Genomic DNA, 57445 nt, shown 5'->3' with positions numbered 1-57445 from the left:
TTTGTAGCAGCCGGATGTCGAAATAAACGGCTTCAGGCGCGTCGCGGCGGGCCTGGGCGGCGGTATCTTCCACGTAGCGGCGCACGATTTCTTCGGCTCCGCCCACGCGCTCAGCGCTGGTGGCTAGCGTGTTGTCGAGGTTGGGATTAATCTCGCGCAGCACGGGCAGCACCTGTTGGCGCAGGCGGTTGCGCTGGTACACGGGGCTGTCGTTGCTGGCATCCTCGCGCCAGAGCAGGCGGTTTTCCACCAAATAATCGTGCAGGTCGTCCTTGGCCTGCGTCAGCAGCGGGCGCACCACGCGCTCGTTCTTGGCCCGGATGCCGTGCAGGCCCGCCAGCCCGGTGCCGTGGGTGAGGTTGAGCAGCATAGTTTCGGCCTGGTCGCGGCGGTGGTGGCCAGTTGCAATGGCCGCGTAGTCATTCGTGGCCCGCACCTCTTCAAACCAGCGGTAGCGCAGCAGCCGGGCCGCCATCTGGGTCGAAATCCTTTCGCGCTCGGCAAAGGCTTTGGTTTGAAAAAACTCGGCGAAATAGGGTGCTTCGTACTGCTTAGCCAGCTTGCGCACGAACTGCTCGTCGGCATCGGCCTCCGCACCGCGCAGCCCAAAGTGGCCGTGCGCCACCGCCAGCCGCGCCCCCAGCCGGTGCAGCACGTCGAGCAGTACCACCGAGTCGAGGCCGCCACTCACGGCTACCAGCACGGTATCAGTTTCGAGGTTGAAAAGATTTTCCTGAAGAATAAACTGGCGAACCTGGTCGAGCATGAGCAAATACGAAGGGGGTAGGGCCGGGCACTAGCCCGCAAAGATGCGCGTTAGCCCCCGCCCACCGCCGTAACTTTGGCCCAAATGCCGCTGCTCCGCTTTTTTTTACTCGTGCTTTTGCTGCCCCTGGGGGCGTTGCACGCGCAGACCCGGCCCGCCGCCGGCCCGCCGCCTACCCCCGGTGCCCGCGCCCAGCCCATGCCCAAGAGCACGCCCGTAGAGCTGCAACACGCCAATGAGCTGCGCGGCGGCGTCTTTGAGGGTGTACAAATCCGCAAGCTGATAGGCAGCGTAGCCTTCAAGCAGCAGGACGTGCTGTTGTACTGCGATTCGGCCTATCAGTACTTAGAGCGCAATGAGATTGAGGCCTTCAGCAACGTGCGCATTGTGCAGAGCGACACTATGACCATTACCGGCGACCACGGCTACTACAACGGCAACCAGCGCCTGGCCCGCATGACCGGTAACGTGGTGATGCGCGACCCGCGCATGACGCTCACTACCACCGCCCTCGACTACGACCTGACCCGCCGCACGGCCTTCTACACCGTGGGCGGCCACCTTGTGGACCCTAAAAACACCCTCGATAGCCAGCAGGGCTTTTACGATACGAATAGCAAAGTATTTGTTTTTAAACGCGATGTGCACCTGGTTTCGCTCGATGAGCAGGGCGAGGCTACCGACCTGCGCAACGATACGCTGACGTTTAATACCATCTCCAAAATTGCGTATTTCGACGGCCCTACCCGCATCAAAAGCGCGCAGGGCGACTTATACGCCGAAAAAGGCACGTATAATACGGTGACGCGGGTATCTAATTTTGCTAAAAAGGCTAAGATTGATACGCCCGGCTACCTGCTCGGCGGCGACGTGCTGGTGTACGACCAAGTGACGCTCTACGGGGTGGCGACGGGCCACGTCTCGCTCATCTCAAAGAAGGACAACGTGGTGCTGCGCGGCGACCAGGGCCGCTACTGGCGGGCGCTGGGCCGCACCAAAATCTTCGGGGCCCGGCCCGTGGTGCGTACTATTTCGGGCAAGGATACCCTTTACCTGGCCGCCGACACGCTGCTGAGTGTGGAAACCCGGCTCGGCCGCGCCGTGCAGCGGCCTATTCTCTACGCCTGGCCCAAGGTGCAGATTTTTCGGGGTAAAATGCAGGGCCGCTGCGACTCGCTCACCTACGACCGTCAGGACAGTATCATCTACCTCAACCGCGACCCGGTCGTGTGGCAGGCCCGCAACCAACTCACGTCCGACTCCATGAGCCTGCGCTTCAAGCGCGGCCAGCTGGAGCGCGCCAACTTATTTGCCAATGCGTTTGTCATTCAAGAGGATACCGTGAAGGACTACAATCAGGTGAAGGGCCGCAACATGGTGGCCTACTTCCGGCGTAGCCAAATGGCGCGGATAGATGTACTTGGCAACGCCGAAAGTCTCTACTACACTCTTGCCGGCGACACCGTAATGAGTGGCCTCAACAAGTCGGTATCGGCCACGATGACGCTGCGCTTCGCTAATAACAAAATCAAGCAGCTTGTGTGGCTCACCAACCCCGAGGCCAGCTACTTCCCGGTACACGAAATTAAGCTCGAAAATAAAGAGCTAAAAGGTTTTAAGTGGCGGGTTAATGAGCGCCCTACCCGCCGCGTAGTGCTCGGCAAGCACTTCGCCAGCGACCTGCGGCTCCGCCCCAAGGCGAAGGCGCGGCCTAAAGTCAAATCCAAAACTTCCCCCAAGGCCCGGCCCAAGCCTAAAAGCTCGCCCCGCCGCTCGCCTACCCCCCCGGTAGCCGGTAATCCGCCCGCTGCTGCAACCCCCCGCTAAACCGCGGGCTCTCTTCTTTGTGGGACTTCAACGCCCATCACTGCGGGCGCAGCGTGGCAATGATGAGCGTTGAAGTCCTAAACCCTGAACACTAATCCCTAAATCCCTTACCTTTGCCCTTTGTATGCGATTTCTCCGTTTGATTATTGCGGCTTTGCTCACCGGCACCCTGGCGCTAGGGTCCTGCACGGGCTACCAAAAGCTGCTTAAAAGCGCCAACGTCAACGAAAAGTACGAGGCGGCTATCAAGTATTACGATAAAGGCGACTACTTCCGGGCGGGTACCCTGCTCGAAGAGCTGATTCCGCTGCTGAAGGGCCGGCCCGAGGCCGAAAAGGCGCAGTTCTACTTCGCCAATACCAACTTCAAGCAGCGCAATTACGTGCTGAGTGCCTACTACTTCAAGCAGTTTGTGGACACGTACCCCAACTCGCCGCAAGTGGAGGAAGCTTCGTTTTTGCGGGCCAGGTCGCTCTTTCAAGACTCGCCGAGCTATGAGCTGGACCAGACCAATACGGTCACGGCCGTGGAAACCATCCAGGATTTTTTGAATACTTACCCCACCAGCCAGTTCCGGGCCGAGACGGATGCCATGTCACAGGAGTTGCAGAAGAAGCTGGAAAACAAAGCGTTCCAAAGCGCGAAGCTGTATTATTCGCTGCGCTACAACCAGGCGGCCGTTACGTCGTTTGGCAACTTTAATACCCAGTATCCGGGCTCGGTCTACGGTGAGCAGGCATCTTTCCTGAAGCTGGCCGCGCAGTTTGCCTGGTCCAAAGAGAGCATCGAGTCCAAGCAGCGCGAACGCTTTGTGGACGCAGTGGCGTTCTACCAGCAGTTTATCGACGCCTACCCCCAGAGCAAGAACATCCGCGTGGCCCAAACCATGTATGACGACAGCCGCGCCGAGCTAGAGCGTCTCAAGAGCATCCCGGAGGCGCAGACCGCGGCACAGGCCGCGATTGACCAAACCAATGCGACAGCCCCCGAACCACCCAAGCGTTCAGGCGGCGGTGGCGGCGGGCGTAGGGGTCGCTAATCAACTAATTTACTTCTAAAACGAATTGTCACTTCCCATGAAAGCTCCCGCTTCCGCCTCCATCATTACCCGCAACCTGGCCGATATCACCACTGAGAATAATAACGTGTACGAGGCCATCTCCATCATCTCGAAGCGCGCCAACCAGCTGTCGGTGAAGCTGAAAGAGGAGTTGACCGAGCGCCTGGCTGAATTCGCTACCACCGTTGACAACCTCGAAGAGGTATTCGAAAACCGCGAGCAGATTGAAATCAGCAAGCAGTACGAGCGCCAGCCCAAGCCAGCCAGCCAGGCCATCGAGGAATTCATCGCCGGCGAGCTGCACTACGAAACTCCCGAGGCAGCGCCTATCGTTATTCCGCGCGAGCTGTTCTAAGATTTCCGGCTCCTACGTTTGTTGTTCGCTTTTTGAAAAATGGCCCAACTTTCAACTAGAGACCAGAAACCAGGGCCCCTAAAAAACCGCCGTATTCTGCTGGGCGTGAGTGGCAGCATCGCTGCCTACAAAGCCGCACCACTGGTGCGGCTGCTGGTGCAGGCCGGGGCCGAGGTGCAGGTGATTCTGACCGAAGCCGCTACTGCGTTCGTCACGCCCCTCACGCTGGGGACCCTCTCCAAAAAGCCCGTCCTGACGGGCTTTTTGCGTGATGCAGCTAGCGGGCAGTGGCACAACCACGTGGAGCTAGGCTTGTGGGCCGATGCCTACCTTATTGCGCCGGCCAGCGCCAATACGCTGGGCAGCCTGGCCAATGGCCTGTGCCCTAACCTGCTGAGTGCAGTCTACTTATCCGCGCGTTGCCCGGTCTTTTTGGCCCCGGCAATGGACCTGGATATGTATGCCCACCCAGCCGTGCAACAAAATATCCAGCGTCTTCGCTCGTTCGGTAACCACGTATTTGACTCGCCCAGCGGCGAGTTGGCCAGCGGCCTCAACGGCCCCGGCCGGATGCTGGAGCCAGAGCAGATTACGGCCGAATTGGAAAAGTTTTTCGGCCTACCTAGCTGAGCAGGCTTTGGTTGTTCATGGCTCACTGTTAATTTATAAGTGCAAATGCGCGTTCTGCTCACCGCCGGCCCCACCTACGAGCCCCTTGACCCCGTGCGCTACCTGGGCAACCGCTCGACGGGCAAGATGGGTTACGCCCTAGCCGAAGCCTTCGCGGCGGCGGGCGCGGCCGTGACGCTCGTGAGCGGACCAGTGGCCCTACCCCCCCCCACCAGCCCACTCATCACAACGGTGCGAGTCGAAACGGCCCAGCAGATGTACGAGGCCGCCGCGCCAGTTGCGCCGCAGGCCGACGTGTGGGTATTTGCCGCCGCCGTGGCTGACTACCGCCCCGCTAGTATAGCCCCGGAAAAAATTAAGAAAGAAGGCGATACGCTGATGCTGGAGCTGGTTAAGAACGTGGACATCGCTGCTACGCTTGGCCAGACCAAGCGGGCTGAACAATTTGCAGTCGGTTTTGCGTTGGAAACTACCAACGAGTTGGCCCACGCCCAGGTCAAGCTGCGGCGCAAAAATTTTGACCTGGTAGTGCTCAACTCCTTGCGCGATGCCGGGGCAGGTTTTGGCTACGACACCAATAAAGTAACCGTGCTCGACCGCGCCGGGCAGGTGCTTAACTTTGAGCTACAAGCCAAAACCGAGCTGGCCCGCGTGCTGGTGACGTTGATTCTGACTCGTTTTCCCGCCGTTTATGCGTAAGATTTTTGCACTGCTCGCCTTGCTAGTCGTTGCCGTGGCCCACCCCGGCCGGGCGCAGGAGCTAAATGCGCAGGTTGCCGTCTCCTTGGAAAACGTGACGATTACCGACCCGACCCTCGTGGCACAGCTGCAAAAGGACATGACGGCCTTCCTCAATACCCGCACTTGGACCCGCCAGCCCTACCGGCCTGAGGAGCGCATCAAGCTGCGCTTGTTCGTGGGCATAACGGCCATTCCGCAAAACGGGACTTATCAGGCTACAATGCGCCTTATTGCAACGCGGCCTGTGTATGGCACCGGCTATGAAACCAACTTGTTAAGTATTAACGACCGAAATTTTAATTTTAACTATACGCCGCAGACGCCGCTCGATTTCGCGCCCAGTAACTTTGTTAATAATCTATCGTCGCTGCTGGCTTTTTACGCTTACCTGACCATAGGTACCGACCAAGATACCTTCGCACGGCTTGGCGGCTCGCCGTATTATGACCAGGCGCGGGTAATTCTGCAGTACTCAGCTAGCCAAACGATTACCAATGAGTCGGATGCGGGCTGGACCGATGCTAGCCCCCGTAATCGCTATTGGTTGCTGAACAATATGACGGACCCGCAGCTCGAAGCTTTTCGCACCGGTTTGTACGCTTATTATCGGCAGGGAATGGATATTTTTATTGAAAAACCAGATGAGGCCCGCACCTCCATTATGACAGCGCTGACGGGAATTCAAAAAGCGAATGCGGTGCGACCTAACACCTTATTTGTGCGCGCTTTTTTTGATGCGAAGGCTGACGAAATAACTAATATTTTTCGCACCAGCACCGACTCCCAGCAGAAGCGGCAATTGATTGCCCTAATGACCGATGTGGACCCAGGTAATCTGCCAAAATACCAAACGATTATTAAATAAAACGCTGGCAGTCGTTGTGAGCAAAGCAGAATAATGACGAATAGATAACAGATTATGTTAGTCGATTTACGCATTCAGAATTACGCCCTGATTGAGCAATTAGAATTGCGACCTTCGCCGCTGCTCAATATTATTACTGGCGAAACCGGGGCGGGTAAGTCCATTATGTTGGGGGCTATTGGGCTGCTGCTTGGCAACCGCGCCGACTCGCGAATGCTGTTCAATACCGAGCGTAAGTGCGTAATTGAGGGGCAGTTTAATATTGCGAATTACCAACTCCAAGATATTTTTGAAGCCGAGGACCTGGACTACGATACCCAGTGCATTTTGCGGCGCGAAATCAGTCCGTCGGGCAAATCGCGGGCTTTCGTGAACGATACGCCGGTGACGCTGGACGCGCTGCGTAAGATTGGCGCAAACCTCATGGATATTCACTCGCAGCACGATACGTTGCTGCTGGGAGATGCCGTATTTCAACTCAACCTGCTTGACCTCTATGCCAACCTAGTGCCTACCCGCACCCAGTACGGTAATGCTTACCGCCAGTACCGCAAGCTCGAAACCGACCTCAAGGCGCTCGAAGACCAGTCGGTTCAGGCCAGCAAAGAGCTGGATTATAATAGCTTCTTGCTGAGTGAGCTGGAAGAAGCCGACCTTGATAAAGAAGACCAGGACGCGCTGGAGCAGGAAGTAAAGCAGCTCGAAAACGCCGAGGAAATTAAGTACAAGCTGAGCCAGGCGCTGCATGGCCTGCGCGATAGCGAAAGCTGCGCTACCGGCACCATGAAGGATGCTTCGACGCTATTGGGCCAGGTAGCGAATTATTCGGAGAATTTCCGCGAGCTGCGCCAGCGCTTGGAAAGCTGCCTGATTGAGCTGCACGATATTGCCGACGAAGTAGAAACCGCTGAGCGCCGCACCGAGGGCGACCCCGCCCGCGCCGAAGAATTGCAGGCGCGCCTCACGGTGCTTTACAACTTGCAGCGCAAGCACCAGCGCCGCGATGTGGAGGGCCTGCTCGAAACCCGCGAAAACTTACGCCAGAAAGTGGGCTCGGTGTTGAATCTGGACAAGGAAATTACGCGCCTGCGTAAAGACTCGGAGGCGGCACTTAAGCAGGCTACGGCCCAGGCCGCCCGGCTCTCGGAAAGCCGCCGCAAGGCGTTTCCGAAGTTTGAGAAGGAGCTGAGCATGCTGCTCGCCGACCTAGGAATGCCGCACGCCCGCATCGTGGTAGAGCACAAGACCGGCCCACTCGCCGCCAGCGGCACCGACGTAGTGAGCATCCTGTTTACAGCCAACAAGGGCGCGCAGCCCCAAACGCTGAGCAAGGCTGCATCGGGCGGTGAGTTTTCGCGTTTGATGCTGTGCATCAAGTATATGCTGGCCGATAAGACGGCCCTGCCTACGATAGTGTTCGACGAGATTGACACTGGTATTAGCGGCGAAATTGCGGTGAAAGTGGGCCGCATGATGCAGCAGATGGCGCAAAAGCACCAGTTGGTGGCTATTTCGCACCTGCCCCAAATGGCGGCGGCCGGCGATACCCACTACTTCGTGTATAAAGAGGACCGTTCCGACCGCACCGTGAGCCGCATCCGGCAGCTAAGCCCGGAGGACCGCATCAAGGAAATCGCGCATATGATTGCCGGGGCCAAGCCCAGCGAAAATGCCTTCCAGAGCGCCCGCGAACTGCTGGCGCTGCGCGGGGAAGTAGCCGTGGGGTAGGCTTTAGCTCGTTGTATTTGTCATTGCGAGCGCAACGAAGTGGAGCGCGGCACCCGTAGGCCAGCGAGCTAATCTTTCCTTCTTGTATGAGCCAAGCTGCCTAACTTGCTGCTTCAAACTCAGCGGTTGGGTTTACAGCACTCGTAGTAATGAAGCGCCCGGTAAAGAAAGCGTAGCTTCGCTGTTCTACGGGTGCCACGCTCTGCTTCGTTGCGCTCGCAATAACAAACGTAATTATGTCTAATAACCTCCTTGCTGGCAAAGTCGGTATCATCTCCGGCGCGCTCAATTCTCAATCCATCGCCTGGAAAGTAGCCCAAAAGGCCCACGCCGAGGGCGCGCGCATTGTGCTCACCAATGCCCCGCTGGCCATGCGCATGGGCGAAATCAAGGCGCTGGCTGCCGAGATTGACGCGCCCATTATTCCGGCCGACGCCACTTCAATAGAGGAGCTGGGCACGCTGTTTACGGAAGCGCAAGTGCACTTCGGCGGCAAAATTGACTTTCTGCTGCACTCCATTGGCATGAGCGCTAACATTCGCAAGGGCAAGAGCTACGGCGATTTGGATTATAAATTCTTCCAGCAGACGCTCGACGTGTCGGCACTCTCGCTGCACAAAATGCTGGCCGTGGCCGAAAAGCAGGACGCCTTCAACGAATGGGGTAGCGTGGTGGCGCTCAGCTACATCGCGGCCCAGCGCGCCTTCTTGGATTATACCGATATGGCGCAGGCCAAGGCCGTGCTCGAAAGCATTGCCCGCAGCTATGGGCAGCGCCTGGGCCACCTCAAAAAGGTGCGCGTGAATACCATCTCCCAGTCGCCGACCAAAACCACGGCCGGCACTGGCATCAGCGGCTTCAACGCCTTTTATGAGTACGCCAACAAAATGGCCCCGCTCGGCAACGCGCCCGCCGAAGCCTGCGCCGACTATTGCGTATCGCTCTTCTCGGACCTGACCCGCTACGTAACCATGCAAAACCTGATGCATGACGGCGGCTTCAGCAGTACCGGCATCTCACAGGAGCTGGCCGATTTGATGGAGAAGGCGGGGGAATAGGTTTGGCTTGATTTAATAAACTAAAAGAGGCCCGGCGTTACAGCCGGACCTCTTTTTTAGTTTAATTAGGTAATTACCATTACAAAATGCCTTCAGATAATTTAATGCGTGACGTCAGTAGGTAACAGAAATATTTCTGGTAGTGCCCGCCGGAATGAATAAGGAATCAGCAGTACGCGTGATTACACCATCCTTATTTTTGTAGCTAGTCAGAAGAATAGATTGGTCACCAGCAACTGCTAATGGGTTTTCATAAGGAAGCCCATCCCACGAAATAGACGCGCCGCCGCCCTGAATAGCTTGGCTAAAAACGATATTATGCCCATAACAGGTATTAAAATCACTTGTGAAGTAGCCTTTTTCAACTAGTAGCTGATTTTGGTTGATGATAACTAAGTGAACAAAAGCTTTGCGTGGTATCACGTAAGGTTTTACTACATAAGTTGTATCCCGCTTTAGGTCATAGAAATCATCTTGGTCTTCTAGAAAGCTGTAGTAGCTGTTTTTGTCAACCGAATAGTATACAGAAAAGTAACCATTAGCTAACTCCGCGTCTTCAATGTAAAAACTAATGCGGTAGTTACCCTGCGCGTCGGTAGTAGTGTGAGCTTTAGGAATAGCTTTTATATTCCAGCCGTTAGAAGTAACCCATTTAACTGTTACTTCGACTCCGGTAATGCCTACCTGTGGTTGGCCCGTGATTAATCGGCCAGTGATAGTGGTGCAGGAGCCTTGGCAGGCGGGTAGAACATCTGCTTTTTGACAGCCAACAGAAAGCGCAGCTAATAAAAGAAGCAGGTAGGAGCAAGTGCTATTCACAAGGTAGAGGCTATTAGGTGATTCAGCTACTTAGTCTGATTAGAATGATGTAAAATACTGGTGAAGGTGAGAGATGGGCAAACTTATTTTCGCATGAATCCGACTTTAAAACGACTATTTTTTGGCTGTTTATAAATCTTAATAATGCTTCCACATGCCCCTGAAAGCTGTTTTTTGATAACCAAATACAGACTTTACAAATAGTTAATTAAGAGCCTGTAACCGACGAGAAAAGGATAAATAGCACATTAAAAAACCGGCTGCACTCATGCAGCCGGTTTTTTAATGTGCTATTTATCTACGCCAATGCCGGCTGGGTGCCCTCCGGCGGAATCCCACCTTCCAACTCGTCCTTCTTGGGGCCGCCATGCTCCTCATCGGGCTTGTAGTTTTTCTCCAGCTCGGCGAGCTTTTTCTTGCCGTAGGCGAAGCGGGTAATGATGACGTAGAGCACCGGCACGATGAAAATGCCCAGGCCGGTGGCCGCCAGCATCCCGCCGAGTACCGTCCAGCCCAAGGTTTGGCGACTTTGCGCGCCCGCACCCGAGGCAAATACCAGGGGTAGGATGCCCAGGATGAAGGCCAGCGAGGTCATAATAATGGGCCGCAGGCGCAGGCGCACGGCTTCGAGCGTGGCCTCCACCAGTGGCATCCCTCTGTCCACGCGCTCCTTGGCAAACTCGATAATCAGAATAGCGTTCTTGGCCGAGAGGCCGATGAGCGTAATCATCCCGATTTGGGCATACACGTTATTCGTAAGCTTGGGTAGGAAAAACAGCGCTAGAATAGCCCCGAAAATGCCCACCGGCACGGCCAACAGCACCGAAAACGGCACCGACCAGCTTTCGTAGAGCGCCGCCAGAAACAGGAACACGAAGAGAATGGACAGCGCGAAGATGTAAACCGTCTGGCCGCCGGCCAGTAGTTCTTCCCGGCTCAGGCCCGAGAACTCGAAGCCGTAGCCCTGGGGTAGGGTTTGGGCGGCGGTCTCCTGCAACGCCTTGATGGCGTCGCCGGAGCTGTAGCCGGGGGCCGCGCCGCCGTTGATTTCGGCCGCCCGGAAGAGGTTGTAGTGCGAAATGAGCGGGGCATCCTCAGTGCGCACGTAGGTAGTAACGGCGCTCAACGGCACCATGCCGCCAGCGCTGTTGCGCACGTAGTACTGGCCCAGGTCGGCCATGTCGCCGCGGTACGACGAGTCGGCCTGCGCTACCACCCGGAAGGTGCGGCCGTAGAGCGTGAAGTCGTTGATGTAGGCGCTGCCTAGGTAGGTGCGCAGCGTGTTGCCGACGTCGCCAATGGACACACCTAGCTTCTTGGCTTTCAGACGGTCGATATCGAGGCGGTAGCCCGGCGTGCTGGCCGTGAAGAACGAGAACGCGGAAGAGATTTCGGGCCGCTTGCGAATAGCTGCCAGGAACTTCTGCAAATTGGCGTCGAAAGTGTGAATATCACCCCCGGCTTCGCGCTCCTGAAAAATAAACGAGAAACCACCCGTATTACCCAGGCCCGGAATGGCAGGCGGCGAAATCACAACCGTGGTGGCCTCCTGGAAGCGCCCCATGTTTTTTTGAATCGTCGCCATCATGCCTTGCAGCTGCAAGGTTTTGTCGGTACGGTCGTCCCAGGGCTCCAGCTGACAAAAAATGGTGCCGGAGTTCGATTTTGAAGAGAAGTTAACCGCGTTGAGGCCGCCAAGGGCTGCGAAGTGGGCGATGCCTTTCGTATGCTGCAACTCCTTCATCATGCCTTGCAGCACGGCCACGGTACGCTCGGTGGAAGCGCCTTCGGGCAGGTTGAAGGTGACGTAGATGCGGCCCTCGTCCTCGGTGGGCAAAAAGCCGCTGGGCTTGCTGCGAAATAGTAGCCCGGCCCCTACCACGATGCATACCAGCATAATGACCACAAAGCGCGAAAACCGGATGCCGCGCTTCACCCCATTCGTATAGCTGCCTGTGACGCGCCCAAACCAGTCGTTGAATTTCTTAAAACCCCTGTCAAGAAAGCTCTTATTCTGCGCATTTTCGTCGTGCGGCTTGAGCAGCAGCGTGCACAGCGCCGGCGTGAGCGAAAGAGCCACGAAGGCTGAAATCAATACCGAGATGGCGATGGTGATGGCAAACTGCTGGTACAAGCGCCCCGTGATGCCCGGAATGAAGCCCACCGGCACGAACACCGCTGCCAGAATGAGTGCGATGGCGATAACCGGGGCCGAAATCTCGCGCATGGCTTCCAGCGTGGCATCTGTGGGGCTCATCTTGCGCTCGTTGATGTTCACCTCCACGGCCTCGACCACCACGATGGCATCATCCACCACAATGCCGATGGCCAGCACGAAACCAAAGAGCGTCAGCGTATTAATGGTAAAGCCCAGCGGAATGAAGGCGATAAACGAACCAATAATGGACACCGGAATGGCCAGCACCGGAATGAGCGTGGAGCGCCAGTTTTGCAGAAATAAAAACACCACCACTACTACCAGCCCCAGGGCCTCCACCAGCGTGTGCACCACTTCGTTGATAGATACCTTCACCACGCTCGCCGACTCGAAAGGCACGATATAGTCGAGGTCGGCCGGAAACTGCTTTTTGAGCTGGTCCATAGTGGCCAGCACGTTGTCGTAGGTTTCGAGGGCGTTGGCCCCCGGTGCCTGGTACACCAGCAGGTAGGCGGCGCGCTTGCCGTCCACGTAGGAATTGTTGGCGTAGTTGAACTTACCCAACTCAATGCGGGCCACATCTTTGAGGTAAACCAGCGAGCCGTCGGTAGGCCGGGTTTTGACAATGACGTTGCCAAACTGCTCCACGGTAGCCAGGCGGCCCTGCACCGTCACGATGTACTCGAACGACTGCCCCTTCTGGGCGGGTGGCGCGCCCACCGAGCCGGCCGCAATCTGGGCATTCTGCTCGTTTAGCGCGGCCTGAATGTCGGCGGCCGTGATGCCGAGCGCGGCCAGCTTATCGGGCTTGAGCCAGATGCGCATCGAAAAGTCATCGGCCCGCGATACAATGTCGCCTACCCCCTTCGTACGCAGCAGCGCGTCCTTGATGAACACGTTGGCGTAATTATCGAGAAAAGTTGTGTTGTGGCTGCCCTTGGGGGCAAACATGGCCACCAGCATCAGGATGCTAGGGTTGCGCTTGCGCACGGTCAGGCCCAGGCGTTGCACCTCCTGGGGCAGGGTAGGGGTGGCAATGCCCACCCGGTTCTGCACGTCAAGGGCCGCAATATTGATGTCGGTGCCCACGTCGAAGTTCACCGTCATAGCCATCTGGCCGTTGCTGGTGCTATTGCTCTGGAGGTAGGTCATGCCGGGCGTACCGTTCACCTGCACCTCTACGGGCGTAGCTACAGTTTGCTCCACGGTCTGAGCATCGGCCCCGATGTAGGTACCCGTAACCGACACTGTGGGCGGTGTAATTTCGGGATACTGCCCGATGGGTAGGCTACGCATGGCCAGCAAGCCCACCAGCACGATAACCAGCGAGGCTACGATGGCCGTGACGGGCCGGCGAATAAAGGTTTCGGCAATCATAGAAAAATGACTTAGCTATAACTTATTTATAAAAGAACGTCATGCTGAGCTTGCCGAAGCATGACGTTCTTCATTAATTACTTAGCGGCCGGACTAGCCGGACCGGCCACGGGCGCGCCCGGCGCGGTTATTTGAATTTTGGCCCCGTCGCGCAGCTTCTGCACGCCGTCGGTCACTACTTTGTCGCCCGCCTTGATGCCGTTCAGTACCACTATTTCGTCGCGCAGGCGGGGGCCAAGTTGCACCTTGCGCTGTTTGGTGCTGTCGCCGAGAGCCACGTACACGAAGCTCTCGCCCATCTGCTCCACGATGGCCCGGTTGGGGATAACCAGGTGGTGGCCCGAATCGGTATTCAGCACTTTCAGCACGCCGCTCAGGCCAGCTTTGATACGGCGCGCAGGGTTGGCAAAAACCACGCGCACCGTGATGGTCCCGGTTTGCGGGTCCACGGCCCGGTCAATAGTCTGGATGCGGCCCGGCTGCCCATACGGCTGGCCGCCGGGCAGCACGAAGCGCAGCGTTGAGTCGCCTACCCCCCCTTTCTTACGCTGCAAAGCCAGGAAGCGCGGAATGTCCGTTTCCGTCACCGCAAAGTCCACCCCCATCGGGTTTTCGGTCGAAATCGTGTTCAGCACTGTGGTGCCTGCTGCTACCTGCGAGCCCAGCCGCACCTGCGAGATGCCGATGCGCCCCGCGAACGGCGCTTTGATGGTGGCGAAAGCCAGGTTGGTACGCGCCAGGCTCACGCCGGCCTGGGCCGCAGCCACCTGGCTGCTGCTGGTACTGGCGGTGGTCACGGCGTTTTCGGCTAGCTGCCGGGCCACGGCTTCCTGTTGCAGCAGCTGCTGGTAGCGGGCCTGGTTCACTTGCGCGTTCTGAGCCGTAGCCTGGGCGCTACGCAGGTTGGCCACCGCCTGCCGGTAGGCATCCGCATACTGACGCTTGTCAATCTCATACAGCACCTTGCCCGCCGGCACCAGGTCGCCCTCCTTAAAGGAGAGCCCCGTGATGAAGCCAGTTATCTGCGCACGCAATTCCACGCTCTTGAGGGCCACCGCCGTGGCCGGATACTGGTCGTAGTACACGGCATCAGTGGTGTGCGCCTCCACCACGCTCACGGGGGTAGGGGGCGGGGCCGCGTTCTGCTTGGCGTCGTCTTTTTTGCCGCACGCGGCCCCGGCCAGCAGGCCCAGGATAGCGCACGGGGCTAGGTAGTTGGAAGGCATTCGTTAAGTTAAGTGAGTAGGGTTCTGTGATTAGTAATTAATCGTATAATAATCAGTGAGTAACGAGTTGATAACAACCACTCATCAACCACTAATTACTAGCTAGTAATCACTAATAGTTAGTAGGTAGCGTACCCTGCGTGCGCAGCAGCTCAACCTTGCTGGTGAGGACCTGGAAGAGTGCGCTGTAATAGTTGAGCTGCGAGGTGCGCAGCGTGGTTTGGGCCACCAGCAGGTCGAGGTACGCCTTAATGCCTGCCCGATACTGAATATCAATCACCTTGTACACTTCTTTGGATAATTCCAGGTTGCGGTGGCCACGCACGTAGGCTTCGTAGTAGCCCTTATAGTTGGCCAGGGCTGTGGCATACTCGGTGGTTATCTGGTTGCGGGTGCCGAGCAAATCCTGGTCGATGCGCTGGTCGAGCAAGTGCGCGCGGCGCAGGTTCTGGGTGCGCCGAAAGCCCGTGAAGAGGGGTAGGGCCAGCTGCACGCCGGTGTAGGAGTTGGGAAAACGCGACTGGTACTGTTCGCTCACCAAGTTGTTCTGGTACACCGCATTGTAATTGCCGAAGGCCGAAAACGCGGGTAAAAACCCGTAGCGATAGTAATTAATATTGTAGCCCTGCAAGGTTTTCTGGGTCATTACCTGTTGCAGCTCAATGCGGTTAGCGGGGTCGAGGTGCTCCAGGGTATCCACCACGGCCTCCTGCTCCAGCTGCAAGGTGTCGTACTTCAGCTCGATAAGCCGGTCGGCGGGTAGGCCGATAAGCTGCTGGAGGTAAGACGTTTTGGACCGCACAGCCTCCAGGGCCTGCTTGCGGCCGGCCAGCGAGTTATTCAGCGAAATCTCGGCCTGCAGGTAGTCCGTCTTGTCCACAATGCCGGCCTCAAAGCGGTTGCGGGCATCGGTGAAGTTGCGTTGCAGCCGCCGGATATCCTCGTCAAACACCGCTAGCTGGCGCTGCGACAGCAGCACGTCGTAAAACGCCTTGCTAGCATCCGAGACGGTTCCGATTTTAGTAAAAATCGTATTCTGACCCGCTGCCAGCCGGTTGTAGCGCGCCTGGCGGGCAGCCAGGTTCACGTCGTTGTTGTAGATAACCTGCGTGCCAGCCAGGCCCACGGTCGTCACGTTTTTCACCCCCAGCTGCCGCGGTGTACTGATGCCCGTGGTGGGGTCGGGGAACACCGTGAAGGGCAGCCCGAAGTAGTGCTGCGCCGTGCCGCTGGCCGTTACCTGCGGTAGCCAGGCTGCCAGTGCCACGCGGTTGTTGGCATCGGCGATACCCTCATCGAGGCGGGCTTGGCGTACCAGGGGCTGGTAGACCAGCGCGTAGCCCAGGCACTGCGCCAGGGTCAGGGGTCCCGGCGGGGGAGGGGGGGTAGGGCGGTCCTGGGCCCATAGCCGGCCCGGCTCGCATACTAGCAACGCCATCAGAACTAGCAGCCAGCTCCTTTTAGCGTAAGTAATCATCATCATAAGCGCCAACAACCGGGGTGGCCCGGCAAAAGTTACAGCGGCTGGCCAGCCCTCGGGTTACCAGCCTCTATAAGCAAACGATGAACTTAAGCTTTTGGTTGAAAAAAAAGCTCCGCCGTAACGCGGAGCCTTTTTAAGAACTGTAAGCTTGGAAGCTTAGGGTTTGGAAGGCTAGGATGCAGAGCGTACCTGCTAAGTCCTAACCCCCAAGTCTCTATCTATCAACTGGCTTACTCTCCTGCTGGACTTTCTCGGCCACCAGTGCGTCAGGAATAATATTGCTCATCGTCACCTGCACCTTGTTCAGGAAGCCGGAGATGACGCGCTTCTCGCTAGCCATCAGGGCCTGGTAGCCATCTTTGGTCACGCCGGCCAAGTCGGCGGGGCTACCCTCGGCCACGTTCTTAGCCCGCGTCATGTCGGCTTTGTTGAAAAAGTCGGTGTCGGTCAGGCCCGGCTCCAAGGCCGTGATGGTGACGTGGCGGTCCTTGTTCCCGTTCTGAATAGCATTCACAAAACGAGGCTACGAAAGCTTTGGTGCCGTAGTACACGGCTTGTAGCGGCCCCAGCAGCTTGCCAGCAATGCTCGACACGAACAGAATTTTGCCGTCGTTGCGGGCCACCATCTCCTTCAAATAGAGCTTGGTAAACGTGAGGTAGGCCCCGATATTGAGTTGAATAATATCCAGCTCGCGGTTGATGTCGGTGTCCGTAAACTCGCCGTATTGGCCCTTGCCGGCGTCGTTCACCAGCACGTCAATTTGCAGGTCCTGGGCCTTGATTTCGTCAAAGACCTCAAATGGAGCCTGGCGCTGAAATAGGTCTTTGGCAATGGTTATGACCTCGATGTCGTGCTGTTTTAGTTTGTTGGCGGTCTGGGTTAGCTCCTCCTAGTTGCGGGCCACGAGGACGAGGTTGCGCTTACCCTAAGCAAAAAGTCGGGCCAGCTCGCGGCCAATGCCGCTGGTCGCGCCTGTAATAAGAGCGGTTTTAGGTTGGTCTACCATTGTTGGGTAGGAGTGGAAAAGTAACTCGGTTGGAAAGGGTAAAATAGACTTTACCCAACGCAGACCAGCGGGCAGTGATTATGGTGGAGCTTATACCTGCGTGAGATACAGCATTTTATTTCAACAACTTACAGCTGATATTTTTTCAGCAGCACCGTGTGGGCCGCCCGCTGGTACCAGTCATTAAATACCAGCTCCAAGTCATGCACCTCCAGCGTGCCGAAGGGGTAGGCGCGGTAGGCAGCCAGCACCCGCAGCAGCGGGTCGGCATCGGGCAGCGGCCCCCGAAACCGCAGCACGGTGCAGTGCGCCGTTTGGATGCTATACCGCTGGTCAATAGACTGTTGCAATCCCGAGGCGCGAAACACCCGGCGCAGCTCATCGCGCAGTGGCGCCAGCCCGTTGCCCTCCGGGAAGCCCCGCACCAGCACGCCGGCCGGTGAGGCCGCCAGGCCCGCCAGCCGGATGCGAAACGGAGCCGCGCCCCGGAGCGCCGCGGCTACCAGCTCTGCGTAGGGGGTAGGGTCGATATCGGGCAGCGTGAACCCCGCGTAGCAGGAAATAATGGATAAGATGGTGAGGTGCAGGTCGGAAGCCGGGTAATAATATTGCTCGGGCGCAACCTGCTGAAATTCAGCTAGTACCTCGCCGATATGCGCCGCGATAGCTGCCGATGGGCGGGCCAGCAGCGTGACGCCCCGGCGGGTATCGTGGGGCGAGTCGAGCAGGAGGTCAGGCGCGGCCCTGCCTTGCCGCAGGGGGGGTAGGGCGGCCGCGTGCAGGGCATCGTAGTGGGCGTGCAGGTTCATGGAGAAAAACCAGATAGCGAGCGCGAAGGACGCACGGCGCGCGACTCTATGTCGGGCCGCACGAAGGAAATAGGGAATTGGGCAAAGCGTCTCGTTGAGCCCGGCTTAGCGGGGTGCTTGTCATTAGCTGCATGTGGTGTAAGGGTTGGCGCACTGCATAGCAGGCGGCAGCCAGCCTTCGTATGCTCTGCCCTTAAAGATAAGCCGAACATATACCCAGGCACACGCGCAATGCCTGATGGAATATAAACAGAATGCGAAGCCAGGAACATGGGTTTTGACTGGTGCTGACAGGGCCGGTGCTTGGTAAAGAAGCAACTCTGCCCCGCCATAATTACGCGCGTAGGTACCAAGCCACGTTGATTTTCTCACCCAACCGTGGTAAGATTTGCCCGAAATAGCGTAAGCAACTTTCCCGTAAAAAAAACTGCTTTGTTCGCGGTCGATGGTCATTAATAAATAATCCTCAGCTTTTAAATTAGGCTTTACCCGGTAAATAACCTTGCCGTTTGGCTTGTCGAAAATGGGTATCGCGCTCCGGTGTTCATACTCAAATAATGCCTCACAAGTACAGTTAGGCTTTTGACTGAAAGCGTTAAAAAAACCGAACGAACCAAGTAGTAAGAGCACAATAAATTTCATAAGCAGCGGGGAGCCGGAAGCAAACGCGAAATCTCAAGCAGCGTAGAGAAGCAAGTTATCGCTTTCCTAGCCTAGTCATGCAAACCCCCGCCATAGGCCAGCCCCGCCCCCGCGTAGACGGCCGCCTAAAAGTAACCGGCCAGGCCCGCTACGCCGCCGAGCACCCGGTGTCGGGCTGCGTGCACGGCGTGCTGGTTACCAGCCCAATAGCCACCGGCCGCATCACGCACCTCGATAGTGCCGAGGCCGCCCAAGCGCCCGGCGTGCTGGCCATCGTCTCGCACCTCAACTCGCCTAAGGTGCCCGGCTACGAAAACCCGCAGCCCGACGCGCGGGTGGTGGGCCAGCAATTCCGAGTATTTTTCGACGCTGAAATTTACTACAGCAACCAGCCCGTGGCGCTGGCCATTGCCAGCACGCTGGAGCAGGCACAGTATGCCGCCACGCTGGTGCGCGTGCAATATGCGCCTGCCGCATCGCAAACCGATATTACCCAGAATCTGGCCCACGCCTACTCTCCTAAAAAGAGCGAGGACTACACCCGCGGCCAGCCCCTGGCCTACCAAACGGCCCCCGTGCAAATAGCCCACGAGTATCAGACGCCGCTGCAAGTGCACAACCCGATGGAAATGCATGCTGCCATTGCCGAGTGGCAGGGTAATCACTTGACGGTCTGGAATAAAACCCAGGCCCCGACGCTGGCCCAGCAGGATTTGATGAAGCTCTGGAACCTGCCCCAGGCGAGCGTGCGGGTGCATTCGCCATTCGTGGGCGGGGCGTTTGGGGGCGCGTCGCGCATCTGGCCGCCCGAGATGGCGGCCATGCTGGGCGCAAAGGTGGTGGGCCGGCCGGTGAAGGTGCTCAACCAGCGCAGGCACGAGTTTAATATGGTGGGCCACCGGCCGCGCTCGGTGCAGCGCGTGGCGCTGGGCGCGCAGGCCGATGGCACGCTGGTAGGCATTTCGCACGAGGCGTTCGGGCTGACGTCGCGCTATGAGCAGTTCACCGAGCGCATCCTGCACCCCACTAAGTCGGGCTACGCCTGCCCCAACGCCCAGCTAACCTACCGCCTCGTGCCCCTCGACCTGAGCACGCCCTGCTGGACGCGCGGCCCCGGCGAAACCACCGGCTCCTTCGCCCTCGAATCGGCGATGGACGAGCTTTCTTACGCTCTCAAAATGGACCCGCTGGCGTTGCGGCTCCAGAATTTCGCTGCCGTGGACCCCGAGGGCGATAAGCCCTGGAGCAGCAACTATCTGCGCGAGTGCTACGCCCAGGGAGCCGCGAAATTTGGCTGGGAGAAGCGCGCCCCTACCCCCGCCGCCACCCGCGACGGCGGCTGGCTGGTGGGCCAGGGCCTGGCGATGGGCATCTACCACGCCTCGCGAGCCAAGGCCAGCGCCCGCGTCCGCCTGCTGCCCGATGGCACCCTGCTGGTGCAGAGCGCCACCGCCGACGTAGGCCCCGGCACCGCCACCGTGATGACCCAGATTGCGGCCGATGCGAGTGGTGTAGCTGCCGAAAATATCCGCTTCGAGCTGGGCGACTCGGCCCTACCCCCCGCGCCCGGCCAGTTTGGCTCGCACACGGTGGCCTCGGTGGGCGCGGCCGTGCACGCCGCGTGCGGGGCGCTCCGGCAGCAGCTTATCAACCTGGCCTTTAGCGCGCCCGGCTCGCCCTTCGCCAAGGCTAAAATTGCGGATATGGTGGCCGAAAACGGGGCCGTGCGTCTGGTCACGCAGCCCGCCATTAGCCTCCGCTACGGCGAGGTGCTGCGCCGGGCGGGCCAGCCGGCGCTGGAGGTCACGCACGAGTCGGCGGCGGTGCCGGAGCAAGGTTCGCAGTCAAGCAAGTCGTTCTGCGCCAGCTTTGTGGAGGTGCGCGTGCATGCCAGCACTGGCGAGGTGCGCGTGAGCCGCGTGGTGTCAGCCGTGGATGCGGGCCGCATCATCAACTCCCAAACGGCCCGCAGCCAGGTGTACGGGGCCATTACCTGGGGCCTGGGCCTGGCGCTGCTGGAAGAGGCCGTGCTCGACCATCGCTTCGGCCGCATCACCAACGCCGACCTGGCCAGCTACCACGTGCCCACCCACGCCGATATGCCGCCGGCCATCGACGTGATTTTCATCGATAAGCCCGACACCTACCTCGACCCGATGGGCGCGAAGGGCCTGGGCGAAATCGGCATCGTGGGCTTCAGCGCCGCCGTGGCGAATGCCGTGTTTCACGCCACCGGCAAGCGGGTGCGCGAGCTGCCCATCACGCCCGATAAGCTGCTGGGAGCGGGGTAGGAGTATCGGCGCACGAATAGCAAAAGACGAAAAGATTTCGTCATACTGAGCTTGTCGAAGCAGCTCTACCGCAGCAGCAATCTGCTCGTTGGAACGAGGCGGTAGAGCTGCTTCGACAAGCTCAGCATGACGGACGGTTCTTAGCCATCGCCTTAATTCAGGAACAAGTCTGTTGGCCATTGGCCAGTGGCTTGTTACTTCGCGCCATGCACTACCCCGTTGAATTAGCCTGGGGCTCTTTCCGCCTACCCGTGCATTTGCTGTGCGAGGTGCTGGCCTACTCGCTGGGCTACCGCCTCTACCTGGCCCTGCGCGCCCGCACCGCCGACCCCATCAGCGACCAGGGCCGGCAGTTCATTTTTGTGGGCGCGGCGGCCGGCGCGCTGCTCGGCTCGCGCCTGCTGGGGCTGCTAGAGCACCCCGCCCTGCTGCTGCACCCGCCCGGCGGCTGGCTCTACTACGCCACCAACAAAACCATCGTGGGCGGCTTCCTAGGCGGTTTAATCGGCGTAGAGTTGGTGAAAAAGCGCCTGGGCATCCGGGCCAGCAGCGGCGACCTCATGGTGTTTCCGCTGCTGCTGGGCCTGGGGCTGGGCCGGCTGGGCTGCCACCTCAGCGGCTTGCAGGATGGCACCTTTGGCACGCCCACCCGCCTGCCCTGGGGCGTGGACTTTGGCGACGGCATCGCGCGTCACCCCACCAACCTCTACGAAATCCTGTTTCTGGCCGCGCTGGCGCTGCTGCTCTTGGGCCTGGGTCGCCTGCCCAACGGCCGCCGCTTCGGGCTGTTTCTGGCTGCCTACCTGCTGTTTCGGCTGCTGGTCGAGTTCCTCAAGCCTACCCCCGCCGCGGTGGTTGGGCTCACTGCCATTCAGTGGGCCTGCGTGGCGGGGTTGGGGTATTATGTTTGGCTCTGGACGCGGCGGCGAACCGATGCCGCGCTGGAAGTATCTTAGGCTGTTTAATTTACTGTTGCTCACGCCATGCAACCGATTCCCGAAGCCTCGTCCCGTTTCAGTTTGCTCCGCGACCCCGCCGACAACAAATTCGTGGATTGCGCCATCGCCGCCAATACCGCGTGCATCGTCAGCTACGACGGCGACTCTCGGGCGCTGCGGGAGGTGAAGTTTCCAAAGGTGCTGGTGGTGGACACGGCGGGGTTTTGGGAGTTGCTTGGTGAATAAATAAATCCTTTAGTTATGAGAGTAAAATTACGAATAGGTGATAATGAGTTTGCTACAAAGAAGCAAGCGTTAAGTTTTTATAAAGAGATTCTTAATCAATATAATTTTGGTGCTCCGCTTAGCGATGAGGATTTTTGGAATATCTTGGATTTAATTAATTACGCATGGTTTTCTGATATCAAAGTAGAGAATTATGATTCAGAAATTGTTCTAGGTTCGTCAGATGAACACACTGACTTTATAGTAGATGATATTAAGGTAGCTAAGGTGCAGTTTGCCGCAAAATGCTTTGAAGTGTTTTATAGCAACGGGGAAAGTCAGTATATTTCTTATATAATGTTGGTGAACAGAAAGACTTATACGCAGGAGCAGTTGTTCAATGTTGCTTGCAGAAATTCGATTCATGATGATATCAATCGGGTGAAACAATCATACTTTAAAGAAACTGCCGTTGGGAGTCTGGCTAAATGTCAGGAAACAAATATGGCCTCAAAATGGGAGGATTTGGTCGTGGACCATAGGCAACCCAACACATTTTCGGTAATCTTAGACAGGTTTAAAGAGCTTCATAAAATTGACCTAGATGGAATAGAATATACTTCTGCAAATAATAACATGATTGTTTTTAAAGATTTAGATTTAATGCAAAAATTCCGCAGCTATCATAGAGAGAAGGCTAATTTACGCATAGTCAGGAAGGAATGTAATGCGTCGCGGGCAAGTATGGCTCACGCAAAACGTAAAAGCAAAGACTTGATAATCAAGCAGTCAGACCAGCTGTCCTTATTTTAACCCATGCCCGAACGCCCCTACACCTACTACGACTTCACCCTGAGCCTGTGCCCGCACTGCCTGCGGCGCATTGAGGCCAAAATCGTCTTTGAGGACGGCAACGTGTACATGCTCAAGCGCTGCCCCGAGCACGGGCGGCAGAAGGTGCGCATCGCCACCGACATTGAGTACTACAAAAGCATCCGTAACTACGTGAAGCCCAGCGAGGTGCCGCGGCGCTTCAACACCGCCACCCACTACGGCTGCCCCTACGACTGCGGCCTCTGCACCGACCACGAGCAGCACGGCTGCCTCACCGTGATTGAGGTCACGGACCGCTGCAACCTCACTTGCCCCACCTGCTACGCCGAAAGCAGCCCCACCCACGGCCGCCACCGCACCCTGGCCGAAATTGAGGCCATGCTCGACGTGCTCATCGCCAACGAGGGCGAGCCCGACGTGGTGCAGATTTCGGGCGGCGAGCCCACGCTGCATCCGCAGTTCTGGGAAATCCTGGACTTGTGCAAGAGCAAGCCCATCAAGCACCTGATGGTGAACACCAACGGCGTGCGCCTGGCCAAGGACGAGGCGTTTGTGGCGCGGCTGGCCACCTACGCGGGCGCGTTCGAGGTGTATTTGCAGTTCGACTCGTTTCGGGAAAACGTGCTGCTGGCCATGCGCGGGCGCGACCTGCGCGAAGTGCGCCAGCAGGCCCTGGCCTACCTCAATAAGTACAACCTGAGCACCACGCTCGTCGTGACCCTGCAAAAGGGCCTCAACGACGACGAAATGGGCGAAATAATTGATTACGCCTTGCAGCAGCGCTGCGTGCGCGGCGTCACGTTTCAGCCCACCCAGGCGGCCGGCCGGCTCGATAATTTCAATCCCGAAACCGACTCGTTTCCGCTCACCGAAGTGCGCCAGGGCATCATCCGGCAAAGCTCGGTCTTTACTGCCCAGGACCTGCTGCCCGTGCCCTGCAATCCCGACGCGCTGGCCATGGCCTACGCCCTGAAACTCGACGGCGAAGTATTTCCGCTCACCCGCTACCTCGACCCCGCCGACCTGCTGCAAAGCGGCGGCAACACCATCGTGTACGAGCGCGACCCGCGCCTGCGCCAGCACCTGCTGAAATTGTTCAGCACCGCCAATACCGTGGATACGGTGGTGCCCGAACTCAACCAGTTATTGTGCTGCCTACCCCAGGTAACGGCCCCGAACCTGAGCTACGATAATTTATTCCGGGTCATTATTCTGCAATTCATGGACGCCTGGAATTTCGACGTGCGGGCCGTCAAAAAATCCTGCGTTCACATCGTGAGCAAGGACTTGCAGATTATTCCGTTCGAGACGATGAATATCTTTTACCGCGACCCCGAAAAGCTGGCGCGCCTGGCCGAATTACGGGCGGAAAGAACCGGCATATGAGCGAGCCAACGCCTACCCCGCCGCCGGGTAAAAAGCCCCTTACCTGGCCCCTAGTGCTCAACCTAGCGTTGCTGCTCCTCGTCGTAGCCATGAGCGGCGGTGATTTAGATGTGTTACCTTTTGCCGTGATAGGCTTGGTAGTTATTAATGGTGTGGCCGCGGTAATCATGGCCATCTTCAAGCGGCTAAACTACGTCATAGCCTTTGCGCTGTCGGCGCTGCTTCTGCTGCTTATTGGGTTTGGGGTGTGCGCGCTAATGCTTTCGGGCGGTTTGGGTTCCATGCACTAAGCATTCCCACCCGTCCCGATGCTGCCCGCTGCCGGGGGTAGGGGCTCAAATAAATGCGGCGGTAAATACTGATGCACCGGCACCCGAAAGCGCTCAGCCGTGTCGTGCGCAAAATCAATGGCCGTATTTACGTCATCGAGGTCAAAATAGGCCAGAATGAGGCCGGTAGCGCTATGCTGAAGCGACAGCATGACAATTAATCTTTCGTAGCGAGGCGGAGTATTATTCCAAATTCCCCAACTAGTTGCGGTCGTATCAGCTGCCTTCTCCTGGACTGAGTAATACTTCAGCGTTACGCCTACTACCGAGGGTAGGGATTGCCATCGACCAAGGTGCAGTCCCAGAATGCTATAGCAAGTGCGATAGCGCCGGTTATCCGTGCTGATTTCCAAAGACGTGTGGCTGAACCAGACAATTATTATTCCAACCAATATCCCACCGATTGTAAGTGCCTGTTTGACTCCAAACGGCTCCCACGACGACGGGTCACTGTGATAGATGTACAGCAAGCTGGGCATAGGATGGCTACCTTAATTACGCCCACAAGATAGGCGATGTGGGAGAGCCACGCCAGCCAATGGCTTCACACCTTCAGCAGCGCGGCCTCCTTATGCCCCTTAAGCTGCTGCCATAGCAAAATAAGCGCCAGCTGCACCGTGTAGTCAATATTAATCTGGCGGCCGCGGTCAATGTTAATCTGGCGAGTCACGGTGCCAGTGGGAGTAGCGCAGGCCAGGAAAATGGTGCCCACCGGCTTGAGCGGCGTGCCGCCGCCGGGGCCGGCAATGCCGCTGGTGGCCAGGGCCACGTCGCAGTCCAGGCGGGCGCGGGCGCCCTCGGCCATCTCGCGCACGGTGGCTTCGCTTACCGCGCCGTGGGTGCCCAGGGTTTCGGTATTCACGCCCAGCAGGCTTTCTTTCAGGTCATTGGAATACGCCACCACGCTGCCCCGGAAGTAAGCCGAGCTGCCGGGTATGCTCGTCACGCGCTGGGCCAGCGCGCCGCCGGTGCAGCTTTCGGCCGTGCCGAGCTGCCAGCTTTTGGTTTGCAAAAGCTGCCCGACAACTACTTCCAGCGGCGAGTCTTCTTCGGCAAAAATGTAGTCGCCGATAAGCGCGCGCAGGGGGGGTAGGAGGGCCAGCATGCGGCCGCGCAGGTCGGGCTGGCCGTCGGGGGTGCCGGTGAGGCGCAGGCGCACGCTGCCCAGGCTGGGCAGGTAGGCCAGCTTGATGTGGGGGGGTAGGGCGGCCTCCCAGTCCTGGATTTTCTCGGCCAGAAACGACTCGCCCAAGCCGGCTGTCATCACCACGATATGCTCGATGGGCGCGAGCTGAAACCGCTCCTGGAGCCGGGGCAGCACCTGGTCGGTCATCAGCTTTTTCATCTCGAAAGGCACGCCGGGCATGCTGATAAACACGGTGCCCTGGTCCTCCAGCCACATGCCGGGCGCGGTGCCCACGGCGTTGAAGAGCACCTGGCAGCCGGCCGGCACCAGCGCCTGCTGGCGGTTCACGTCGAGCATGGGCCGCTGGTAGCGCGCAAAAATGCCCTCTACGTGGCGTAGCGTATCGGCATCCTGCACCAGCTCGCGGCCCAGGTAGCGGGCCAGCACGTGCTTGGTGAGGTCGTCTTTGGTGGGGCCGAGGCCGCCGGTCATTAAGATAACCGACACGCGCTGGCGGGCCTGGTTGAGGGCGGCCACCAACTCGTCGGCGCGGTCGCTGACGCTCGTAATCTGGCGCACGCGCAGGCCCAGGCGGCCCAGCTGCTGGCCCATAAAGGCCGAATTGGTATCCACGACCTGCCCGTAGAGCAGCTCGTCGCCGATGGTCATGATTTCAACATCCATAAGAGGAAAGGCGGGGTAGGGAAGTTTAGCCGGGTTTTGGGAGAAATGGGGAGAACTTTGCGGCGCGGTGCTTGCAGGACAGCCACGCTGGCCATCTGGTTTTTTGGCACCGCTTTTTTCCCTTTTTACGCCTGATATGAAAAATTTACTGCTGGCCCTGGCTTTGCTTAGTGCCGTGCCTGCCCTGGCCCAAACCAAAAAGACGACCGTTAAGAAAAAAACCACCCTCGTCAAGAAAGCCCCGGTAAAAACGGCCGCCAAGCCTACCCCCGCCAAAACGACCACTGCCGCCGCTACCCCCGCGCCCGCGCCGGCCGCGCCGCTCACCGAGGCTGAGGCTGCCAGCGGCCTGCGCGAGGCGCTTACCCAGGGCATTACCAAAGCCGTGGGCTTCGCGTCCGAAAAAGATGGCTTCAACCTGAACGACGACATCCACATTCCCTTTCCGGCCGATGCGCAGCTTGTGGCTACTACCCTGAGCGCGCTGCCGGGGCCGCTGGGCAAGGGTGCCGTGGAGCAGGTCACCAACCTGCTGAACCGCGCCGCCGAAACCGCCGCGCCCGCCGCCAAAGACATCTTCCTGAACGCGTTGCAGCAGCTCACGCTCACCGATGCGCTCGGGCTCGTGACCAGCCCGCAGAAGGGTGCCGCGACTCAGCTGCTGCGCCAGAAGTCGGAAACCGCCCTCAATACCGCCCTGCGCCCCAGCATCGTGCAGAGCCTCGACCAGGTGGGGGCCAACGCGGCCTATAATAAGCTCATTCAGCGCTACAACAAGCTGCCGCTCGTGACGCCCGCCAGCGCTGACCTCACCGACTACGTGACCAAGGAAACCGTGAACGGCCTCTTCATTCTGCTGGCCCAGCAGGAAGCTAAAATCCGCCAGAACCCAGCCGCGCAAGGTACGGCGCTGCTCAAGCGCGTGTTTGGCGCAAAATAATTTCTTGCGCGTCATTCGCTCCTGTTTGGTCGGGATGAATGCGTTATCCGTCGATTGTAACCCAGCCCTGGTCGCCATGCGGCCAGGGCTTTTCGTTGGGGATTAAACCACTGGGCTAGTCGCGCATCTACTAATTACTATTGATTTAAAAATGTTGATTTAATGAAATCTACATACTTCCTAGCGTTGAGCTTACTAGCGCTGGCTGCCTGTCACAAAGAAGCGGAGGTAGTCCCCGGTCCCACCACGTCACTGCACCTGGCTTTCGGTAGCGGGGCCCTCACGCTCAACCCGTCGGGCTACGCGCCACTGGCCGCACGGCTCACGCTTACCTCGCCGCTCAGCGGCCGGCTGCGGCTGGTGGTGCACGGCCGGCACGGGACAGCGTCCGACTTCACCCAGCAGTTCAGCGACGAGGGTACGGCGCACACCGTCCCCATTCTGGGCCTCTACCCCAGCTACGCCAACTCTGTGGACGTGCAGCTGGTGAACCCCACGGGCCAGGTGCTGGCCGACACGACCCTGACCATCCAAACCGGCCCGCTGCCCGCCAACATGCCCGCCAGCCTCGTCACGATGGCCCCGGCGGGCACGGCCCTGGGGGGCGATTTTATGCTGGTCAGCAACTTCAGCGCTACCGACCCGCAAATTCCGCTTATCGTGGATAATTACGGGGAAATTCGCTGGCTGCTCGACTACCACGGCCTGGCCGAGCTGGGGCAGCTCAACTACGACTGCGGCATCAGCCGGCTGAAAAACGGGAATTTCTGCTTCGGCGATAAAACCACCAGCCAGCTCTTTGAGGTGGACGTGTACGGCACCATCGTCAACCGCTGGAGCCTGCCAAACTACACCTTTCACCACGAGATGTATGAGAAGCCCGACGGTAACTTTCTGGTGACGGTGAACAAAACCGGCAGCACTCACCCCGATGGCTCGCCTACGAACGAGGACTATGTGGTGGAAATCGACCGCCAGGCCAACCGCGTAGTGCACGAGTGGGACCTCAAGCAGTGCTTCAACGAAAACCGCCACGCCCTGGAGCCCGACCCCGTGGACTGGCTGCACGCCAACGCGCTGCTCTACGACCCCAGCGACAATACCATCATCGTATCGGGCCGCTACCAGGGGGTAGCGAAGCTAGACTATAACAACCACGTGCTGTGGCTGATGGCTCCGCACCGCGGCTGGGGTGTCAACCCGCAGGGCCAGGACCTGCGCCAAACGCTCTTCACGCCACTCGATGCCAACGGCCAGACCATTACGGATACGGCCGTGGTCAACGGCTCCGCGAACCATCCCAACTTTGAGTGGAACTGGTACCAGCATTCCATCCAGCTCATGCCCAACGGTGACCTGCTGCTGTTTGACAACGGCACCAACCGCAATTTTATTCATAACGCCCCCAGCCACTACAGCCGCGCCGTAGAGTATCGCCTCGACCCCGTGCACCATACCGTGCAGCAAATCTGGACCTACGGCAAGGAGCGGGGCGAAGAAACGTACTCGGCCATCGTGTCGCGGGTGCAGTACCTGCCGGCCGTCAACCACCTGATGTTTTGCCCCGGCTACCAGGTGCCCAATACCACCGGCCTGGGCGGCAAGATTATCGAGTTGGATTATAGCACCAAGAAAGTCCTCTTTGAAATGGAGCTGAGCCCCGCCAATGGCTTCGCTTTTCACCGTGCCCAGCGCAGCGGCCTCTACCCGTGAGGAGAAGCAGGAAGGAGGGATAAAGAATTACCCAAGCGATAATTCTTTATCCCTCCTTCCTGTTAAATTCCGTTAAAAATCGCTGTCGTAGTCGTCGCCGCGGCCGCGTGAGCTGCCGTAGGCTCCATCGTCCTCGTCGGCATCGGGGTCGTCGTCGTCATCATCGAGAGAGCCGTGGCTGCTGCTACCATCGGGGTCTTCGGCCGCCTGGGCGGTCGTGAATTCTTCTTCGGTCATGGTGGCCAGGTCGAGCGCCTCGTCGTGCGAGGAGCCCGTGTCGCGCCACATCAGGTAGTCGGCATACTTGGCCGAAAGCTGGTCTTCCTCCAGGCCTTTGGTTTTAGCTCCGCCCGTGCTGGCGTAAGCGTCCAGGTTATCGTCGTCATCGAGGGCGTCTTCGTCCGGGTCATCGTACTGGCGCATAGCAAAAAGGGCAGCAGCAGGTAAAAAAATGAGGTTTTAATCCGTAGAACGAAGATACGGCGGGCGGCTAAATGGGTTTGGCGAAAAGCTCCAAAAGCGGCGCACTACCCGGCCAGGGGTACTTTGCGGTAGAGGTCGGCCAGCGTCAGCTCGACCCCAATGGCCGGCAAGGGCACCACCGCCGTCAGCCCCTCAAACGTGTCGAAGGCCCACACCTTGGGCTCGCGCCAGGTGGCCAGGCGCACGATGGGCTGCGTGCTTTCAAGGAGCAGATAATGCCGCAGCGTCGGAATGTCTTTGTACAGGATGAATTTGCCTACCCGGTCGTATTCTCCCGTGCTCAGCGAAACCACTTCCGCCAGCACGACCGGGTTGAGCAGAGTATCGAGGTATTTATCGGGCGCGAATTGAGGCGGCCCGCACACAACCGACAAATCAGGGTAGGTGTACAGGCCATTGTCTTTCACTTGCAGTCGCTGGTCACTTACCTGCACCGTGCAGTCACGTTCGCGCAAGGCCAGGTTAAGCGCCGTGGCAGTGTTCAGGTTCACTAGGTTGTGCGCGTAGCTGGCTCCCGCCATCGCATATACCTGGCCCTGATAGTACTCGCTCTTGAAAGAAGCCGCGCGCTCGGCCGCCAGGTATTCTTCCGGTGAAACCGATGGCAAGGCAAATTGTGGGACGGCAGACATGGGACGCGGGCTATGGTTTACCCAAAAGTAAGCCGTAGCCCGACTACTGAAAGTCGGTAATTTGCACCTGTGCTTCGCAAAAACTGTACTCGGCCGGCACGTTGGACGACACGATGACCAGCCGGTCGGCCCCGCGCACGCGGGCCACGTGCTCCTGGTACCAGGCCGCGCCCTGGGCATCGAGGTTGGTGGTTGGCTCGTCGAGCAGCAGCAGCGGGGCCGCCGCGTACAGGGCCATTCCCAGCTTGAGGCGCTGTTTCATGCCCGATGAAAACGTGCGCACTGCCTGGTGCCGCGCCTTATGCAGGTACATTATATCCACCAGCCCCGCCACCGTAAGGCCCGGCCGCAGCGGCTTGAGGCGGGTGTGAAAAGCCAGCAGCTCTAGCAGGGTAAAGTCTTCGGGCAGCTCCAGGTAGGGCGCGCAGTAGGCCAGCAGCTTGGGCACGGCGGCGGCGGGTAGGGCCCTGCCCCCCAGCGAGTAGGCCACCTCGCCCTCGGAGGGTAGCAGCTGCCCGGCCAGGATGCTGAGCAGCGTGCTCTTGCCCGCCCCGTTAGGGCCGAGCACGGCCGTGGCCGTGCCGGCCCGAAAATCGTGGCCCAAGTGGCGAAAAATCCACTGCCGGCCGTAACGGCGGCCCAGGCCCTGGGCGTGAAGGCGCATGTAGGATATAACTAAGTAACGGGTGATGGAGCCGGGGTAGGCAACGGCCGGGCGGGCGTGCCAACGGCGCGGTTGGCCGCCCGCCGCGCCAGGCTTGCCGCGTTAAGCGCGGGCTCGCTGGGCTCTGGCAGCCTGGCCAGCCACGTTTCGCTGCGGATAAGCATGGCCAGGGTTACGAAGAAGACGGAGCCGATTTTATCCACCTCCACCAACTCGTTGAGAAAGAGGTGAAAGAGAATGATGACCAGCGACAAGCTCACGGCCAGCACCACCCGGCGCACTTCGGGCTGCCCAGCGCTGGCGTGGTAGAGGCGCTCGGCCGTGAGCATGGCCGTGGCCACCAGCGCGCAAAATAGCAAAAAGCCCGGCACGCCCTGCTCGGCCAGCGTGAGCAAGAAGTAATTGTGGGCCGTAGACTGCTCGAAGTTTTGGCTGACGTAGGTGCGGAAGCTCGACACCGTGTAGCGCTTGTACTCGGGGTAGAAGGTGGCCGGGCCGCTGCCCACCAGGGGCTTGTCGGCAATCATGCGGGCGGCCGCCACCCAGCGGTACACCCGCTCCATGCCCGACACGTCTTCCAAGGTGTAGGTCGATTCGAGGTGGGCCGCGAGGTTGCCGCCATGCCAGATGGTTTTCTCGTAGTTGGGGGCGAAGCGCATGAAATTGTCGCCGCTCACGAAGTAGGCCGCCGCCCCGGCCACGCTCAGCCCTACCCCCACCAGCAGCACCCGCGTGAGGCGCAGCCGCATTGCCCCGTAAAAAATGCCCGCCACGGGCAGCGACAGCCACGAGGCGCGGGTGTAGGAAGTAATTAATCCGAAAAATAATACGCCGCTTGCCGCCCACCACAAGCGCCGCCGCAGGGGGGTAGGGGCCTGCCGCGCCAGTCCCCAGGCCAGCGGCAGCAGCAGCGCCAGCACGGTGGCATAAATCACGTGGTTGCGATAAAAAGGCTGAATGGCCCAGTTGGTTTGCGCAAAGCTGAAGCCCGTGCTGGCGTGGCGCGGCAGCGTCCAGGCCAGCGAAACCACCGTGGCCACCACGTAGCAGGCCGCCAGCCGCCAAAAGTCGGCGGGCCGGCGCACCAGCAGCAGGCTACCCAGCAGGAAAGGTACCAGGTACCAGCACTTGGCCAGCACATATTTAAAGGAGCGCGTCTGGTTGACGGAGAAGCAGATATCCAGCGCCGCCCAGGCCAGCAGCAGCACCGGTAGCACCAGCAGCGGGTGCCGCCACTCGCGGCGCGTGAGCTGCCGCCAGCTACCCGGCCCCAGCAGCAAGGCCAGCGGCACGCAGCCCAGCAGCAGCACCATCAGCGGCTCGGAGGGCACGTCCAGGCTCAGCCCGCCCGGCAGCCCGATTTCGTGCGAAAAGGGCAGCGTCAGAAACAGGATATAGTACAGCCACTGCCAACGCAGTAGTAGCAGCCCTACCCCCAGCACGCCCAGTGCGGGCAGCGCCAGCGCCGGCTGCTGCCGCAGCCCCGCCAGCGCCCCGCCCGCCAGCAGCAGGCCCACAAACCCCACAAACAGCCACTGGCTGGTATCCACGGGGCGCAGGCGAAGCAGAAATTTTGTCATTTAACAATTAACATTCATCATTTATCAATTCAGGCTTATGCAAAACTGTTCATTTTAACTTGGCGGGCACCGCACTCGCTGTAGCCAATGGGCCTGAATAAAATTGAACTGTTAAGTGATAAATACTAATTGTTAAATGAAGCGGGTCGGCGGTATAATTCCAGTAGCAGAATAAAAAAGCTGCACAGCGCGAGCGTCAGCAGCACGGAGCCCAGCACGATAACCGTGCGGAAGGGCTTGCTCTTGCGGGTGGCGGGGTAGGCTTTTTGGATTTGATAGAGCGACGAAACGCGGCTGGCGAGCGAGGTTTCGGCCTGCTCATAGGCGGCCTGCGAGCCCACGAAGCGGCCCTGCAAATCGGCCAGGCGCGCGGTGAGCAGCTTCACCGAGTCGAGGCCTTGGTTCCAGCCTTCGAGGTTGATGACGTTGCCGCCTGCGGCCTGGGCGTGAGTGAGGCCGCTTAGGGCCCGGCGCAGGCCGGCCGCGCTGCCGGGGCCGCCGCCCTCGGCCACGCGCAGCTCCTTTTCGGTTTCAATAACGGTTTTGGTGAGGTAGCGCTCCTGCTGTTCCAGGCCATACACGCCGTAGCGGTGGCGCGCGGCCCCGAGCTGCTGCCGGGTGCGGGCGTAGCCGCGGCCCAGCTGCGCCGAGCGCTGCCGATACAGCTCCAGCACGTTGCGCCGGTTCTCAAGCGTTAGCTGCTGGTTCACCGAGTCAATGGCCGCCACCAGCGCGTTGGCCACGGCCGCCGCCAGCTTCTTGTCGCGGTCCTGAAACGTCAATTCAATGGCGTCGCGCTCGTTGTGCACAATGCTCAGGTTGCTGCCAAACTCGCTCAGCACGGTATTCTCGGCCGCGTCGGTGCCCGGCTGGCCGGCGTGATAGTGCGTATAGAGGTCAAACCGCTTGATTATCAGCTCGGCCAGCGGCAGCGACTGCCCAATGGTGAGCACCCGGTCCAGGTCCTCCGAGCGGGCCCCCACTTCCAGCTTCGAGCCCTCCACGAGGCGGTCGGGGTCGGTGCTCTGGGGCGAGGTGGGTAGGAAAATAGCCGTTGAGCTGTAGATATTTGGGAGCGTCCAGGCCACGATGGCGCTTACCACGGCGGCCAGCCCCACGGCCAGGGCCAGCAAATACTTCCAACGGTTGAAGATGGCCCGCAGGCCGGCAGCAGAAAAGGGGGGTAGGAAATCGGGCGACATAGAGGCGAAAAACAAAGCCGCCGCGGGCCGGAGCGCGGCGCGGCAACGGGCAAAGATATACCGTCGCCCGCCCGGTCGGGCTTTACCTTTGGGTTTCCATTGACGCCGCCCCGGCCTTTTTTCGCATCAAACGCTTTCTCGGTAATATCAGCCTGGCCGTGGTGCTCAATCTGCTGGTGAAGCCCGGCTGGGTGCTGCTCGAAAACGCGGTGCAGAACCGACTGGGCCACGCGACTTTTGGACTGGTGGCGGCCTGCTCGGCACTGGCCGTGGTAGTAGCCACCCTGGCCGACCTTGGCCTCACGCAGTTCACGGTGCAGCGCCTGGCCACCGAGCCCAATTTTGCCGATAGCCAGTTTCCGACCCTGCTGCCCATGCGCGGGCTGCTGACGGGGGGCGCCTGGCTGCTGCTGCTGGGGGTAGGGTGGGGCCTGGGCTACCGCGCCGGGCAGCTGGGGCTGCTGGCCGTGGTGGGCGGCGGACTGCTCCTCACACAATATGGGCAGTTTTTGCGCGCCCCGGTGCAGGCCCGCCAGCAGTTCAACACCGATGCCGTGCTCTCGGTGGTGGAGAAATTGCTGGCTTTTGGGCTGGTGCTGGCGCTGCTGCTAGCGGGGCAGCTGGGCCTGGGCAGCTACGTGGGGGCGCGGCTGGCGGCCTCGGCCTTCACGGCGGTGCTGTTTTTTGGGCTATTGCGGCGGTTATTCGGGCGCTTGCCGCACCGCTGGCCCCGGCGCAAGGCGGCCGGCCAACTGCTGCGCGCTAGTATGCCGTTTGCCTTCATCGCCTTGTTATATGGCATTAATGAGCGGGTAGATATGGTGCTGCTGGAGCGCCTATCGTCGGCGCGCGAGGCGGGCTACTACGCCGGGGCCTACCGCTGGCTCGACGCGGCCATGATGTACAGCTGGACGGTGCTACCCCTCTTCTTCGCTCGTTTTGCGCACGCCGCCGCCCGCCCCCGCGAGTTGCGGCAGCTGCTCTGGTTTGGGCAGCGGGTGGCGGCTCTGCCGCTGCTGCTGGCGGTGGCCTTCGTGCTGTTTCGGGGTGAGGTGCTGTTCTGGCAGTTCGGCCGCAGTACCACGGCTGAACTAGCCCAGATGACCCTGTGTCTGAAGATATTGTTCCTCAACGTGCTGGTTAATGCCTTTTTTGCGATATACAGCACGCTGCTCACCGGCACGCACCACCAGCGGCCCGTTAGCTGGCTGGTGGCTGCCAGCATCGGCCTCAACCTAACGCTCAACCTGCTGCTGCTGCCGCGCTATGGGGCTGTGGCCGCCGCCATCAACACGCTGCTGTGCGCCACGCTGGTGTCGGGCGGTTACGTGTGGCTGGTGCGTCGGCGCATGGGCGTGGCCGTGCCCTGGCACCTGCTGGCCCGCCTGGCACTGGCCTTCGGGCTGCTGTGCGCCGGCTGGTACGCGGCCCGCGCCTACCTCGCCCTGCCTTGGTGGTTCGAAACCGGCCTGATGAGCGGCTATTTTGTTGGATTGTTATTTTTAACGGGATTGGTGCAAGTGCGGGAGCTGCGTAAGTTGATGCCTGGTTCGTAATTATTGGTTGTCAATCGCTTGTTATTTCGAGCGTAGCGCGGCAATCCTTCCCTGCTGGTCGCATAAAATGGATTACTACCCCATACTTACTGACAAGGAAAGATTGCTGCGCTGCGCTCGCAATGACAAACGATTGACAATCAGCAACCAGCAATTACGAACCAAAAAATGCACCTCGCCGTCACTACTCGTTTTCTACTGCCCGGCGGCCACCTGGAAGGGCTGGGGCGCTATACCTTCGAAACCCTGCGTTGCCTGGTAGCGCAACACCCCGAGTGCACGTTTCACTTCCTGTTTGACCGGCCCCACGACCCACGCTATCTACTGGGTCCCAACGTAGTAGCGCACGTGCTGCCGCCGCCCGCCCGCCACGTAGTGCTGCTGGTGGCTTGGTATGAGGTGGCCGTGGCCCGCTGGCTGCGGCGGCACCGGCCCGCCGCGCTGCTCTCACCCGAGGGCTTCACGGTGCTGAATACCTCCGTGCCGCGGGTGCTGGTGCTGCACGACCTGGCCTACCTGCACCGGCCCCAGGACGTGAGCGCCCTCGTGCGGCGCTACTACGCCTGGTTTTTGCCGCGCTGGGCCCGCGCCGCCGCGCAGCTCGTGGCCGTGTCTGACACTACCCGCCAGGACGTGGCCCGGCAATACGGGCTGCCCGCCGCCCGCATCCGGGTGGCCCCCAACGCGCCGGCTGCTCATTTCGCGCCGCAGCCGGCGGCGGCGCAGGTAGCTACCCGGCAGCGCTTCAGCCAGGGGCAGCTGTATTTTTTGTTCGTCGGGGCCCTGCAGCCGCGCAAAAACCTGGCGAATCTGCTGCGGGCCTTCGGGCAGTTCCGGGCCGAAGGGGGGGTAGGGGCCGCCGCCGTGCGCCTGCTACTGGTGGGCCGCGAAGCCTGGCAAACCGGCCCCATCTTCGCGGCTTACCAAGCCTTGGAGCCTGCCGCGCGCGCCGCCGTGCAGTTCACCGGCCGCGTAAGCGAGGCCGACCTGGCGGCCCTCTACGCGGCGGCGCTGGCCACGGTCTACGTGCCTTTTTTCGAGGGCTTTGGCCTGCCCGTGGTGGAGGCCCAGGCCAGCGGCTGCCCGGTGCTCACCTCTTCTGTTTCCTCCTTGCCCGAGGCGGCGGGCGGCCCCACCTGCGCCTTGCTCTGCAACCCGCACCAGCCCGCCGCCATCGCCGAGGGCCTGCGCCAACTAGCGGGCGACGATGCCTTGCGCGCCCGCTTCCGCGCCGCTGGCCTTGCGAACGCCGCCCGCTTTTCGTGGGCCCGCAGCGCCGAAGTGCTCTGGCAGGCGGTGTTGGCAGTGATTAATGAGTAGGGTTTAGCGATTAGTGGTCGTGCTGATGGGGGTAGGAGGAAGGCGTTTTCCAGAAGTAGCAGTAGTAGTAAAGAGGAGTAGAAGAACCACCGGAGAGTGCCGTACCGCGCCCAGGTAATTACTTTGTAGCCTGTTAAGAACGGCCATTAATCACTAACCACTGACCATTAATCACTAACCAGCATGGCCCGCCCGCATCCTTACCATTTTGTTTACACCGTGCTGCCGCAGCTGGTGTGGCGGCGGCCAGCGGCAGTGCGGCGCGAGCTGGCCGACCCGCTGCTGGCCCGCGAGCTGCTGCTCTACGTCTGGGACAAGGCGGCCGAAAGCCTACCCCCCCGCGAGCGCATGCCGCCCCGCGGCCTGCACCTGAGCTGGCATCGGGTAGCGGGCCGCGCCACGGCCCTGCTTCAGCTGCCGCTTCCCCAGGCTACGGGCGAGGCCCACCTCGCTGCCATCGTGTACGAGCAACCCGAGGCCGACCCGCACGAACAGTCGCGCGTTGCGGATGAGGAGGATGACGACGATGACCTATCTCTCATCGGACCCGGCGATGACCTGCCGCGATTTTTTCTGCTCGAAGCTACCCTGGGTCGTAGTCCCGATGAGGCCGGCACCCCCACTATGCTGGGCGAGCTGCGCGGCGAGCATCACCATCACCACGCCGCTGGCCCCCCCGCCGGCCGGCCCGATACCACCGGCCGCTTTTTGCAAGCGCTCGCCGACCTGCTCGGTCCCCTGCCCGACGACGTGCCCTTTATGCGCATCGTGCGGGGGTAGGGAGCCATGCGGTAAGCTCAAGCTGCGCGGCTCCGCTACTTGTTAGCGGCCGTGCTCAGCACGGTGATGTCGTTACCAGCCTCGGGGAAGGTGAAGTGACCGCTGACGGCTTTTTTGCCGTTCACGCGGCACTCCCAGGTGTAGCGGCCGGGGGTAGGCTGGGCGGCCAGGCCCTGCACGTTTTTAAAGTAATCGGGGTCGCTGGGCTCGGTCGGGAACAGGATATCGACCCCGCTCTCGCCCTTGGCTACCTGCTTGGTAAGCAGAAACTCCTGGCCGGTTTTTTCGCTGGTCACAATAAACATAGCCGAGTAGCCGCCCAGCGCGTTGTACTTGTCCAGCACTCCCAGCTTGATGTAGGGCGTCGTCGATACCATCCAGGTTTGCGCGTGGGCCGCCGGGGCCGTCAGCGATAGAGCCAGTAGCAGCGCGCTACCAGCCAGTGGCCGCAGCCACTTCGACTCAGAAAGGGGAGTAGAGAATACGGTCATTAGAAAAAAATGATAAAAAGTAAAAGAAAAGAAACATTCAGGCTGTGGGAAGTTTGAAAATCAGTAAACCGGGTTCAATGTAAGATACTTGCGCGCAGATGAGCAACTTTTAGCACTAAAAAATGATTGTCAACATAAGTTGTGCCAAGAGCCAAAGATTGGTGCAGCCTTCGTTTTATCCTACCTCATGCGCCGCCGCCTGCAACGCCACCAAGCTGCTGCCGAAGCCACTGCCCGCGCCCATGCCGAAGCCGATTTTCATTGCGGCCTCTGCGAGCGCGAGGTGCAGCACACCAGCCGCCACCACCTGGTGCCCCGCGAAGAAGGCGGCCGCTACAGCATGACCGTGGACCTGTGCCAGCCCTGCCACAGCAGTGTGCACCGCTTCCTCACCAACCGCGAGCTGGCCCACCACTACCCCACCGTAGATGCCCTGCGCGCCGCCGAGCCCCTGCAAGGCTACCTGAGTTGGATTCGAAAAAACAACGTGGAAAAAATCCGTAACTGCAGGGGGAAGGATTACTAACTAATAATTTTATGTCCTACCGGTTGTCATGGCGAGCGCGATGGAGTAATCACACCCGCACGACCTCCGCGCCGGTCATTCGCTCCCGCTCCGGGGCGGTTGCTTCGGAGGCTCGCCATGACAAGTATCCTAGCGTGTTAAATGATACGTGTTACATGTTAAATGACCAGCAGGGGCGCTATTTCGTGCCATTTGGGGAGGTGCGGCGGCAGCCGACGATACTTGTGGACAGCACTGGGTTGGGGGCGGCCCTCACGCTGGCGCACTGGCGCGGCGCGCCTACCCCCCCGGATTTGCGCGACGATACCAGCGCTGGCTCGTGCCTGCGCGCGCTGCGCGCGCCTGCCACGCCGGGCCTGGCGGCGCGGGCCGTCACGGCCAATCACTTTGATATTGACGGTTTTATCGGCGTGTGGGCGCTGCTGAACCCGGCTCTGGCGCTGGCCCACGAAGAATTACTGCGGCTGGTGGCCACGCTAGGCGACTTCCGCGAGCTAAACTGGCAACACCCGCTGGCCGACCACGCCCTGCAACTGGTGTGCTGGCTGAACGCGGAGGAAAAAAGCCGCTTCTACGAGCCCTTCGGCGCGCCCGCCCACCGCCGGCGCGAAGACGAGGCTTCGGCCGAAAAATTCATCTGGTTTCTGCCGCGCTTCGCCGATATGTTGCGGCACCCCGAGGCCGGCCGCGCCGCCTGGGAGCCCGAATATAGGCGCGTGCGGCAGGCAGTAGCCGCCCTGGACGGGCAGCTGACGCAACGCACCTGCTATCCCGAAATTGGCCTGGCGGTGGTGCGCACGCCCGCGCCGGTACCGTACTACGCGCTGTTCGGCCCCACGGCGGGCTTCGACTGGGTGCTGAGCCTCTACGACGGGCAGCGCTACGAGCTGGAAGCCAAGTACACGACCTGGATTGACCTTGCCAGCCGGCCCACGCTGCCGCGCCTACCCCTGGCCGCGCTTGCCAACCGCCTCAACGAGCTGGAAACCAGCGCCTACCGCTGGGCCGCCGACCCGCTCACCGATACCGGCCCGCTGCTGCGCCTGGTCGCCCGCCGCCTCACCAAAGTCGAGCGCTACGCCGACCCCGACGGGCGGCCCATTTATGCCTCTTCGCTGGCCGCCGGGGCAGTGGAGGCCGAGGTAGTAGCGTTTTTGCGGGAGGGCTACGCTGGGGTAGAGGCCAAGAACTACTGGACCTGGGCCGAGGTGAGGGGGGTAGGGAATGGATACTAACAGCACGTCATGCTGACAAAGGAAGCATCTCCACCGAACGAAACCCGAACGGCGCGGTAGAGATGCTTTCTGTCGTCAGCATGACGTGCGGTATGTTACCCCCTACTTAATCCTCACAGCTGATTTCGGTGCCGGCCGCCACGTGCACAATAGATACGGTGCTATTGCCCCCGGCCCCCGGCTGCACCCGAATCTGGGTGCCGATGCGCTCCTTGAGGTCGGCAACGTGCGAGATGATGCCAATCATCTTGCCCGAATGCTGCAGGCGCTCCAGCGCATCGAGGGCCGTGTTGAGGGCGTCGGGGTCGAGCGTGCCAAAGCCCTCGTCAATAAATAGCGACTCGATGCGGGCCTTATAGCCAGCTAACTCGCTCAGGCCCAAAGCTAAGGCTAGGCTTACCAGGAAGCTTTCTCCGCCCGAAAGCGAGGCCATCGGGCGGATGGTATCGGCTTGGTCGTGGTCGATTATTTGCAGCTCCAGGTTGCGGTTCGGCGTTTTGAAGATAGTGTAGCGGCCCGTGAGTTGGCGCAGGCGCAGGTTGGCCAGCCGGGCCAGGTGGCTGAGCGTCAGGCCCTGAGCAAATTGCGCGAATTTATCGCCCCGCGCCGAGCCGATTTGCTCGGCCAGGTCCTGCCAGCGCTGCTCTTCCTGCTGGCGCGCTTGCAGTTCGCGCAGGCCCTCGGCCAATTGTTGCCGGGCCGCATCGTCCTGCACCAGCTGGTTGCTGACGGCCCCGAGCTGCTGCTGCAAAATATCGTCGGCGGCTGAGAGCGCGGCGAGTTGAGCCGTCAGCTCGGGCGCGCTGCGGGGGGTAAGGCCCGCTTCGGCGTGGTGCTGCTGCTCGGCGGTGAGGTCGGCCAGGCGGCGGTCGGTGGCGGCGGTGACGGTGAGGTGGTCCTGGCGGCGCTGATGCAGGCGCTCGGCCTCGGGGGGGGGTAGGAGCAGCGCCTGGGCCTCGTCGGCGGTGGCAAAGCCCGCGGCGGTCAGGGCCGCCGTTAGCTCGGCCTGGCGCGCGCCGTGGGCCGTGCGGTGGGCCGCCACCTGGGTTTGCAGCGCCGCCTGGGCACTCAGCCCGATGGCCAGCTGCTGCTGCTGCCGGGCGTGGTGGGCCTGCGCGCTTTGCATGGCTTCGGCCAGCTGCTGGGTGTGGCGACGCAGCTGCGCCGCTTCGGCGGCGGGGTCGGGGCCGGGGTAGTGGGCCAGGCGGGCCGCTTGCTGCTCCTCCAGGGCCAGCTGCTCAGCGTCGAGCAGTTCTTTATCAGCCATTAGCTGTTGTTGCCGGGCTGCTAGTTCTCCGCCCTTGACCTTATGCTGCGTGCGGCGTTCCAGGAGCTTATCCCGCCCTTCGGCCAGCGCTGCCCGCTGCGATTCGTAGGTGTTTGCGCGTTCTTCCAGCGTGGCCAGCACGCCATCGTAGGGCGGCTGGGCGGGCAGCGCCAGCTGGTGAGGACGAAGAATCTCCCGGATAGTGCCCTGGTAGATTTCGGCTTGCTCGCGCCAATGCGCCAGCTCGGCGGCCAGCTGGCGCAACTCTTCCGCGGTTGCGTCCTGGCGCTGCGCCAACAGGCGAATTTCGCCCTGCGCGGCGGTAGCTTCCTGGCCGGCAGCCAGGTATTTTTCGCGCAAAATGGCCAGCTTCTCATCCAGCACGGTGAGCCGGCGGCGGTTGGCCACGGCCGTAGCCTGGGCGGCGGCCGTGTCGGTGAGCAGCGCGCGCACGGCGGTCGGGTCGGCCGGCGCGGGGGGGGTAGGGAGGAGGGCAGCGGCCAGTTCCTGCGCCTGGTGGCGGGCCGCTTCGGCAGCATCGAGGGCTTCCTGCTGCTGCTGCTGGCGCTGCTGCTGCTCGGTTTGGCGGCGCGTGAGGTCCTGGGCGGCGGCGCGCAGCTCCTCTTCGAGGATAGCCAGGGCTTGCTGCTGCTGCGTCACGCGTAGCTCCTGCGCGTCGGCATCGGCGGCAAAATCGGCGGCCAAGGCGTGTTCCAGCGCGCCGCAAAGCGGACACGGCTGGCCTGCCCGCAAGTGCTGGCGGTGGTCATTGAGGTCGGCCAGAGCCTGCTGGGCGCGCAGCTCGCGCCGGTAGCTGTCGAGTAGCTGCTGCCCATCGGCGCGCCGGGTTTCGAGGTGGCCTACGGCGGTGGCGGCCGTAGCCAGGGCCGGCGCTTCTTCTTGTAAGTAAATAGCTAAGCTCGTCGCCCGTGTCTGCTGCTCGTGGGTTGCCTCGGCCTTGGGCAGCAGCAGTTGAAGCCCTTGCAGCTGGATAGTGAGGTCGTCGGCGTGCTGGGCCAGGGCGGCGGGGGTAGTGTTGAGTAGTAGCGCGTCGCGCTCGGTGCGGCAGGGCTGGCCCTCGTCCTTAAGAGCTTGCTGGCGGGTGTTGGCCTCGGCTTCCAGCTGCTGCTGGCGGTGGCGGTCGGCGGCGGCAGTTTGCTGATTTTTGAGCAATTCCCCTCGCCTTGCCTCGCGGGTCGCCACCTCGCGCTGAGCCCCTTGCAGGTCAATAATTTCGCGGCTCAACTCGTTCAGCTGGCTTTTTAATTCGGCCTCGTGGCTGTGAGCGATGAGCCAGTTGTCCAGCGTGGTTTGCTGGTCAGCCAGTCCTTGCAGCGCCCGCGTCTGGTCGTTCCAGGTCGTCTGCGCCTGCTGGTGGGTGCCGAGGTTATGGGCGTGGGCCGCCCGTTTTTTTGCCACCTGCTGCCGCGTGGTGGCCAGGGCCGCATCCTGGTCGCGGGCAGTTTCCAGAACCGGGCGCAGGTCGTCCTCTTTGGTTTGAGCGGTGAGGTGGGCATCGGTAGCGGCTTCCAACACCGAGGCGGCGGTGTCGGTAGTAGCCGCCAGGTGGGGCAGGTCGTGCGCTAATTTTTCCAGCTGCTCGGTGCCGCGCTCCAGGGCTTCCTGGGCCACTTCGGCCAGGGCGAGGGGGGTAGCCAGCTCTTTGGTATTGGCGCGCTGATGGCCGGCCAGCCGCGCAAACTCGGGCTGCAAGGTGCTAGCAGCTTGGCGCAGGTTTTCTGCCTCGCGGGCGGTATCGCGCAGCTGCTTGTCGAGCTGGTCCAGGATGGTGCGCCAAGTGAGACCCACGTTCAGCTCCTGTGTTTCTTCATGGTGCTGCTCGGCGGCCTCGCTCAGCGCGTCGAGCTGGGCGTCGAGGGCGCGGCGCTCGTCGTCGGTCAGCAGGCGGGTAGCATTGAGGCGGGCGGCCAGCAGCTCGGTTTGCTGCTTTTCCGCCTTGGCTTTCTCAAACGCCGCCACCGACAGCTGCGAGTAAATGCCCACGTTGGTCATCTTTTCGAGTAGCGCGCTTCGCTCCTTTTCGGGCGCGTGCAGGAAGCGCGCAAATTTGCCCTGGCTCAGCAGCACGGCCTGCTCAAACTGTCCGAAATCGAGCCCCGACAGTTCGCTGACCTTCGCCGGCACCGCTTCCTTACCGCTGATAACGGCCTCGCCCGACGGGCTGAAAACCAGCGTCATGGCATCTTGGCCCAGGCTGCCCTTGTCGTCGCCGCGGGTTTTGCGCCGCACCTCCCAGCGCGAGCGGTAGCGCACCCGCGCCGTTTGGCCGGTGTCGGCATCGGTCTGGTGCACCTCAAACTCCACCTCCGACCACGCGCCCGGCGCGTGGCGGCTCACCATTTCGCCCACCTGGCGGTCGTGGCGCGGCACCCGCCCGTAGAGGCCCACCGCAATGGCATCGAGCAGCGTGCTCTTGCCCGCCCCCGTGGGCCCAATGATGGCAAACAAGCCCGTGTCGGCCAGCGGCGCGGCATCGAACCGGATGAGGTGGGGGCCGGGTAGCGAGTTGAGGTTGGCAAAGCGCAGGCTGATAATCTTCATTTTCTAGCTCTTAGCTGATAGCGGTTGGCTATCAACTTTTATCCGGTCAAAATTGCTGGCTAACACCAGTACTTAAAAGTACGCCCGCCCCCGCGCAGTTGGCGGGGGCGGGCGGGGGTAGGGAGCGGGATGGGCGCGCTAGTTGGCCGGCGCGGCGGGGGTAGCGGGCTGCTGGCGACGGGTATCCTGGGCCACGTAAAAAGCGGCTTCCTGCTGATAAGCAGCCAGGTTACGGCTCGAACTAGTCCGGGCCAGGTTCATAATGGCCGTTTGGAGGGCCGCGCGTTGCGCCGGGGTGCAGATGACTCCGGTAGGGCTGGCCAGCAGCGCCGCGTGGCAGCGGTCCAGCTCAGCTTCCATCGCTACCACCTGCTCGGCTCCTTTTTTGGGGAGCTGGTCGGTAGCCGTCCGCTGCATCGGAAATGGCTGGCCTTCATACGCGCTGCTGGCAGAGGTCGGCAAGCTGCTGGCGGCGGTAGTCGTGGTAACTTCCGGCTTAGCATCCTTCTCTGGGGCCGGAGCGTTCTTGTTATTCAGGCGCTTGGCCAGAAAAACGCTATTAATGCCCAAACGAATGAGATTTGCCTGTGCCTGAACAGTATAGCTGAAGCCGATTAATACGAAAAAGGAGAGTAGAGTTTTTTTCAGCACGACGTTGAATGGGGTAGAAGAGAAAATTTATAAATAGGTACGCTAAGAAAATTGAATGCTGAGGCGAAGCCGACGCGCCGGCCTGCAAATACTAAGCCATTTGCTCCTCGTTCACGAACTTATTCCGCCGCTTCGCCGCCCCAGGCGTGCGGGTCAGCCTCGGCCAGCAGCTGGCGTAGCTCCTGGAAGGTGGCGGTGAGGGCGGCGGCCCGCTCGGGGGGTAGGCCCGCCACGCGCCGGCCAAATACCTCGTCCACCGTCAGCTCGTGCAAATGCTCCAGGGGCGCATCGGCCTCGGGCCCGAGGCCGGGCGCGTTGGTGAGGCGCTGGTGGCGCACGCCGCGCGGGGCCAGCACGTGGTCGCGGCGCTCCTTGAGGGCCGCCCCGATGCGGCGCTGCACTTCGGAGGGTGATTCGTCGGAGCGCACCTGCACGTCGGCCCAGGCCACCAGGCTAAAAGCCTCGTTATCAAAGGCCAGGATGGCCACCTCCACCTCATCCAATCCACCGTGGAAGCGCTGCAGGCGGCGCGCCACCGGCACGGGCAGCGGTGTGATAACGGGTGGCCCGGCCCCGGTAAAATCCAGCAGCAGCACCTGCTGCTTATCATCGGCCTCGGTGAACGAGAGCGGCACCGGCGCGCCCGAGTAGCGGATGTGCGCCCGCCCGCCCACTATCTGCGGCCGGTGCAAGTGGCCCAGCGCCACGTAGTCGAAGGCGGCCGGGAAGTGCTCGGCCCCCACTACCCCCAGCCCGCCGATGTGCACGTCGCGCTCGGCCCCCTCGCGGGCCTCGCCGCCGGCTGCGTAGAGGTGGCCGGTGGCCAGCACCGGCACGTCGCGCTCGCGCAGGCCGCGCACCACTTCGTGCTCGCTCAGGGCCAGGTAGTGCCCCGCGATGCTGTCGCGGATGCGCGCCTGACGCTCGTCGGGCGTTTCGCCGGCCACGGCCAGGCGCAGGTCGCGGTCGCGCAGAAAAGGCACCGCGCACACCACCAGGCCCGGCTGGCCGCTGCTGGTATTTAAACTGATAATCTGCTCATTAACCTCAACTGGTACGCCGCCTACCACGTGGATGCGTAGCGCTCGCAGCAGGCTTCGGCTGGCGTTGAGTAGGGTAGGGGAGTCGTGATTGCCGCCCACGATAACCACGTCTCGGCAGCCGGTGCTTTGCAGGCGCACCAAAAAATCATAGTATAGCTCCTGCGCCGCGTGCGAGGGCGTCGTGGTGTCGAACACGTCGCCGGCCAGCACTAAGGCCTCTACGCTCTCCTGCCGCACGGCAGCCAGCAGCCAGTTGAGGAAAGCCCGTTGCTCGGTGAGGCGCTCGTGGCCGGTAAGGAAGTGCTGGCCCAGGTGCCAGTCGGCGGTGTGCAATACGCGCATGAGTAGGGGGTAGGAAGCCGCAAAATTACGCTTGGTCCTTCCCGCAGCGCACTATGGGAAAGACCAGTTTGTCCGTAATAGGGGGGCTTATTAATCAGCCAATAAAAAGTGGTTTTGATTTCTCCCCAATTACTTGACAACAAAAAAAATACGCTTGCCTATTGCTGAGTCTACCCCATCATCACCCGGTTGGCTTATCCAAAATTCACGTTCGGCCCACCGCCCTTTGCGTACAACGGCTTGGTTCCGGTAGCTGGCAACTTCAGCGGCGGCTTCCGGTTATGGTCTCACTATAAGACGCTTACTTCAAATGAAAACCCAAAATTTCTTTGGCGCGGCTCTGTTAGGGCTCGCCCTCAGCTTTTCGGCACATGCCCAAACCGTACCCGTTACGCCCGGCGCGCCGGTTACCCCCGGCACCATTGGTAGCCCGACCGTAGGCACGGGCACTACGATGCCAAACGCGGCTGGCGTACCGGGGCCGTCCGGCGCGGCCGTCCCAGGTGCCGTAAATGCCCCCATTGGGGCCACAAGCACGCTTGACCCGACCGGTAATACTTCGGCTGGTGCTAGCAATGGCAACGCAACCGGCACAATGACGACCACGCCCGGCGCAACGCGCACCCGCGCTACCACGCGCACACCTGCTTCTACCCGCGGCGCTACAGTGCGACCGTAAATTTAAGCCAATAGCCGTTAGCTGGCAGCTTTCGTTCTGGCAAAGTATTGTTAAACAGAGCGAAAAATGTTAGCTAGCAGCTATTGGCTGATTTAATCAGCTAATCTGCTTGCCGCTCATGGCCTGTTTAATGGATAGGTTCATCACGCGCTCGGCAAAAGGGCGGGTCAGTTCGTCCAGCTCGTCCATGTGTTTGAGAAGCAGGTCGCGGTCGTTGCCAGCCAGCGCCTGGCGCAATTGGTCAGCCTGCTCATTAGTGGCGTTTACTTCGGTTTCCTCCAGGTGCGCGGCGTTCTTTTTCAAAAAGCGCCCGACTTGGTAGAGCAGTTGCTCGGCGGCGGTACGAGCTTCGATAAGTAGGCGGGCGGCTACGTCCTGCCGGGCATTGGTGAGCGAGTCCAATAGCATCTGCTCCACCTGCTCGTCGGTGAGGCCATACTGGGGCTTGATTTCTACCTGCTGGCGGGTATCGGAGCGCAGCTCCACGGCCTCCACGCGCAGGATGCCGTCGGCATTCAGGAAGAAATTAACGTCAATCTTAGGCAGGCCGGCGGGCATGGCCGGGATGCCGCTCAGCACGAACTCACCCAGCTTGCGGTTTTCGCTCACCAAGTCGCGCTCGCCTTGGTACACGCCGATTTTCAGATTTACCTGGCCATCTACGCTGGTCGTGTACTGGCGGCCGGCCTTGGTCGGAATCTTGGAGTTGCGCGGAATAATGGCATCCAGGAGCCCGCCCAGCGTCTCGATGCCCAGCGTGAGCGGCGTCACGTCGAGCAGCAGCACATCGCGGCGGTTGCCGGCCAGAATATCAGCCTGAATGGCCGCGCCCAGCGCTACTACCTCGTCGGGGTCGAGCGACCGGTTAGCCGGCTGGTCGAAGAACTTCGACACCTCGTCGTATACCAGCGGCACCCGCGTAGAGCCGCCTACCAGCAGCACGGCATCGATTTTGGCGGTGGCAGGCTGGCCGTCGGTAGTCAGCTTAGCATCGCTGAGGGCCAGGCGGCAGGCGTCGATGGTGCGCGCCACGAGCGGCGCGATGAGGCCGTTGAATTCTGCCTTGGTTAGTGTCACGGCAAAAACGTTTTCCTCACCGTCCACAAGCTGCGTCGTGAAATCGTCGTGCTGGCTGAGGTAGCGCTTGGCCATTTCGGCGGCCAGGCGCAGCTGCTGCCGCTGGCCCGGCACCAACCGGAACGAGGGGGGTAGGGCTGCCTGCGTTACCCAATGCTCGCCAATGGCGCGGTCCATATCGTCGCCGCCCAGCCAGGTATCGCCGTGGGTGCTCAGCACTTCAAAAATGCCCTGGTGCAGCCGTAAAATAGAGATATCAAACGTGCCGCCGCCGAGGTCATACACGGCCACGGTTTTCTCCTCGGCGGGGTCGAGGCCAATGCCGTAGGCCAGGGCGGCGGCGGTGGGCTCGTTCACGATGCGCAATACTTCGAGCCCGGCCAGACGGCCGGCATCGCGGGTGGCCTGGCGCTGCGAGTCGTTGAAGTAAGCAGGCACCGTAATCACGGCCCGGCGCACCGGCGTTTTGAGGGCGTGCTCGGCGCGCTGGCGCAGTTCGCGCAGAATGTCGGCCGATAGCTCGATGGGCGAGTAAAACCGCTCCCCTACCCGCACCTTCACTAGTCTTTCGGAATCGTCGTCAATCACTTTGTAGCCCAGCTGCCCGGCGTGCTGGCCCAGGTCGCGGTAGCTCTTGCCCAGCAGGCGCTTCACCGAATAAATCGTGTTGGCCGGGTCGGAGAGCAGGAAATCCTTGGCCTCAGTACCTATCAGCGGCGAGCTGCCATCAACCGGAAAGTGCACTACCGAGGGCACGATAGCCCCGCGGCCCAGGTCGTTGATGGCGGCGGGTTGGCGGGTTTCGGGGTGCACATAGGCCACCAGGCTGTTAGTAGTGCCCAAGTCGATGCCCACAATGAGTTCGTCTTGCTGAATAGCGCCAGTGGCGAGGTTGATGGCGACTTTAGCCATAAGGGGTAGGGAAGAGCGAAGCTGCCCGCGGGCGGCTGAAAAATAATTTAATAATAAGGCGGGCCAAAAGGCCCAGCAAAAGTATCCAGACGAACCTGGTGCCCCGCTGAAGCAGCCGGCCCTACCACTTTAACATGCAAAATTCCGGCATTGTTAAGAATAGGTAGAACCAGTTGACTTTAGGAAACGTACTTTTGACGTAGAGTGGCACAGGTAATTCGTAGTACCTTGTTTATCAGAAATTTAAAACAAGACACCTTTCCGGTTTCCTTTAATTTTATTCTCGAAATAATTCCATTTATTCTCACCCATTTTTCACTTTTTCTCATGAAAAAAATGCTTACCCGTCCCGCTCTTCACGTAGCGCTAGCCGCTGCCGCCGTAGGCGGTCTGCTGGCCTGGAGCGGACACACCAATCACCTGGAAGCCTCTTCGCACCGCGAGGCCCCGCTCATTGCCGATGACCCGCTGGCCGACAACACCGACCTTTACGTGTTCCGCTCGCCCGATGCGCCGGCCAACGATGGCAACGCTACGGTCACTATTGTGGCCAACTACATCCCGTTTGAGCTACCCCAGGGTGGCCCGAACTTCAACAGTTTCGGCGAAAATATTCATTACGAGATTCACGTAAAGAATAATGCGGGGACTACTGGGGACGATATTACGTATCGTTTCACGTTTACTCGCGAATATCAAGACCCAACTACCTTCTTCCAGGTGCGGTTGGGTAAAATTAATCCCCGCACCAGTTTTAAGTTAGAGCAGAGTACTAATGGTGGTGCCTTCACGCAGCTTGGAACTGGCACGGTGCCAGTGGGCAATATCGGCCCCCGCTCAATTAACGGAGCTGCTGGCCTTAATATTCAATCTGATTACGAGACCTCAGCGCAGCAAGCCACTATCACCTTGGGCGATGGCACTAAAGTCTTCTGCGGCCCCCGCGACGATGCCTTCTTTACCGACCTCGGCTCTATCTTCGACCTAGGTGGTATTCGCGCTCCCGGCGCAGCCCGCGATGGCCTAGCTCGTAAGAATGTGCACTCTATCATCATGCAGATTCCGGTATCTGCTATCGTGAAGGCCGGTACGCCGGCCCTAACGGCTACCACTGATGCTTTGGCCGGCACGCCCGCAGCGGGCACAACGGCCGCTTCGCCGATTTCGCCTTACACTATTGGCGTGTGGGCCTCGGCCAGCCGCCTCTCCATCCGCACTATCAACGCGGACGGTACCCGGCCCGAAAGCGGTACTTATGTACAGGTGTCGCGCCTGGGAATGCCGCTGACCAACGAAGTAATTCAGCCGGTGGGCCAGAAGGATGCCTGGAATGCCTACGGCCCCTACGGTGTGGGCAACGCCGCCGCGACTACTCCCCAAGGGATGTATGAGGCTAACCTGAAAAACCCCGAACTAAGCCTCTACATGGCCGACGACGTGCCGATGAACGGCGCGGCCGCTAAGCCCGCGGGCCAGACGTATTACGGCGGAGCCGTGCCCGGCTTTGCGCCACTGCGCATTCAATCCAAATCATTGGCCGGTACTACTGGCCTGCCAGCCGCTGGGTTCGACTTCCGCAATGGGGCAGCTGGCCTAAGTGGCCTTTTTGGCAATGCAGCCACGGACAATACGGCGCTCGCGCCGGCTGCCGGAGGTGGCTTTGGAGAATATCTGCTCAATAATGGGCAGGCTGGTGCGCCGCGCTCGGTTGACTTACTACCCATCTTCTATACTGGGGTGCCTAACCTGCCGCCCTACCAGCTAGCCACCGGCAAAACCGGCGGTAACCCGCTCACGGCTGGTAAGCCGTTCATCAACAACTTCCTGCCGACTTTCGGCGACATGCTGCGCATTAACCTCGCCGTGCCGCCTACCCCCCGCAACTCGCCCGACTTCAGCTCGGAGGGCTTAGTGGCCGCCGCCGTACTGGGCCTTACTGATGCCCGCTACACCGCCTCGGGGACGGCCGCGCAAATGATTCCGAATATGGATGGCTTCCCCAACGGACGCCGCCTGGAAGATGACGTAACCCGCATCGAGCTGCAAGCCGTGGGTGGGGTAGTACTGGCGGCTGTGGGCCTCTGGTACGACGACTATACGGTAGGCACCTCAACCAGCCCCGTAACGGCGCAATTAGGCAACGTATTGGGCTTCAGTACTAACGTGGAGAAAAACGATACCACGTTCCGAGCTGCCTTCCCCTATGTACAGACGCCTTGGAGCGGCACCAACGCCCAGCGCGTAGCTTTGGCGCAGCTTGCCCCCACCCAGCTTGGGCTGGCCCCGACGCTGACCCAGGCCAGCGCCTACCCCAACCCCGCCGCTGGTAGCAGCAGCACCACGCTGCACCTGGAACTAGCCGTATCAACTAACCTGAGCGTGCGTATCAGCGATGTGCTGGGCCGCCAGGTGGCTACCATCGCGGCCAAAAATTACCCGGCCGGCGTAACCGAGATTAAGTGGCAGCCTAATGCTTCGGTAGTGCCGGGCCAGTACATTGCCACGCTGTATTCGGGCAAAACGCTGGTGCAGTCGCTGCACATCGAGCGGCAGTAGCCAGGTTTACCTGCCCGGCCGCCGGGTAGGTAGTTAAATAAAGCCGCCGCCAGCTTAAAGTAAGCTCGGCGGCGGCTTTATTATTTCATTGACTTTCTGTTATTTTATTGGCTTTATGTGCGAAAGCATTAAAACCAGGAAGCTCAGTTTCTGCGTAGCTTTCCTTACTATTTTTTATTTACGCCGTGCGCAAAAATCTCTATCCCACCCTGCTAGTCGTTTTCGGGCTAGCCGTAGCGGCCATCCTTTTCTTTAAAAAACAAGCCCCGGCCGGCCTGCCCGAGCCTAAGGACCGCATTGGCCGCCTGGCGCTGGGCGGCGAGTGGGTGAACACTAAAGCCTCGATGCAGGGCCTGCTGGCCAAGCTGCGTGCTGACCCGAATGACCAGAAAAGCCGCCTGCTGCTGGCTGAAGCCTACATGCAGGAGGGCCGCATCACGGGCAACCACCCGTATTACGACGCGGCGGCCATGCAACTGCTGCAAGAAGTGCTGAAAACCAACCCCGACAACTTTGAGGCGCTTTGCTGCCAGGCGTCGCTGAGCCTCACGCAGCACCACTTCTCGCAGGGCCTGGCCCTGGCCGAGCAGGCGCAGCAAATAAATCCCAACAGTGGCTACGTATATGGCCTGCTCACTGATGCCAACGTGGAGCTGGGCCGCTACCCCACGGCCATCAAGATGGCCGACAAGATGAACCAGGTGCGCCCCGACCTCACGGCCTACGCGCGGGTTAGCTACCTGCGCGAGATTCACGGCGACGTGCCGGGGGCCATTCAGGCAATGGACATGGCTGTGAAGGCGGGATACGCTGGCCTGGAGCAAACCGAGTGGAGCCGTGTAGCCTTGGGCCACCTCTACGAAGTGAGCGGGCAGCTCGACAAGGCCGAGGGCTATTACCAGCAGGCGCTAGTGATGCGCCCCAACTACGCCTACGCCCTAGCCGGGCTGGCGCGGGTGGCCGCCGCCCGCCACGATTACCCTACGGCCATCAAGGACCTGAACCTGGCCCGCGCCACGGTGAAGGACTATGCCTTTACTGATGAGTTAGTAGACGTGTATCGGCTTAATAATCAGCCCGAAGAAGCGAATAAGATGGCCCGTGAATCGGTGGAAATGCTAGCCGATGCTGCCAAGCAAGCCAATAATGACGAGCAGCTGGGCCATTATACCGACCGCGAGCTGGCCTACGCCTACCTCAAAACCGGTGAGCTGGATAAAGCCCTGGAACACGCCAAAATCGAGTACGCCCGCCGCCCCGACAACATTGACGTGAACGAAACCCTGGCCTGGGTTTACTACAAGCGCGGCGACTATAAGGAGGCCGCCAAGTACATGACTGTGGCCCGCCGCACCAATTCCCAAAATCCCGTGCTGTTGTGCCGCGCTGGCCTCATCCTCACCAAAACCGGCCAGGTGGCCGAGGGCCAGGCCCTTATCACCAAAGCCCTCAATACCGCGCCCTACCTCAACCCCGAAGTAGAAGCCGAGGGTAGGAAAATGTTGGCCACCCGGTAGGTTAGGGCATTTTTGATGTATGTGATGAAACTCAAAACCGGCTGTCATTACGAGCGGAGCGCGGCAATCCTTCCTTTCCGTTGGATTAGTAACCCCAACGGAAAGGAAGGATTGCCGCGCTCCGCTCGTAATGACAGCCGGTGGTGGTTCATCCTCGCTTTCCTGCTGCTGGCCCTGCCCGCCGCCGCCCACGTCATCGACGCCGACCTGAGTAAGCTCTCGCGTACCCAAATTTTTTGGACATACATCCAGCTTGGCTTCACGCACATTATTCCGCTGGGCTTCGACCATATTTTGTTCATTGTCAGCCTCTACATTCTGGAGCCGCGCCTGCGACCGGTGCTCTTCCAGGCCACGGCCTTCACGGTAGCGCACTCCATTACGCTGGGGCTGGCCATGTACGGCATCATCAAGCCGCCGGGCAGCGTGGTGGAGCCGATTATCGCGCTCTCCATCCTGTTTGTAGCCATTGAGAATATCATTACTACTAAGCTGAGCCCGTGGCGATTGGCCATCGTGTTTGGCTTCGGCTTGATTCACGGTATGGGCTTCGCCAGCGCGCTCACGGGGCTAGGGCTGCCGCGCAAAGACTATTTCGGCTCACTCATCTCCTTCAACGTGGGCGTTGAGCTGGGTCAGATTACGATAATTATGCTCTGCTGGGCGGCCATCGGCCGCTGGGCCGCCGACCGGCCCTGGTACCGGGCGCGGGTCGTCATCCCAGTCTCGGTGGTCATCGGCCTGGTCGCAGCTTACTGGACGTTGGACCGGCTAATAGCTTGATAATCATGGTTATATCTGTCATTGCGAGCAAAGCGGAGCAATCTTTCCTTGTCGTTCGCATCGTTGGATTTACTACCCCTGGCGGAAGGAGAGATTGCTTCGCAGGCTCGCAATGACAAACGACTTTTGCGTAAATCTTAAAACCTAATGTTCCGAACCCTACTCACTTGGCTCTTGCTGCTCAACTACCTGCTGGTGGTGGGGGTAGGGCTGCTCGTGAGCCGGCCGCCGGAGCCGCTTTTTACCGCCGCGCACCCCTACGTGCACAGCAAAGAGTGCCAGCAGCGCAACTACCTGCGCCTCGACTGCTTCGAGCGCTGCAACGGCGACCAGCACGAGGTGCACCACAAGCTGCCAACCGGCACCGGCCTGCACTACCTGGCCCAGCTCAAGGGGCTGGACGTACATTTCCCTACCCCCCCGCTGGCTGTGCAAGCGGCCTTAGTGGCTGGCTGGCAAGCTAATGCGCGCCCGGCGCTGGCACCAGCGCGGCTGCTCGCTGGCCCCAGTGGCCGCGACTACCCCCCGCCCCAACTCGGCTGAAACTACCCGCTCCTGGTGGCCGCCCGGCCGCTGGGGTGCCCTCGTGCGGCCGGCTAACTGGCTGGCGTGGGGGCTGGTGATTTCACACCCGCGCCGGAGGCTGCGTTGCTGCGCCTGGCCTGGGGTTTTAGGTATTTTTATGTCAATTAATTACTTGTGGGTGAAGGTTATGCGGCAGCCTTGGGGGCTGTTATTAATGCTGCTTTTGGCGGCTGGTGGCGCGCGGGCGCAGGGCGCGGCCGCGCTGCGCGGCACGGTGGTAGACTCGCTTTCGGGGCAGCCGCTGCCGGGCGTGAGCATGGGGCTGGTGGGCCTGCCGACAGGCACGGCTACCGATGCGCTGGGGCAGTTTCAGCTTAAAAACCTGCGGCCCGGCCCGGTGGTGCTGCGCGTGGCCGCGCTTGGCTACCGGCCGGTTAATCAGCCGCTGACGTTGCTGGCGGGTGAAACCCGCGGCCGCACTATCGTGCTAGCTCCCAGTAATCTTAGCCTGGCCGAAGTGACAGTGAGTCAGCCCCGCGACCTCAATCAAAATCTGGCGGCCATTACGCACATCGACCAGACCTTGCGGCCCATCAACTCGGCCCAGGACTTGCTTCGGCTGGTGCCGGGGCTTTTTATTGCTCAGCACGCGGGTGGCGGCAAGGCCGAACAGATTTTCCTGCGGGGCTTTGACGCCGACCACGGCACCGACTTTGCCGTGAGTGTGGATGGCCTGCCAGTGAATATGGTGAGCCAGGCCCACGGCCAGGGCTACGCCGACTTTCACTTTGTGATACCCGAAACGGTAGAGCAGCTCAAAGTGTACAAAGGGCCCTACACGGCGCGCTTCGGCGACTTGGCCACGGCCGGCGCGGGCGAGTTTCTGACCAAAACTAGCCTCGACCATAACCAGGTGAAGGTGGAAGCGGGCCAGTATAATACCTACCGCGCTCTGGTGATGCTCGATTTGCTGGGTACTCACCACCTGTTTTCTAAGAAACCGGAGAGTGCCTACGTGGCCAGCGAGTATTATTACAGTGCCTCACCGTTTGTTAATAATCAGCGCTTTAAGCGCTTCAATGGTATGGGGAAGTACACCGGCCAGCTCACCGATAAAACCTCGCTCACGCTGTTTGGCTCCTATTTTACGTCTAACTGGAATGCCAGCGGCGAAATTCCCAGCCGGGCCGTGGCCGAGGGGCTGATTACGCGCTTCGGCAGCATCGACCCCAGCGAAGGCGGGCAAACCAACCGCGCCAACGCCTATGCCATTCTTACCACGGCGCTGCCCCACGACGCGGTGCTGCGTCAGCAGGTGTACTACACCCGCTACAATTTTAATTTGTTTTCGGACTTCACCTTTTTCAAGGTAAACCCGGTGAACGGCGACGAAATCAACCAGACCGATAAGGGCCGCAACCTCTATGGCTATACCGGCACCTACGAGCGCGATAACCGTCTGGGAGTGCGTAATTTGCATACTACTTTCGGCCTGGGCACCCGCCTTGATGATTCGAACCTGGAACTGCGCCATGCCACCAAGCGCGTCATCACGGACACCATCGACATTGGCCGCCTGCATGAGCAAAACCTGAATGCCTACCTCGATGAGACACTGGAGCTGACCGACCGCCTGACCGTGAATGCGGCCGTGCGAACTGACCTGTTCGTGTTTGACTTTCGCGGGCAGATAGCGGACTCTACTGGTGCCTTCGGGCCGCTGCGGGGGCGTGTGACGGCCGCCCGCGTTTCGCCCAAGCTCAACTTTTACTATCAGGCGTCGCCGAACGTGCAACTGTTTCTGCGTTCGGGTATGGGTTTTCACTCCAACGATGCGCGGGCAGTTGTACGGGGTACTAACCCCGTGCAGGCGCTACCCCGCGCCACGGGAGCGGAGGTGGGTAGCACGTTTAAGCCGGTGCCGGACTTAGTCGTGAATGCGGCCTTCTGGTACCTGCGCCTTCAGGATGAACTGGTATATAACGGCGATGAGGGCACTACTTCCAGCGTAGGCCCGACGCAGCGCTTTGGCTTCGACCTGTCGGCGCGCTACCAGCTCACGAGCCGCTTGTTTCTCGATTTTGACGGTAATTACAGCCACGCGCGCCTGCTCGACGCGCCGGAGGGCGAGAACTTCGTGCCGCTCGGCCCCATCTTTACCAGCATCGCCGGCATCACATACAAGCAGCCCAGCGGCCTGAGTGCCAGCCTGCGCTACCGCTACCTCGGCGGCCGCCCGGCCAATGAAGACAACTCCGTGCGGGCTCTGCCCTATTTCGTAGTCGATGCCGTGCTGGCTTACACCCGGCCGCGCTACCAATTCGGCTTCACGGTGCAAAACCTGCTGAACGTGGATTGGAATGAGGCTCAATACGCTACCGAGACCCAGCTGCGGGGCGAGCCTGCCCCCATTACTGAGCGGACTTTCACGCCGGGCACCCCATTTAATATACGGGCCAATGCCAGTATTTTCTTCTAAGTTAATTTGAGCGTCGGCTACGACAAACCACTAGCTTAATATCTGCGTAGCTTTCACTACTTTCGTTGCGTATGGCCCGTTCGCTACTCGTGTTGCTCTTGCTGCTCAACTACCTGCTGGTGGTGTGCGCGAGCGTGGCCCCGCAGGCCGGCATTGCGGCGGCGCGGCCCTTCGACTACGTGCACAGCCCCGACTGCCAGCTGAAAAACGCCTGGCGCGGCGGTACCTGCTTCGACGATTGCAACGGCGTGCAGTACCACGTGCAGAAGGGCCACAAACCCTTGCCGCTCCAGCAGCTGCTCACCTCGCTTAAGGGCCTGGATTTGCACTGCCTACCCCCGGTGGTAGCCGCGGTGGCCCTGCCTGTGCAGTGGCGCGCCGCCCGGCCGGTAGCCGGGCGCGAAGTAGCCGTGCCGTCCGGCGTGCACGACCGCCTGGACGACCCTCCCCGTCGAGGATAAGCCACCCGCTGGCCGCCCGCCCGGCGGCCAGTAGTCGGCACGCACTGAGCGGGCCGACCGTGTCTTATCCAGCAACCCGCGGCCCCGACGTGCGTCGGCCGGCCGCTGCTACTCCCGACTTTTTATGTTTCTCTTGTCTTCTAAGACCGCGGGCATACCCGCGGCACCTTTGGCCGTGCGCCTGCCGCAACTGACTTCTTCCGCTCTTGGCTTGCCAGTTCTGGCTGCTAAAGCGGCTCGCCCTACCCCCCTCAGCCCGGTTGATAAGCGCGCCCGGCAGCGCGCCGACCAGTCGCGCTACCAGGCGCAGTGCCGGGCGGCGATGCTATTTTAAGCTGATTATTTACTGATAATCAGTATGATGCACACCTATTTAAAGTGGGCAGCAGCCGCCACGGGCGTGCTGCTGCCCGGCTTGGGCGTGGCCCAGTCGAGCACGCCGCCCGCCGACACCACCAAGACCAAGCGCCTCGGCAGCGTGGAAGTGCGCGGCAGCCTGACGCCCACGAGCAAAACCGCACTTTCGGGCGAGGCCACGGCTAGCCCGGCCTCCGTGACGCTGGTGGGGCGCGACTACGTGGCCAAGCAGGCGGTTACTTCTTACGGCGATTTGCTGCGCCCGCTGGCCGGCCTCAACGTGACCAACTACCAGCTGGGCGGGGTGGGCTACGGCATCCAGCTGCGCGGCTACGTGGGCACCGAGCACGCCCGCGACATTGCCTTCAGCATCGACGGCGTACCGCAAAACCAGGGCTCCGACATTCAAACCAACGGCTACACCGACCTCAACCCGCTCATCCCGGAAACGATACGACGCATAGAGGTGGTGCGCGGGCCCAACAGCCCGTTTTACGGCGACCACGCGCTGGGCGGCTCCATCCGCTTCGATACCGAAGACCGGCTGGCGTCGAGCGTCACGTTTTCGGCGGGCACCTACGGCACCATACGCGGCGTGGCCATCGCAGGCTTTGGCAGCCGCGACTTTCGCAAGGCCGGCGGCTACGTGGCGCTGGAGGAAAACTACTCCGATGCCTACCGCGACAACAACCGCTACCAGCGCCTGAACGGGCTGGCCAAGTACGCGTTTCCGCTGCTGGCGGGCACG

51 protein-coding genes (2 of these 51 cut by a window edge) are annotated in these 57445 nt (G+C 60.6%); 30 read left to right on the top strand and 21 right to left on the bottom strand.

Annotated elements, in window-relative coordinates; translation table 11 throughout:
• Positions 1 to 766, bottom strand: the 5' portion of a protein-coding gene (gene tilS, locus LC531_RS10710) for a tRNA lysidine(34) synthetase TilS (RefSeq protein WP_223650284.1). Its footprint begins 563 nt before the window's first position; the window shows 766 of its 1329 coding nt (coding positions 1-766); it begins with the start codon at positions 764 to 766; the stop codon falls past the left edge of the window.
• A gap of 111 nt (positions 767 to 877) precedes the next feature.
• On the opposite strand from tilS, the gene LC531_RS10705 reads away from it, so the two are divergent.
• From LC531_RS10705 to LC531_RS10675, 8 genes are all read left to right on the top strand, one after another.
• A complete protein-coding gene (locus tag LC531_RS10705; protein ID WP_223650283.1) occupies positions 878 to 2593 on the top strand; it encodes an OstA-like protein in 1716 nt (571 codons plus the stop codon).
• Between the two features lie 124 nt (positions 2594 to 2717).
• A complete protein-coding gene (locus tag LC531_RS10700) occupies positions 2718 to 3632 on the top strand; it encodes an outer membrane protein assembly factor BamD (protein WP_223650282.1) in 915 nt (304 codons plus the stop codon).
• Between the two features lie 37 nt (positions 3633 to 3669).
• Positions 3670 to 4008 (top strand): DNA-directed RNA polymerase subunit omega, encoded by a 339-nt coding sequence (locus LC531_RS10695; RefSeq protein WP_223650281.1) that lies wholly within the window; start codon positions 3670 to 3672, stop codon positions 4006 to 4008.
• Positions 4009 to 4047: 39 nt separating this feature from the next.
• Entirely contained in the window at positions 4048 to 4638 is a 591-nt protein-coding gene (locus LC531_RS22915) for a flavoprotein (protein ID WP_332874883.1), read from the top strand.
• Between the two features lie 45 nt (positions 4639 to 4683).
• On the top strand, positions 4684 to 5337 hold the full coding sequence (locus tag LC531_RS22910; protein WP_332874884.1) for a phosphopantothenoylcysteine decarboxylase: 654 nt from the start codon (positions 4684 to 4686) through the stop codon (positions 5335 to 5337).
• Entirely contained in the window at positions 5330 to 6244 is a 915-nt protein-coding gene (gene porD, locus LC531_RS10685; protein ID WP_223650280.1) for a type IX secretion system protein PorD, read from the top strand. The genes LC531_RS22910 and porD overlap by 8 nt, the downstream gene beginning before the upstream one ends.
• A 54-nt stretch (positions 6245 to 6298) precedes the next feature.
• Entirely contained in the window at positions 6299 to 7972 is a 1674-nt protein-coding gene (recN, locus tag LC531_RS10680; RefSeq protein ID WP_223650279.1) for a DNA repair protein RecN, read from the top strand.
• A 236-nt stretch (positions 7973 to 8208) separates the two neighbouring features.
• Positions 8209 to 9030, top strand: coding sequence for an enoyl-ACP reductase FabI (locus LC531_RS10675; protein ID WP_223650278.1), 822 nt, complete (start codon positions 8209 to 8211; stop codon positions 9028 to 9030).
• A gap of 114 nt (positions 9031 to 9144) precedes the next feature.
• Here the strand turns inward: LC531_RS10675 and LC531_RS10670 are convergent, their stop codons facing one another.
• The 8 genes from LC531_RS10670 to LC531_RS10635 form a co-directional block, all read right to left on the bottom strand.
• On the bottom strand, positions 9145 to 9849 hold the full coding sequence (locus tag LC531_RS10670; protein ID WP_223650277.1) for a hypothetical protein: 705 nt from the start codon (positions 9847 to 9849) through the stop codon (positions 9145 to 9147).
• Positions 9850 to 10147: 298 nt separating this feature from the next.
• Complete coding sequence (locus LC531_RS10665; RefSeq protein ID WP_223650276.1) at positions 10148 to 13384, bottom strand: efflux RND transporter permease subunit; 3237 nt, start codon at positions 13382 to 13384, stop codon at positions 10148 to 10150.
• Positions 13385 to 13461: 77 nt separating this feature from the next.
• Entirely contained in the window at positions 13462 to 14610 is a 1149-nt protein-coding gene (locus tag LC531_RS10660; RefSeq protein ID WP_223650275.1) for an efflux RND transporter periplasmic adaptor subunit, read from the bottom strand.
• 112 nt (positions 14611 to 14722) lie between these two features.
• Positions 14723 to 16048, bottom strand: coding sequence for a TolC family protein (locus LC531_RS10655; RefSeq protein ID WP_223650274.1), 1326 nt, complete (start codon positions 16046 to 16048; stop codon positions 14723 to 14725).
• 259 nt (positions 16049 to 16307) lie between these two features.
• On the bottom strand, positions 16308 to 16607 hold the full coding sequence (locus tag LC531_RS10650; RefSeq protein WP_223650273.1) for an SDR family oxidoreductase: 300 nt from the start codon (positions 16605 to 16607) through the stop codon (positions 16308 to 16310).
• Entirely contained in the window at positions 16498 to 16926 is a 429-nt protein-coding gene (locus tag LC531_RS10645; protein ID WP_336245533.1) for an SDR family NAD(P)-dependent oxidoreductase, read from the bottom strand. The genes LC531_RS10650 and LC531_RS10645 overlap by 110 nt, the downstream gene beginning before the upstream one ends.
• Positions 16927 to 17228: 302 nt before the next feature.
• On the bottom strand, positions 17229 to 17909 hold the full coding sequence (locus LC531_RS10640) for a 2'-5' RNA ligase family protein (RefSeq protein ID WP_223650272.1): 681 nt from the start codon (positions 17907 to 17909) through the stop codon (positions 17229 to 17231).
• A gap of 123 nt (positions 17910 to 18032) precedes the next feature.
• Positions 18033 to 18551 (bottom strand): hypothetical protein, encoded by a 519-nt coding sequence (locus LC531_RS10635; protein WP_223650271.1) that lies wholly within the window; start codon positions 18549 to 18551, stop codon positions 18033 to 18035.
• Positions 18552 to 18628: 77 nt separating this feature from the next.
• On the opposite strand from LC531_RS10635, the gene LC531_RS10630 reads away from it, so the two are divergent.
• From LC531_RS10630 to LC531_RS10605, 6 genes are all read left to right on the top strand, one after another.
• Positions 18629 to 20842 (top strand): xanthine dehydrogenase family protein molybdopterin-binding subunit, encoded by a 2214-nt coding sequence (locus LC531_RS10630; RefSeq protein ID WP_223650270.1) that lies wholly within the window; start codon positions 18629 to 18631, stop codon positions 20840 to 20842.
• A gap of 206 nt (positions 20843 to 21048) precedes the next feature.
• Positions 21049 to 21798, top strand: a complete 750-nt coding sequence (locus LC531_RS10625; RefSeq protein ID WP_223650269.1) for a prolipoprotein diacylglyceryl transferase family protein — start codon at positions 21049 to 21051, stop codon at positions 21796 to 21798.
• 27 nt (positions 21799 to 21825) lie between these two features.
• Complete coding sequence (locus LC531_RS10620; protein ID WP_223650268.1) at positions 21826 to 22026, top strand: PIN domain-containing protein; 201 nt, start codon at positions 21826 to 21828, stop codon at positions 22024 to 22026.
• A gap of 15 nt (positions 22027 to 22041) precedes the next feature.
• Positions 22042 to 22818, top strand: a complete 777-nt coding sequence (locus LC531_RS10615) for a DCL family protein (RefSeq protein ID WP_223650267.1) — start codon at positions 22042 to 22044, stop codon at positions 22816 to 22818.
• 3 nt (positions 22819 to 22821) lie between these two features.
• The gene (locus LC531_RS10610) at positions 22822 to 24225 is read left to right on the top strand and encodes a radical SAM protein (RefSeq protein ID WP_223650266.1); all 1404 of its coding nucleotides are present in this window, start codon (positions 22822 to 22824) and stop codon (positions 24223 to 24225) included.
• Between the two features lie 53 nt (positions 24226 to 24278).
• Positions 24279 to 24515, top strand: coding sequence for a hypothetical protein (locus tag LC531_RS10605; protein ID WP_223650265.1), 237 nt, complete (start codon positions 24279 to 24281; stop codon positions 24513 to 24515).
• On the opposite strand, the gene LC531_RS10600 is transcribed toward LC531_RS10605, so the two are convergent.
• Entirely contained in the window at positions 24512 to 24706 is a 195-nt protein-coding gene (locus tag LC531_RS10600; RefSeq protein WP_223650264.1) for a hypothetical protein, read from the bottom strand. The two genes, LC531_RS10605 and LC531_RS10600, sit on opposite strands and share 4 nt — an antisense overlap.
• A gap of 392 nt (positions 24707 to 25098) precedes the next feature.
• Positions 25099 to 26364, bottom strand: coding sequence for a competence/damage-inducible protein A (locus tag LC531_RS10595; RefSeq protein ID WP_223650263.1), 1266 nt, complete (start codon positions 26362 to 26364; stop codon positions 25099 to 25101).
• A 136-nt stretch (positions 26365 to 26500) separates the two neighbouring features.
• Between LC531_RS10595 and LC531_RS10590 the strand changes: the two genes are divergently transcribed.
• Together LC531_RS10590 and LC531_RS10585 are read left to right on the top strand one after the other, a co-directional pair.
• The gene (locus tag LC531_RS10590) at positions 26501 to 27304 is read left to right on the top strand and encodes a DUF4197 domain-containing protein (RefSeq protein WP_223650262.1); all 804 of its coding nucleotides are present in this window, start codon (positions 26501 to 26503) and stop codon (positions 27302 to 27304) included.
• A 162-nt stretch (positions 27305 to 27466) separates the two neighbouring features.
• Positions 27467 to 29017, top strand: a complete 1551-nt coding sequence (locus LC531_RS10585) for an aryl-sulfate sulfotransferase (RefSeq protein ID WP_223650261.1) — start codon at positions 27467 to 27469, stop codon at positions 29015 to 29017.
• Between the two features lie 72 nt (positions 29018 to 29089).
• Here the strand turns inward: LC531_RS10585 and LC531_RS10580 are convergent, their stop codons facing one another.
• The 5 genes from LC531_RS10580 to LC531_RS10560 form a co-directional block, all read right to left on the bottom strand.
• Complete coding sequence (locus LC531_RS10580) at positions 29090 to 29440, bottom strand: hypothetical protein (protein ID WP_223650260.1); 351 nt, start codon at positions 29438 to 29440, stop codon at positions 29090 to 29092.
• 104 nt (positions 29441 to 29544) lie between these two features.
• Positions 29545 to 30132, bottom strand: a complete 588-nt coding sequence (locus LC531_RS10575) for a Uma2 family endonuclease (protein WP_223650259.1) — start codon at positions 30130 to 30132, stop codon at positions 29545 to 29547.
• Between the two features lie 43 nt (positions 30133 to 30175).
• Complete coding sequence (locus LC531_RS10570) at positions 30176 to 30796, bottom strand: ABC transporter ATP-binding protein (RefSeq protein ID WP_223650258.1); 621 nt, start codon at positions 30794 to 30796, stop codon at positions 30176 to 30178.
• A gap of 11 nt (positions 30797 to 30807) precedes the next feature.
• Positions 30808 to 32376 (bottom strand): O-antigen ligase family protein, encoded by a 1569-nt coding sequence (locus LC531_RS10565; protein WP_223650257.1) that lies wholly within the window; start codon positions 32374 to 32376, stop codon positions 30808 to 30810.
• 125 nt (positions 32377 to 32501) lie between these two features.
• Entirely contained in the window at positions 32502 to 33578 is a 1077-nt protein-coding gene (locus LC531_RS10560) for a GumC domain-containing protein (RefSeq protein WP_223650256.1), read from the bottom strand.
• 158 nt (positions 33579 to 33736) lie between these two features.
• On the opposite strand from LC531_RS10560, the gene LC531_RS10555 reads away from it, so the two are divergent.
• The 3 genes from LC531_RS10555 (at position 33737) to LC531_RS10545 (ending at position 37234) form a co-directional block, all read left to right on the top strand.
• On the top strand, positions 33737 to 35134 hold the full coding sequence (locus tag LC531_RS10555; protein WP_223650255.1) for an oligosaccharide flippase family protein: 1398 nt from the start codon (positions 33737 to 33739) through the stop codon (positions 35132 to 35134).
• Between the two features lie 168 nt (positions 35135 to 35302).
• Positions 35303 to 36454, top strand: coding sequence for a glycosyltransferase family 4 protein (locus LC531_RS10550; RefSeq protein WP_223650254.1), 1152 nt, complete (start codon positions 35303 to 35305; stop codon positions 36452 to 36454).
• A 183-nt stretch (positions 36455 to 36637) separates the two neighbouring features.
• Entirely contained in the window at positions 36638 to 37234 is a 597-nt protein-coding gene (locus LC531_RS10545; RefSeq protein ID WP_223650253.1) for a hypothetical protein, read from the top strand.
• A 35-nt stretch (positions 37235 to 37269) separates the two neighbouring features.
• Here LC531_RS10545 and LC531_RS10540 read toward each other — a convergent pair whose 3' ends face one another.
• On the bottom strand, positions 37270 to 37725 hold the full coding sequence (locus LC531_RS10540) for a hypothetical protein (protein ID WP_223650252.1): 456 nt from the start codon (positions 37723 to 37725) through the stop codon (positions 37270 to 37272).
• Positions 37726 to 37912: 187 nt separating this feature from the next.
• Between LC531_RS10540 and LC531_RS10535 the strand changes: the two genes are divergently transcribed.
• Positions 37913 to 38251: an HNH endonuclease gene (locus LC531_RS10535; protein WP_223650251.1), complete on the top strand. Its 339-nt coding sequence runs from the start codon at positions 37913 to 37915 to the stop codon at positions 38249 to 38251.
• Positions 38252 to 38406: 155 nt separating this feature from the next.
• On the top strand, positions 38407 to 39486 hold the full coding sequence (locus LC531_RS10530; protein WP_223650250.1) for a DUF6687 family protein: 1080 nt from the start codon (positions 38407 to 38409) through the stop codon (positions 39484 to 39486).
• Positions 39487 to 39592: 106 nt separating this feature from the next.
• On the opposite strand, the gene LC531_RS10525 is transcribed toward LC531_RS10530, so the two are convergent.
• The 3 genes from LC531_RS10525 to LC531_RS10515 form a co-directional block, all read right to left on the bottom strand.
• Positions 39593 to 43315 (bottom strand): AAA family ATPase, encoded by a 3723-nt coding sequence (locus LC531_RS10525; RefSeq protein WP_223650249.1) that lies wholly within the window; start codon positions 43313 to 43315, stop codon positions 39593 to 39595.
• A gap of 138 nt (positions 43316 to 43453) precedes the next feature.
• Entirely contained in the window at positions 43454 to 43966 is a 513-nt protein-coding gene (locus LC531_RS10520) for a hypothetical protein (RefSeq protein WP_223650248.1), read from the bottom strand.
• Positions 43967 to 44085: 119 nt separating this feature from the next.
• Positions 44086 to 45351 carry an exonuclease SbcCD subunit D C-terminal domain-containing protein gene (locus tag LC531_RS10515; RefSeq protein ID WP_223650247.1) on the bottom strand — a complete coding sequence of 422 codons (1266 nt, stop codon included), beginning with the start codon at positions 45349 to 45351 and terminating at the stop codon, positions 44086 to 44088.
• Between the two features lie 310 nt (positions 45352 to 45661).
• On the opposite strand from LC531_RS10515, the gene LC531_RS10510 reads away from it, so the two are divergent.
• Positions 45662 to 46030 carry a hypothetical protein gene (locus LC531_RS10510; protein ID WP_223650246.1) on the top strand — a complete coding sequence of 123 codons (369 nt, stop codon included), beginning with the start codon at positions 45662 to 45664 and terminating at the stop codon, positions 46028 to 46030.
• A gap of 96 nt (positions 46031 to 46126) precedes the next feature.
• Here the strand turns inward: LC531_RS10510 and hscA are convergent, their stop codons facing one another.
• Positions 46127 to 48019 carry a Fe-S protein assembly chaperone HscA gene (gene hscA, locus LC531_RS10505; RefSeq protein WP_223650245.1) on the bottom strand — a complete coding sequence of 631 codons (1893 nt, stop codon included), beginning with the start codon at positions 48017 to 48019 and terminating at the stop codon, positions 46127 to 46129.
• A 327-nt stretch (positions 48020 to 48346) separates the two neighbouring features.
• Between hscA and LC531_RS10500 the strand changes: the two genes are divergently transcribed.
• The 8 genes from LC531_RS10500 to LC531_RS10465 all read left to right on the top strand — a co-directional run.
• The gene (locus LC531_RS10500) at positions 48347 to 50575 is read left to right on the top strand and encodes a DUF4331 family protein (RefSeq protein WP_223650244.1); all 2229 of its coding nucleotides are present in this window, start codon (positions 48347 to 48349) and stop codon (positions 50573 to 50575) included.
• Positions 50576 to 50760: 185 nt separating this feature from the next.
• Positions 50761 to 52092, top strand: coding sequence for a tetratricopeptide repeat protein (locus tag LC531_RS22905; protein WP_223650243.1), 1332 nt, complete (start codon positions 50761 to 50763; stop codon positions 52090 to 52092).
• Between the two features lie 111 nt (positions 52093 to 52203).
• Positions 52204 to 52875 (top strand): HupE/UreJ family protein, encoded by a 672-nt coding sequence (locus tag LC531_RS10490; protein WP_223650242.1) that lies wholly within the window; start codon positions 52204 to 52206, stop codon positions 52873 to 52875.
• A gap of 147 nt (positions 52876 to 53022) precedes the next feature.
• A complete protein-coding gene (locus LC531_RS10485) occupies positions 53023 to 53418 on the top strand; it encodes a hypothetical protein (protein WP_223650241.1) in 396 nt (131 codons plus the stop codon).
• Positions 53419 to 53557: 139 nt separating this feature from the next.
• The gene (locus LC531_RS10480) at positions 53558 to 55879 is read left to right on the top strand and encodes a TonB-dependent receptor (RefSeq protein WP_223650240.1); all 2322 of its coding nucleotides are present in this window, start codon (positions 53558 to 53560) and stop codon (positions 55877 to 55879) included.
• Positions 55880 to 55950: 71 nt separating this feature from the next.
• Positions 55951 to 56340: a hypothetical protein gene (locus tag LC531_RS10475; RefSeq protein ID WP_223650239.1), complete on the top strand. Its 390-nt coding sequence runs from the start codon at positions 55951 to 55953 to the stop codon at positions 56338 to 56340.
• Between the two features lie 133 nt (positions 56341 to 56473).
• Complete coding sequence (locus LC531_RS10470; protein WP_223650238.1) at positions 56474 to 56674, top strand: hypothetical protein; 201 nt, start codon at positions 56474 to 56476, stop codon at positions 56672 to 56674.
• A gap of 24 nt (positions 56675 to 56698) precedes the next feature.
• On the top strand, positions 56699 to 57445 hold the start of the coding sequence (locus LC531_RS10465) for a TonB-dependent receptor (protein WP_223650237.1). The gene runs 1356 nt beyond the window's last position; 747 of the gene's 2103 nt are visible here — the first part of the coding sequence; the start codon lies at positions 56699 to 56701; its stop codon lies beyond the right edge, outside the window.

Origin of the sequence: Hymenobacter psoromatis, from assembly GCF_020012125.1 — a bacterium.
Lineage (GTDB): Bacteria > Bacteroidota > Bacteroidia > Cytophagales > Hymenobacteraceae > Hymenobacter > Hymenobacter psoromatis.
This window is presented reverse-complemented; position numbering and strand designations above follow the sequence as displayed.

What these genes read in the sequence shown, in the direction of transcription:
- LC531_RS10530 (WP_223650250.1), top strand. Translation starts at nt 38,407, where the DNA reads ATGTTAAATGACCAGCAGGGGCGCTATTTCGTGCCATTTGGGGAGGTG.
- LC531_RS10590 (WP_223650262.1), top strand. Translation starts at nt 26,501, where the DNA reads ATGAAAAATTTACTGCTGGCCCTGGCTTTGCTTAGTGCCGTGCCTGCC.
- LC531_RS10575 (WP_223650259.1), bottom strand. Translation starts at nt 30,132, where the DNA reads ATGTCTGCCGTCCCACAATTTGCCTTGCCATCGGTTTCACCGGAAGAA.
- LC531_RS10535 (WP_223650251.1), top strand. Translation starts at nt 37,913, where the DNA reads ATGCGCCGCCGCCTGCAACGCCACCAAGCTGCTGCCGAAGCCACTGCC.
- recN (WP_223650279.1), top strand. Translation starts at nt 6,299, where the DNA reads ATGTTAGTCGATTTACGCATTCAGAATTACGCCCTGATTGAGCAATTA.
- LC531_RS10580 (WP_223650260.1), bottom strand. Translation starts at nt 29,440, where the DNA reads ATGCGCCAGTACGATGACCCGGACGAAGACGCCCTCGATGACGACGAT.
- LC531_RS10545 (WP_223650253.1), top strand. Translation starts at nt 36,638, where the DNA reads ATGGCCCGCCCGCATCCTTACCATTTTGTTTACACCGTGCTGCCGCAG.
- LC531_RS10615 (WP_223650267.1), top strand. Translation starts at nt 22,042, where the DNA reads ATGAGAGTAAAATTACGAATAGGTGATAATGAGTTTGCTACAAAGAAG.
- LC531_RS10665 (WP_223650276.1), bottom strand. Translation starts at nt 13,384, where the DNA reads ATGATTGCCGAAACCTTTATTCGCCGGCCCGTCACGGCCATCGTAGCC.
- LC531_RS10675 (WP_223650278.1), top strand. Translation starts at nt 8,209, where the DNA reads ATGTCTAATAACCTCCTTGCTGGCAAAGTCGGTATCATCTCCGGCGCG.
- LC531_RS10485 (WP_223650241.1), top strand. Translation starts at nt 53,023, where the DNA reads ATGTTCCGAACCCTACTCACTTGGCTCTTGCTGCTCAACTACCTGCTG.
- LC531_RS10635 (WP_223650271.1), bottom strand. Translation starts at nt 18,551, where the DNA reads ATGAAATTTATTGTGCTCTTACTACTTGGTTCGTTCGGTTTTTTTAAC.
- LC531_RS10565 (WP_223650257.1), bottom strand. Translation starts at nt 32,376, where the DNA reads ATGACAAAATTTCTGCTTCGCCTGCGCCCCGTGGATACCAGCCAGTGG.
- LC531_RS10630 (WP_223650270.1), top strand. Translation starts at nt 18,629, where the DNA reads ATGCAAACCCCCGCCATAGGCCAGCCCCGCCCCCGCGTAGACGGCCGC.
- LC531_RS10700 (WP_223650282.1), top strand. Translation starts at nt 2,718, where the DNA reads ATGCGATTTCTCCGTTTGATTATTGCGGCTTTGCTCACCGGCACCCTG.
- porD (WP_223650280.1), top strand. Translation starts at nt 5,330, where the DNA reads ATGCGTAAGATTTTTGCACTGCTCGCCTTGCTAGTCGTTGCCGTGGCC.
- LC531_RS10585 (WP_223650261.1), top strand. Translation starts at nt 27,467, where the DNA reads ATGAAATCTACATACTTCCTAGCGTTGAGCTTACTAGCGCTGGCTGCC.
- LC531_RS10525 (WP_223650249.1), bottom strand. Translation starts at nt 43,315, where the DNA reads ATGAAGATTATCAGCCTGCGCTTTGCCAACCTCAACTCGCTACCCGGC.
- LC531_RS10500 (WP_223650244.1), top strand. Translation starts at nt 48,347, where the DNA reads ATGAAAAAAATGCTTACCCGTCCCGCTCTTCACGTAGCGCTAGCCGCT.
- LC531_RS10540 (WP_223650252.1), bottom strand. Translation starts at nt 37,725, where the DNA reads ATGACCGTATTCTCTACTCCCCTTTCTGAGTCGAAGTGGCTGCGGCCA.
- LC531_RS10620 (WP_223650268.1), top strand. Translation starts at nt 21,826, where the DNA reads ATGCAACCGATTCCCGAAGCCTCGTCCCGTTTCAGTTTGCTCCGCGAC.
- LC531_RS10550 (WP_223650254.1), top strand. Translation starts at nt 35,303, where the DNA reads ATGCACCTCGCCGTCACTACTCGTTTTCTACTGCCCGGCGGCCACCTG.
- LC531_RS10515 (WP_223650247.1), bottom strand. Translation starts at nt 45,351, where the DNA reads ATGCGCGTATTGCACACCGCCGACTGGCACCTGGGCCAGCACTTCCTT.
- LC531_RS10655 (WP_223650274.1), bottom strand. Translation starts at nt 16,048, where the DNA reads ATGGCGTTGCTAGTATGCGAGCCGGGCCGGCTATGGGCCCAGGACCGC.
- LC531_RS10610 (WP_223650266.1), top strand. Translation starts at nt 22,822, where the DNA reads ATGCCCGAACGCCCCTACACCTACTACGACTTCACCCTGAGCCTGTGC.
- LC531_RS10695 (WP_223650281.1), top strand. Translation starts at nt 3,670, where the DNA reads ATGAAAGCTCCCGCTTCCGCCTCCATCATTACCCGCAACCTGGCCGAT.
- LC531_RS10480 (WP_223650240.1), top strand. Translation starts at nt 53,558, where the DNA reads ATGTCAATTAATTACTTGTGGGTGAAGGTTATGCGGCAGCCTTGGGGG.
- LC531_RS10660 (WP_223650275.1), bottom strand. Translation starts at nt 14,610, where the DNA reads ATGCCTTCCAACTACCTAGCCCCGTGCGCTATCCTGGGCCTGCTGGCC.
- LC531_RS10625 (WP_223650269.1), top strand. Translation starts at nt 21,049, where the DNA reads ATGCACTACCCCGTTGAATTAGCCTGGGGCTCTTTCCGCCTACCCGTG.
- LC531_RS10510 (WP_223650246.1), top strand. Translation starts at nt 45,662, where the DNA reads ATGAAAACCCAAAATTTCTTTGGCGCGGCTCTGTTAGGGCTCGCCCTC.
- LC531_RS10560 (WP_223650256.1), bottom strand. Translation starts at nt 33,578, where the DNA reads ATGTCGCCCGATTTCCTACCCCCCTTTTCTGCTGCCGGCCTGCGGGCC.
- LC531_RS10640 (WP_223650272.1), bottom strand. Translation starts at nt 17,909, where the DNA reads ATGAACCTGCACGCCCACTACGATGCCCTGCACGCGGCCGCCCTACCC.
- LC531_RS22915 (WP_332874883.1), top strand. Translation starts at nt 4,048, where the DNA reads ATGGCCCAACTTTCAACTAGAGACCAGAAACCAGGGCCCCTAAAAAAC.
- LC531_RS22910 (WP_332874884.1), top strand. Translation starts at nt 4,684, where the DNA reads ATGCGCGTTCTGCTCACCGCCGGCCCCACCTACGAGCCCCTTGACCCC.
- LC531_RS10570 (WP_223650258.1), bottom strand. Translation starts at nt 30,796, where the DNA reads ATGCGCCTTCACGCCCAGGGCCTGGGCCGCCGTTACGGCCGGCAGTGG.
- LC531_RS10475 (WP_223650239.1), top strand. Translation starts at nt 55,951, where the DNA reads ATGGCCCGTTCGCTACTCGTGTTGCTCTTGCTGCTCAACTACCTGCTG.
- hscA (WP_223650245.1), bottom strand. Translation starts at nt 48,019, where the DNA reads ATGGCTAAAGTCGCCATCAACCTCGCCACTGGCGCTATTCAGCAAGAC.
- LC531_RS10595 (WP_223650263.1), bottom strand. Translation starts at nt 26,364, where the DNA reads ATGGATGTTGAAATCATGACCATCGGCGACGAGCTGCTCTACGGGCAG.
- LC531_RS10600 (WP_223650264.1), bottom strand. Translation starts at nt 24,706, where the DNA reads ATGCTGTCGCTTCAGCATAGCGCTACCGGCCTCATTCTGGCCTATTTT.